At 71.6% G+C, this 56,115-nt stretch carries 54 protein-coding genes and 2 pseudogenes (2 of these 56 only partly in view); 39 read left to right on the forward strand and 17 right to left on the reverse strand.

The annotated features are described in order from the left end of the window. Positions 1-566, reverse strand: the 5' portion of a protein-coding gene (locus tag N6H00_RS37300; protein WP_268976306.1) for an amidohydrolase family protein. The gene continues 334 nt to the left of window position 1, outside the view; the window shows 566 of its 900 coding nt (coding positions 1-566); the start codon lies at positions 564-566; its stop codon lies beyond the left edge, outside the window. A gap of 304 nt (positions 567-870) precedes the next feature. Between N6H00_RS37300 and N6H00_RS37305 the strand changes: the two genes are divergently transcribed. From N6H00_RS37305 to N6H00_RS37330, 6 genes are all read left to right on the forward strand, one after another. After that, a complete protein-coding gene (locus N6H00_RS37305) occupies positions 871-1,749 on the forward strand; it encodes a MurR/RpiR family transcriptional regulator (protein WP_268976307.1) in 879 nt (292 codons plus the stop codon). A gap of 79 nt (positions 1,750-1,828) precedes the next feature. Then, positions 1,829-2,716, forward strand: a complete 888-nt coding sequence (locus tag N6H00_RS37310; RefSeq protein WP_268976308.1) for an NAD(P)-dependent oxidoreductase — start codon at positions 1,829-1,831, stop codon at positions 2,714-2,716. Further along, positions 2,713-4,254: an aldehyde dehydrogenase family protein gene (locus tag N6H00_RS37315; RefSeq protein ID WP_268976309.1), complete on the forward strand. Its 1,542-nt coding sequence runs from the start codon at positions 2,713-2,715 to the stop codon at positions 4,252-4,254. The genes N6H00_RS37310 and N6H00_RS37315 overlap by 4 nt, the downstream gene beginning before the upstream one ends. Before the next feature lie 10 nt (positions 4,255-4,264). Then, complete coding sequence (locus N6H00_RS37320; RefSeq protein ID WP_268976310.1) at positions 4,265-5,491, forward strand: amidohydrolase; 1,227 nt, start codon at positions 4,265-4,267, stop codon at positions 5,489-5,491. After that, the gene (locus N6H00_RS37325) at positions 5,488-6,867 is read left to right on the forward strand and encodes a DUF3100 domain-containing protein (protein ID WP_268976311.1); all 1,380 of its coding nucleotides are present in this window, start codon (positions 5,488-5,490) and stop codon (positions 6,865-6,867) included. Before N6H00_RS37320 ends, N6H00_RS37325 begins: the two co-directional genes overlap by 4 nt. A 144-nt stretch (positions 6,868-7,011) precedes the next feature. Continuing rightward, positions 7,012-7,974: a zinc-binding dehydrogenase gene (locus N6H00_RS37330; protein ID WP_268976313.1), complete on the forward strand. Its 963-nt coding sequence runs from the start codon at positions 7,012-7,014 to the stop codon at positions 7,972-7,974. A gap of 28 nt (positions 7,975-8,002) precedes the next feature. Here N6H00_RS37330 and N6H00_RS37335 read toward each other — a convergent pair whose 3' ends face one another. Continuing rightward, positions 8,003-8,989 carry a zinc-dependent alcohol dehydrogenase family protein gene (locus N6H00_RS37335; RefSeq protein ID WP_268976315.1) on the reverse strand — a complete coding sequence of 329 codons (987 nt, stop codon included), beginning with the start codon at positions 8,987-8,989 and terminating at the stop codon, positions 8,003-8,005. Positions 8,990-9,096: 107 nt separating this feature from the next. Between N6H00_RS37335 and N6H00_RS37340 the strand changes: the two genes are divergently transcribed. The 3 genes from N6H00_RS37340 to N6H00_RS37350 all read left to right on the forward strand — a co-directional run bounded on the left by N6H00_RS37340 (position 9,097) and on the right by N6H00_RS37350 (position 12,171). Further along, positions 9,097-10,065 carry an AraC family transcriptional regulator gene (locus N6H00_RS37340; RefSeq protein WP_268976316.1) on the forward strand — a complete coding sequence of 323 codons (969 nt, stop codon included), beginning with the start codon at positions 9,097-9,099 and terminating at the stop codon, positions 10,063-10,065. Positions 10,066-10,117: 52 nt separating this feature from the next. After that, positions 10,118-11,086: an alpha/beta hydrolase gene (locus N6H00_RS37345; protein WP_268976317.1), complete on the forward strand. Its 969-nt coding sequence runs from the start codon at positions 10,118-10,120 to the stop codon at positions 11,084-11,086. Between the two features lie 86 nt (positions 11,087-11,172). After that, positions 11,173-12,171, forward strand: coding sequence for a helix-turn-helix domain-containing protein (locus N6H00_RS37350; protein ID WP_268976318.1), 999 nt, complete (start codon positions 11,173-11,175; stop codon positions 12,169-12,171). Positions 12,172-12,367: 196 nt separating this feature from the next. On the opposite strand, the gene N6H00_RS37355 is transcribed toward N6H00_RS37350, so the two are convergent. From N6H00_RS37355 to N6H00_RS37375, 5 genes are all read right to left on the reverse strand, one after another. Next, complete coding sequence (locus N6H00_RS37355) at positions 12,368-13,300, reverse strand: LysR family transcriptional regulator (RefSeq protein WP_268976319.1); 933 nt, start codon at positions 13,298-13,300, stop codon at positions 12,368-12,370. Positions 13,301-13,426: 126 nt separating this feature from the next. Then, positions 13,427-14,110: a response regulator transcription factor gene (locus N6H00_RS37360; protein WP_268976320.1), complete on the reverse strand. Its 684-nt coding sequence runs from the start codon at positions 14,108-14,110 to the stop codon at positions 13,427-13,429. Next, positions 14,107-15,279 carry a sensor histidine kinase gene (locus N6H00_RS37365; RefSeq protein WP_268976321.1) on the reverse strand — a complete coding sequence of 391 codons (1,173 nt, stop codon included), beginning with the start codon at positions 15,277-15,279 and terminating at the stop codon, positions 14,107-14,109. Before N6H00_RS37365 ends, N6H00_RS37360 begins: the two co-directional genes overlap by 4 nt. 134 nt (positions 15,280-15,413) lie before the next feature. Beyond that, positions 15,414-15,998, reverse strand: a complete 585-nt coding sequence (locus tag N6H00_RS37370) for a hypothetical protein (RefSeq protein ID WP_268976322.1) — start codon at positions 15,996-15,998, stop codon at positions 15,414-15,416. A gap of 375 nt (positions 15,999-16,373) precedes the next feature. After that, positions 16,374-17,015, reverse strand: a complete 642-nt coding sequence (locus N6H00_RS37375; RefSeq protein WP_268976323.1) for an MBL fold metallo-hydrolase — start codon at positions 17,013-17,015, stop codon at positions 16,374-16,376. 91 nt (positions 17,016-17,106) lie between these two features. Between N6H00_RS37375 and N6H00_RS37380 the strand changes: the two genes are divergently transcribed. Further along, a complete protein-coding gene (locus tag N6H00_RS37380) occupies positions 17,107-17,532 on the forward strand; it encodes a MarR family winged helix-turn-helix transcriptional regulator (protein WP_268976324.1) in 426 nt (141 codons plus the stop codon). Positions 17,533-17,622: 90 nt separating this feature from the next. Here the strand turns inward: N6H00_RS37380 and N6H00_RS37385 are convergent, their stop codons facing one another. Next, on the reverse strand, positions 17,623-18,567 hold the full coding sequence (locus tag N6H00_RS37385; protein WP_268976325.1) for an MBL fold metallo-hydrolase: 945 nt from the start codon (positions 18,565-18,567) through the stop codon (positions 17,623-17,625). A gap of 141 nt (positions 18,568-18,708) precedes the next feature. Between N6H00_RS37385 and N6H00_RS37390 the strand changes: the two genes are divergently transcribed. Next, positions 18,709-19,620, forward strand: coding sequence for a LysR family transcriptional regulator (locus tag N6H00_RS37390; protein WP_268976326.1), 912 nt, complete (start codon positions 18,709-18,711; stop codon positions 19,618-19,620). A 188-nt stretch (positions 19,621-19,808) separates the two neighbouring features. On the opposite strand, the gene N6H00_RS37395 is transcribed toward N6H00_RS37390, so the two are convergent. After that, positions 19,809-23,030, reverse strand: coding sequence for a cytochrome P450 (locus N6H00_RS37395; RefSeq protein WP_268976327.1), 3,222 nt, complete (start codon positions 23,028-23,030; stop codon positions 19,809-19,811). Between the two features lie 201 nt (positions 23,031-23,231). Between N6H00_RS37395 and N6H00_RS37400 the strand changes: the two genes are divergently transcribed. From N6H00_RS37400 to N6H00_RS37435, 8 genes are all read left to right on the forward strand, one after another. Next, positions 23,232-23,948 (forward strand): PAS domain-containing protein, encoded by a 717-nt coding sequence (locus tag N6H00_RS37400; protein WP_329618599.1) that lies wholly within the window; start codon positions 23,232-23,234, stop codon positions 23,946-23,948. Between the two features lie 124 nt (positions 23,949-24,072). Then, on the forward strand, positions 24,073-25,188 hold the full coding sequence (locus N6H00_RS37405) for a substrate-binding domain-containing protein (protein ID WP_268976328.1): 1,116 nt from the start codon (positions 24,073-24,075) through the stop codon (positions 25,186-25,188). A gap of 170 nt (positions 25,189-25,358) precedes the next feature. Beyond that, the gene (locus tag N6H00_RS37410) at positions 25,359-26,732 is read left to right on the forward strand and encodes an ABC transporter substrate-binding protein (protein WP_268976329.1); all 1,374 of its coding nucleotides are present in this window, start codon (positions 25,359-25,361) and stop codon (positions 26,730-26,732) included. Beyond that, positions 26,729-27,670: a carbohydrate ABC transporter permease gene (locus N6H00_RS37415; protein WP_268976330.1), complete on the forward strand. Its 942-nt coding sequence runs from the start codon at positions 26,729-26,731 to the stop codon at positions 27,668-27,670. The genes N6H00_RS37410 and N6H00_RS37415 overlap by 4 nt, the downstream gene beginning before the upstream one ends. Continuing rightward, on the forward strand, positions 27,667-28,545 hold the full coding sequence (locus N6H00_RS37420) for a carbohydrate ABC transporter permease (protein ID WP_268976331.1): 879 nt from the start codon (positions 27,667-27,669) through the stop codon (positions 28,543-28,545). The genes N6H00_RS37415 and N6H00_RS37420 overlap by 4 nt, the downstream gene beginning before the upstream one ends. Before the next feature lie 89 nt (positions 28,546-28,634). Beyond that, positions 28,635-29,615 (forward strand): hydroxyacid dehydrogenase, encoded by a 981-nt coding sequence (locus N6H00_RS37425; RefSeq protein ID WP_268976332.1) that lies wholly within the window; start codon positions 28,635-28,637, stop codon positions 29,613-29,615. Then, positions 29,612-31,633: a DUF2264 domain-containing protein gene (locus N6H00_RS37430; protein ID WP_268976333.1), complete on the forward strand. Its 2,022-nt coding sequence runs from the start codon at positions 29,612-29,614 to the stop codon at positions 31,631-31,633. Before N6H00_RS37425 ends, N6H00_RS37430 begins: the two co-directional genes overlap by 4 nt. Positions 31,634-31,716: 83 nt before the next feature. Then, entirely contained in the window at positions 31,717-32,088 is a 372-nt protein-coding gene (locus N6H00_RS37435; protein WP_268976334.1) for a hypothetical protein, read from the forward strand. A gap of 38 nt (positions 32,089-32,126) precedes the next feature. Here N6H00_RS37435 and N6H00_RS37440 read toward each other — a convergent pair whose 3' ends face one another. Next, the gene (locus N6H00_RS37440) at positions 32,127-32,378 is read right to left on the reverse strand and encodes a TAXI family TRAP transporter solute-binding subunit (RefSeq protein ID WP_268976335.1); all 252 of its coding nucleotides are present in this window, start codon (positions 32,376-32,378) and stop codon (positions 32,127-32,129) included. Positions 32,379-32,618: 240 nt separating this feature from the next. On the opposite strand from N6H00_RS37440, the gene N6H00_RS37445 reads away from it, so the two are divergent. After that, positions 32,619-33,947, forward strand: coding sequence for an MFS transporter (locus N6H00_RS37445; protein WP_443073151.1), 1,329 nt, complete (start codon positions 32,619-32,621; stop codon positions 33,945-33,947). A gap of 247 nt (positions 33,948-34,194) precedes the next feature. On the opposite strand, the gene N6H00_RS37450 is transcribed toward N6H00_RS37445, so the two are convergent. Beyond that, complete coding sequence (locus N6H00_RS37450) at positions 34,195-34,755, reverse strand: TetR/AcrR family transcriptional regulator (RefSeq protein ID WP_268976337.1); 561 nt, start codon at positions 34,753-34,755, stop codon at positions 34,195-34,197. A 103-nt stretch (positions 34,756-34,858) separates the two neighbouring features. Here N6H00_RS37450 and N6H00_RS37455 point away from each other — a divergent pair, with 103 nt between their 5' ends. After that, positions 34,859-35,710 (forward strand): SDR family oxidoreductase, encoded by an 852-nt coding sequence (locus tag N6H00_RS37455; protein ID WP_268976338.1) that lies wholly within the window; start codon positions 34,859-34,861, stop codon positions 35,708-35,710. Between the two features lie 168 nt (positions 35,711-35,878). On the opposite strand, the gene N6H00_RS37460 is transcribed toward N6H00_RS37455, so the two are convergent. Continuing rightward, a complete protein-coding gene (locus N6H00_RS37460; RefSeq protein ID WP_268976339.1) occupies positions 35,879-36,640 on the reverse strand; it encodes a pirin family protein in 762 nt (253 codons plus the stop codon). 234 nt (positions 36,641-36,874) lie between these two features. On the opposite strand from N6H00_RS37460, the gene wrbA reads away from it, so the two are divergent. The 3 genes and pseudogenes from wrbA to N6H00_RS40670 form a co-directional block, all read left to right on the forward strand. Continuing rightward, positions 36,875-37,495: an NAD(P)H:quinone oxidoreductase gene (gene wrbA / locus N6H00_RS37465; protein WP_268976340.1), complete on the forward strand. Its 621-nt coding sequence runs from the start codon at positions 36,875-36,877 to the stop codon at positions 37,493-37,495. 216 nt (positions 37,496-37,711) lie between these two features. Next, positions 37,712-38,389 (forward strand): hypothetical protein, encoded by a 678-nt coding sequence (locus N6H00_RS37470; protein ID WP_268976341.1) that lies wholly within the window; start codon positions 37,712-37,714, stop codon positions 38,387-38,389. Positions 38,390-38,452: 63 nt separating this feature from the next. Further along, positions 38,453-38,653: pseudogene (locus tag N6H00_RS40670) on the forward strand (helix-turn-helix domain-containing protein); the annotation flags it as partial. Positions 38,654-38,790: 137 nt separating this feature from the next. Here N6H00_RS40670 and N6H00_RS37475 read toward each other — a convergent pair. Continuing rightward, a pseudogene (locus N6H00_RS37475) lies at positions 38,791-38,929 on the reverse strand (histidine phosphatase family protein); the annotation flags it as partial. A 158-nt stretch (positions 38,930-39,087) separates the two neighbouring features. Between N6H00_RS37475 and N6H00_RS37480 the strand changes: the two are divergent. Continuing rightward, positions 39,088-39,726 carry a class I SAM-dependent methyltransferase gene (locus N6H00_RS37480; RefSeq protein ID WP_268976342.1) on the forward strand — a complete coding sequence of 213 codons (639 nt, stop codon included), beginning with the start codon at positions 39,088-39,090 and terminating at the stop codon, positions 39,724-39,726. A gap of 26 nt (positions 39,727-39,752) precedes the next feature. Here N6H00_RS37480 and N6H00_RS37485 read toward each other — a convergent pair whose 3' ends face one another. The 3 genes from N6H00_RS37485 to ku all read right to left on the reverse strand — a co-directional run bounded on the left by N6H00_RS37485 (position 39,753) and on the right by ku (position 41,757). Beyond that, a complete protein-coding gene (locus N6H00_RS37485) occupies positions 39,753-40,370 on the reverse strand; it encodes a TOPRIM nucleotidyl transferase/hydrolase domain-containing protein (RefSeq protein WP_268976343.1) in 618 nt (205 codons plus the stop codon). Positions 40,371-40,501: 131 nt separating this feature from the next. Next, the gene (locus tag N6H00_RS37490) at positions 40,502-40,786 is read right to left on the reverse strand and encodes a hypothetical protein (RefSeq protein ID WP_268976344.1); all 285 of its coding nucleotides are present in this window, start codon (positions 40,784-40,786) and stop codon (positions 40,502-40,504) included. Between the two features lie 65 nt (positions 40,787-40,851). Then, a complete protein-coding gene (gene ku / locus N6H00_RS37495; RefSeq protein WP_268976345.1) occupies positions 40,852-41,757 on the reverse strand; it encodes a non-homologous end joining protein Ku in 906 nt (301 codons plus the stop codon). A gap of 106 nt (positions 41,758-41,863) precedes the next feature. Between ku and N6H00_RS37500 the strand changes: the two genes are divergently transcribed. The 6 genes from N6H00_RS37500 (at position 41,864) to N6H00_RS37525 (ending at position 46,538) form a co-directional block, all read left to right on the forward strand. Then, the gene (locus N6H00_RS37500; protein ID WP_268976346.1) at positions 41,864-42,334 is read left to right on the forward strand and encodes a DUF6233 domain-containing protein; all 471 of its coding nucleotides are present in this window, start codon (positions 41,864-41,866) and stop codon (positions 42,332-42,334) included. A gap of 188 nt (positions 42,335-42,522) precedes the next feature. After that, complete coding sequence (locus N6H00_RS37505; protein ID WP_268976347.1) at positions 42,523-42,663, forward strand: hypothetical protein; 141 nt, start codon at positions 42,523-42,525, stop codon at positions 42,661-42,663. Next, entirely contained in the window at positions 42,651-43,154 is a 504-nt protein-coding gene (locus N6H00_RS37510; RefSeq protein WP_268976348.1) for a CoA transferase, read from the forward strand. Before N6H00_RS37505 ends, N6H00_RS37510 begins: the two co-directional genes overlap by 13 nt. Beyond that, positions 43,144-44,115: an HpcH/HpaI aldolase/citrate lyase family protein gene (locus N6H00_RS37515; protein WP_268976349.1), complete on the forward strand. Its 972-nt coding sequence runs from the start codon at positions 43,144-43,146 to the stop codon at positions 44,113-44,115. Before N6H00_RS37510 ends, N6H00_RS37515 begins: the two co-directional genes overlap by 11 nt. Next, complete coding sequence (locus tag N6H00_RS37520) at positions 44,112-44,906, forward strand: alpha/beta fold hydrolase (protein WP_268976350.1); 795 nt, start codon at positions 44,112-44,114, stop codon at positions 44,904-44,906. Before N6H00_RS37515 ends, N6H00_RS37520 begins: the two co-directional genes overlap by 4 nt. A 168-nt stretch (positions 44,907-45,074) precedes the next feature. After that, on the forward strand, positions 45,075-46,538 hold the full coding sequence (locus N6H00_RS37525; protein ID WP_268976351.1) for an alpha/beta hydrolase family protein: 1,464 nt from the start codon (positions 45,075-45,077) through the stop codon (positions 46,536-46,538). A 132-nt stretch (positions 46,539-46,670) separates the two neighbouring features. Here the strand turns inward: N6H00_RS37525 and N6H00_RS37530 are convergent, their stop codons facing one another. Then, positions 46,671-47,288, reverse strand: coding sequence for a LysE family translocator (locus N6H00_RS37530; RefSeq protein ID WP_268976352.1), 618 nt, complete (start codon positions 47,286-47,288; stop codon positions 46,671-46,673). Between the two features lie 112 nt (positions 47,289-47,400). Between N6H00_RS37530 and N6H00_RS37535 the strand changes: the two genes are divergently transcribed. The 8 genes from N6H00_RS37535 to N6H00_RS37570 form a co-directional block, all read left to right on the forward strand. Further along, entirely contained in the window at positions 47,401-47,868 is a 468-nt protein-coding gene (locus N6H00_RS37535) for an Lrp/AsnC family transcriptional regulator (protein ID WP_268976353.1), read from the forward strand. A gap of 210 nt (positions 47,869-48,078) precedes the next feature. Then, entirely contained in the window at positions 48,079-48,750 is a 672-nt protein-coding gene (locus N6H00_RS37540; RefSeq protein WP_268976354.1) for a DUF5134 domain-containing protein, read from the forward strand. Positions 48,751-49,055: 305 nt separating this feature from the next. Then, positions 49,056-49,985 carry an ArsR/SmtB family transcription factor gene (locus tag N6H00_RS37545; protein ID WP_268976355.1) on the forward strand — a complete coding sequence of 310 codons (930 nt, stop codon included), beginning with the start codon at positions 49,056-49,058 and terminating at the stop codon, positions 49,983-49,985. A gap of 241 nt (positions 49,986-50,226) precedes the next feature. Beyond that, positions 50,227-52,479, forward strand: a complete 2,253-nt coding sequence (locus N6H00_RS37550) for an MMPL family transporter (RefSeq protein WP_268976356.1) — start codon at positions 50,227-50,229, stop codon at positions 52,477-52,479. 47 nt (positions 52,480-52,526) lie between these two features. Next, complete coding sequence (locus N6H00_RS37555) at positions 52,527-53,453, forward strand: AurF N-oxygenase family protein (RefSeq protein ID WP_268976357.1); 927 nt, start codon at positions 52,527-52,529, stop codon at positions 53,451-53,453. 11 nt (positions 53,454-53,464) lie between these two features. Further along, complete coding sequence (locus N6H00_RS37560; RefSeq protein ID WP_268976358.1) at positions 53,465-53,755, forward strand: DUF4873 domain-containing protein; 291 nt, start codon at positions 53,465-53,467, stop codon at positions 53,753-53,755. A gap of 20 nt (positions 53,756-53,775) precedes the next feature. Continuing rightward, a complete protein-coding gene (locus tag N6H00_RS37565) occupies positions 53,776-55,380 on the forward strand; it encodes an aldehyde dehydrogenase family protein (RefSeq protein WP_268976359.1) in 1,605 nt (534 codons plus the stop codon). Positions 55,381-55,410: 30 nt separating this feature from the next. Further along, positions 55,411-56,115: the 5' portion of an aspartate aminotransferase family protein gene (locus tag N6H00_RS37570; protein WP_268976360.1), read on the forward strand. It continues 552 nt past the right edge of the window; 705 of the gene's 1,257 nt are visible here — the first part of the coding sequence; the start codon lies at positions 55,411-55,413; its stop codon lies beyond the right edge, outside the window.

Raw genomic sequence — 56,115 nt, forward strand, 5'->3', positions numbered from 1 at the left:
TGGTTGAGGATGATCTGGACGTCGGGGAACTCGGTGGCGAGTTCGAAGAACTCGCCCATCTGCGGGTAGTACAGCTGGAGGTCGAAGGACAGGCTCCGGGCGGCCAGGGCACGGAACCCACGCCGCCACTGCGGGGTCCGGCTCACTTCCGGTGCGCTCAGGTAGGTCTTCGCCGGGTCCGGGTGGTAGTTCATCGACTGCCGGATGCCACGGAAGTTCGCGTATCGCGCGTGTCCGTCCAGGATGGCCTCCACGTCGGGGGCGGCGAGGTCGGCGTAGCCGACGATGCCGTGCGGGAAGCCGCGCCGGTCCGCGATCGACTGGAGCCACCGCGTCTCACCGACCGGGTCGCGCGGGTCCCAGCCGACGTCCAGGTGCACCGCCTTGACGAGGTTCTGTCCCGTGGCGTCGGCGAGGTAGTCGTCCAGAAGGTAGTTGCGCAGCAGATCCTCGTAGGTCCCCCACGCCGCCGGCGCGACCTCGTCGCTCAGCCACGGGTAGTAGTTCTCCTCCAGGTCCCACAGGTGAAAGTGCGGATCGATGAGCGGAATGCCCTGTTCGGTCATGTCGAGCTCCTCATCGAGATCGCCGTGGGTGTCACCATCGCCATCTTCAGCGGCGGCGACTGCTGAGTGGGCTTTTCCGTGAGCGCGTCGGAGACCGTTGGCGGGCGTGGTGCCGAAGCTCTGGCGATATTCGCCCCCGGAGACGGCGACTGTCAACAGTCGGCAGTTGGCGATGCATGTGCTCGTTGCGCGGCCTCACCGTCCGAAGGACTGGCGAAGCGGGTCTTCCTGCAATCGAAATTGCAATGTAGATTGCGGCAATCGCACTTGCAGATCCGCTGACTCACACCTGGGAGCACGGGGCGTGCCTGGAGCACCGGACAACGAGATCCTCGACAATGCCGACACTCAGTGGCTGGGCGACGCCCTGCCCCGCGTACGCCTGTCCAAGGCGCAGTCCCGCGTGGTGGACGTGATCGTCCGCAATCCGCAGCTGGCCTCCTACGCGGACATCGCCGAGATCGCCCAGCGGGCCGACGTCAACAACTCCACCGTGGTGCGGGCCGCCCAGACACTGGGGTACCGGGGCTGGCCGGACCTCCAGCGCGAGCTGCGCGCACGCTACCTGGTGCTGATCTCCACCGAGGAGACGCTCGCCGAGCACGGTGAGCACCGGAGCCCGCTGCACGACGCCCTCACGCACGACATCGACAATCTGCGCCAGACCATGGACAACAACACCGCCGCCGAGGCGGAGGCCGCCATCGCCACCCTGGCCGGGGCCACGTCGATCCTGGTGATCGGTGTCGGGTCCTTCGCCGGTCCGGCCAGTGTCATGGCCCACCTCGGCTCCACCATGGGCTACCCGATCTCCCTGGAGAACCGGGCCGGGGTGCATCTGGCCAGCGCCGTCAACAGCCTCGGCCCCGGCGACGTCCTCGTGGTCGTCAACATGTGGCGGTCCATGAAGCAGGTCATCGCCGCCGCGGAGGCCGCCGCTGAGGCCGGTGCCGCGGTGGTGGCCATCACGGACATGCGCCGCGGCCGGCTGGCCACCACCGTGGCCGACCACCTGCTGATCGTGCCGTCGGAAGGCATCTCCTTCTTCCAGTCCGTCACCGCGGCCACCTCGGTGGTCTACGGCCTGCTGGCCGGGATGCAGGCGGCTCAGCCGGAGCGCAGCCGGGACGCCATCCGCCGCACCCAGCAACTGTGGAAGGACCTGGACATCTACCTCGAATAGCGGCTGTCGGACTGCCCCCTGTTCTCCCCAATCCCCCCGGGGTTCCCCGGAATTCCCCTTCCCCGCGACAGGAGCTCTGATGGACAAGCACATCGCCGTCGTCGGCCTGGGCTCGATGGGCGGCGCCATGGCGTCCGCCCTGCACCAGGCAGGCTGGCAGGTCTCCGGTTTCGACCCCTCGCCCGCCGCGCGCTCGGCCGCGGAAGCGGGCGGTATCCGCACGGTGGACGACATCGGACACCTGGCGGGAACCCCCTACGCCGTCCTCTCGCTGCCCTCGGCCCGCGTGGTCGAGGAGACCGTGCCGGCCCTGCTGGCCCGTCCGGGCACGATCGCCATCGTCGACACGACGACATCGGAGCCGGCCACGAGCGCCTCCCTCGCCTCCCTGGCCGCGGACCAGGGCGCGGCCTTCGTCGACGCGCCGGTCTCGGGCGGGCGTGACGGGGCCGTGGCGGGCCGGCTGACCGCCTTCGTCGGTGCCACGGCGGCGGCTCTCGACGCGGCCCGGCCCGTCCTCCAGGCCCTGACCGGCGGCCAGTACCAGCACCTCGGGGGCCCCGGCTCCGGCAATGTGGTCAAGCTGCTCAACAACGTCCTGGCCGCCGCCAATCTGGTCTCCGTCGGGGAGGCCCTCGCCGTCGCCAAGGCGTACGGCGTGGATCCCGCGGCGGCGGCGGCCGGTATCAGCGGTGCCTCCGGCGGCAGCAAGGTGTCCGCCGCGATGTATCCGAACTGGGTGCTGACCGGCACCCACGACTCCGGCTTCGCCCTCGGGCTCATGGCCCGTGACGCCGCCCTCGCCATCGCGATCGCCGCCCAGCGGGGTGAGCGGCCCGACCTGCTGGCCGCGGCGAACCAGCGCTGGCAGGACGCGCTGGCCACGCTCGGCCCCGGCGCCGACTTCACCGAGATCGCCCGCACCGTCGCCCCCTCTCTCGTCCGCGAAGGAGCCCCCACCGCATGACCACCGCAACCGCCACGTCCTCCGCCTCCGCCGCCCGCGCGGCCGTGGACGCCGTCTTCCCCCGGGGTCTCGGATCCTTCCTCGACGGCCGTATCGTCGCCGGAAGCGGCGAGCAGGTCCCGCTCACCGCCGCCGCCACCGGCGAGGAGTTCACCGGCTTCCGGGATGCCGGCCCGGAGGGGGCCGACGCCATCCTGGCCGGCGCCGTCCGCGGGGCCGCGGTGTGGGCCGCGACGGGCGCCTTCGAGCGGGCGGCGATCCTGCGCGAGGTCTCCCGCACCGTCGCCGAGCACGCCGAGGAACTGGCCGTCCTGGAGTCGGTGACCACGGGGAAGCCCCTGCGGGACACCCGGGTCGAGGCCGCCAAGGTCGCCGAGATGTTCGGCTACTACGCCGGCTGGGCGGACAAGCTGACCGGCCGGACCATCCCCGTCCCCGGCGACTGGCACACCTACACCGAGCGCGTCCCGTGGGGCGTGGTCGTGGCCATCACCCCGTGGAACGCGCCCCTGTTCACGGCCGGCTGGAACGCGGCCGCCCCCCTGGCGGCCGGCAACGCCGTCGTCGTCAAGCCCAGCGAGTACACCCCGGTGTCCACGCTCCGGCTGGCCCAGCTGGCGCACCGGGCCGGACTCCCGGAGGGCGTGTTCAACGTCGCCGCCGGGCTCGGCGGCACCGTCGGCGCCGCGCTGACCAGCGATCCGCGCGTCGGGAAGGTCTCGTTCATCGGCTCGGTGGCCACGGGCCGCCGGGTGGCGGTCGCGGCGGCGCGGGCCGGTATCCCCACCGTCCTGGAACTGGGCGGCAAGAGCGCCAACATCGTCTTCGCCGACGCGGACCTGGACCGGGCGGCGGACGGCGCGATAGCCGCCATCTTCTCCGGTGCCGGACAGTCCTGCGTGGCCGGCTCACGTCTGCTGGTCGAGCGCGGCGTCCATGCCGAGTTCGTGGAGCGCGTGGCGGAGCGGGCGGCGCGGCTGCGTCTCGGCGACCCCCTCGACCCCGCCACCGAGGTCGGCCCGATCATCACGGCACCGCAGTTCACCACTGTGACGTCCCTGATCGAGGCCGGAATCGAGGACGGCGGCCGCAGGGTCACCGACGCGGCGCTGCCCGCCCGGCTGACCGGCTCCGCGCTGGCCGGCGGCCACTGGGTCATGCCGACCCTGCTGGACGGCGTCACCCCCGCGAACCGGCTGGAGACGACCGAGGTCTTCGGCCCGGTGGTCGGCGCCGACGCCTTCGACACCGAGGCGGAGGCGATCGAGCGGGCCAACGGCACCGCCTTCGGGCTGGCCGGCGCGGTCTGGACCGGCGATGTCTCCCGCGCCCACCACGTGGCGCGCTCCGTCAACGCCGGCACCTTCTGGATCAACGCCTACAAGACGATCCACGTCGCCGTCCCCTTCGGCGGCTTCGGCGACTCCGGCCACGGCCGGTCCTCGGGCCCCGGCGTGCTGGACGAGTACACGCAGACCAAGGCCGTCTGGGTGCCCACCAGGGCGGCCGGCGCACCGTTCCCGTCGCTGAGCTACTAGGGAGCACCGGATGGCACTGACGGACCTCGCCGCCGGCTCCGGCCGGCTGAAGACGGACCTCGCCGCCGGCGTCGAGCGTCGGCGGGAACGGGTGCTCGCGCTCTCGCGCCACCTCCACGCCCACCCCGAGGTCTCCTTCGAGGAGACCGGCTCCGCCGAGGCGATCACGGAACTGCTCGCGTGGGGAGGGTTCCACGTCGAGCGCGGCACCGGCGGTCTGCCCACCGCCTTCACCGCCACGGCGGGCACCGGCGAGCTGACGGTGGCGCTCTGCGTCGAGTACGACGCGCTGCCGGAGGTGGGCCACGCCTGCGGACACAACCTGATCGCCGGCGCCTCGCTCGCCGCCGCGCTGGCCCTGGCGCCCCACGTCGACGAGCTCGGCATCACGCTCAAGGCGATCGGCACCCCGGCCGAGGAACACGGCGGCGGCAAGGCACTGCTGCTCGAAGCGGGCGCGTTCGACGGAGTGGGACTGGCCTTGATGGTCCATCCCGTCCAGGACGGGGTGACCTACAACCCGGCCGGGACCAGCGCCCAGGCGGTGGGCAGATTCCGGGCGGTGTTCTCCGGCACGGCGGCCCATGCGGCGGCCGCCCCTCATCTGGGGGTGAACGCCGCCGACGCCGCCGTGCTCAGCCAGGTGGCCGTCGGTCTGCTGCGCCAGCAGATCCCGGGGGACCACCGGGTGGCGCTCTTCGTGGCGGAGGGCGGTACCGCCACCAACGTCATCCCCGAGCGCGCCGTGGTCGACTTCGAGTGCCGGGCCTTCACCCTGCCCGAGTACGAAGCTCTGCTGGCCCGGGTCCGCCGCTGTTTCGAGGGCGCGGCCCTGGCCACGGGCGCGGAGCTGACCATCGAGGCCACCGAACCGCTCTACGAGCCGCTGGTCCAGGACGAGGAGCTGGCCGCACACTGGACCGCGGCCATGCGCGCCTTCGGCCGGGACACCTCGCCCGCGGCGGGGCTGAGCGGCGGCTCGACCGACATGGGAAACATCAGCCAGGTGATCCCCAGCCTCCACCCCTGGCTGAGCATCCCGGGAGCCGACGTGCCCATCCACTCACACGGCTTCGCGGCCCTGGCCGACACCCCCGAGGCGTACGACGTGATGTTCGAGGCGGCCCTCGCGCTGGCCTGGACCGTCGCCGACGCGACCACCGATCCGCAACAGAAGAAACGTTTCGTCAAAGCGGCCTACCACCGGAACCCCGTGCAGGGAGCACCAGCGACATGACCACCCGGACCGCACCGCCCGAGACCGAACTGAAGCAACCACCCTCCCAGACACTGCCGATCGCCGCCCTGGCACTGGTCATCACCCTGGTCGTCCAGTTCATCGGGCAGCTCGACATCAATGTGGGCATCGGATCCGTCATCGTCTTCCCGATGGTGTGGGGCCTGCTCCTGGGCCTGCTGGTGTCCGTCCAGAAGGTCAAGCCACTGGGCCTGAACGTCCAGAAGGCGGCCGCGGCCCTGGTCGGCGTGGCCGTGATGCTGCTCGTGGCCCGGCTGGCCTTCAACATCGGCCCGAGCCTGCCCACCCTGGTCGACGCCGGACCCGCCCTGCTGCTCCAGGAGATCGGGCACCTCCTGGGGACGGTCGCCCTGGCCCTGCCGCTGGCCGTGCTGCTGCGCATGGGCAAGGCCACCGTGGGCGCCACCTTCTCCCTGGACCGTGAGCCCTCCTTCGCGATGGTCTCGGAGAAGTACGGACCGGACTCGGACCAGTACCGCGGTGTGCTGGCGATGTACGTGTTCGGCACGCTCTTCGGCGCCCTGTTCATCACGCTTCTGACGTCGTTCGTGGCGAACTGGCACATCTTCGATCCGCTGGCCATGGCCATGGGCGCGGGTGTCGGCTCCGGCTCCATGATGGCGGCGTCCTCGGCGAGCATCGTGGCCGCGCATCCGGGCGACCAGGAGGCCATCCTCGGCATGGCCGCGGTGTCCAACCTCATCACCACCGTCCTCGGCGTCTACGTCGGGATCTACATCGCGCTGCCGCTGGCCGACCGGTTCTACCGTGTCCTCACCCGCCGCCGAGCCGCACCCGCGGCCGCGTCCCCCGAGCCGGGCGCGGCGGTGTCCGCCGGCGCGGCTCCCGCCGCTGCCCCGACGGATGACCTCGCGGCCAACCGTGCGTTCCGGGAGCAGGCGGAGCGGGCCTCGGCCGAGGTGAAGCTGCCGCTGTGGCTGTCCCTCGCGGTGCTCACGGTGCTGGGCATCGGCTCCGCCTCGGTGGCCGCCACATCCTTCAGCTGGCGGATCGTCGGCGGCTACGCGGTGCTCCTGGCCCTCGTGCTGCTCGGCCTCGCCCTGGCCAAGGCGAGCCGGAAGGTCTCGGCGATCGTGTGGATCACCACCGTGGGCGCGTATCTCTCCAGTCCGTGGTTCTTCGCGGCCCAGGCGCTGAACTCGCTGGTGAACTCGGTGGACTTCCTCTCGATCGCCACGATCATGCTGACCCTGGCAGGGCTGTCGCTCGGCAAGGACATTCCGCTGCTGCGGCGTATCGGCTGGAAGATCGTCCCGGTTGGGCTGGTCGCGATCACGGCGTCGTTCCTCCTGTCCGTGGTGATCGCCGAGTTCACCCTCGGCCGCTGGGGCTGAGCGCTTCCGCCAAAGCGGTGCCGGCGCGCGGGATGTGGGGCAAACGGCCGGCCACCGCTCTCACTTCGGCCGAACGGGCGGTGGTGTCGCTTAGTGTCCGTACATCCCCGACGGAACACCGGTTCCCCTCACCAGGAGGCGACATTGAAAGCGGTTGCGATCCAGACGTTCGGACGTCCCGAGGGCCTGGCGGTCATCGACCTCCCGTCCCCGACTCCCGCCGGCGGACAGGTGCTGATCACCACCGAGGCGATCGGGGTCGGCGGTGTCGACGCCGTGATCCTCAGCGGTGCGCTCGCCGACTACGGCTTCGAGGAAGGGCACATCCTCGGCGGTGAGGTGGCGGGCACCGTGTCCGCGGTCGGCGAAGGCGTCGACACATCGTGGCTCGGCCGGCGTGTGTGGGCGTTCACCGGCATGGGCGGTGGCTATGTGGAACAGGCCGTCGTCCCGGTCGAGGCGATCCACCCGCTCCCGGCGAACCTGTCCGCCGCCGACGCGGTGACGCTCGGGAGCTCCGGGATGGTGGCCCACTTCGCCCTGGCCCACGCCCATTTCGCTCCCGGCGAGTCGGTGCTGGTGCGCGGCGCGGCCGGCGGCCTCGGCATCATGACGGTCCAGCTCGCCGCGCGTGGTGGTGCCGGTGCGGTGGCCGTCACGACGTCGTCGGCCGAGCGCGGCGCTCGCCTGCGCGAGCTCGGCGCGACCCATGTGCTGGACCGGGCCGGTGCGGGCGGCGAGGACGCTCCCGCGGGCTACGACGTCATCATCGACATCGTCGCGGGCGCGGACATGCCCTCGTTCTTCGCCAAGCTCAACCCCAACGGCCGCATGGTGGCCATTGGCGTGGTGGGCGGCCTGCCGCCCGCGGACTTCGGCGGGGAGATGCTCGCGGCGTTCCGGAAGTCGATGTCGTTCGCCACCTTCAGCGCCGACACCGTGTCCGAGGCCGATCGACGTGCCGTGCGGGCCGAGCAGTTCGCCGCCGCGGTCCGCGGCGAGCTGCGTACGGTGGTGCACCAGCTGCTGCCCTTGGAACAGGCGGTGCTGGCGCACCGGAAGATGGACACCGGCGAGGTGTTCGGCAGGATCGTGCTGACACCGTAAGTCCGCGGCCCCCTTGGCGAACCGGCGGTCAGTGGGCGATGACCACCTTGCCGAAGCGCGTTCCCTCCGCGAACCAGGAGAACGCGTCCGGCGTCTCGTCGAACGGGAAGACACGGTCGACGACGGGCCGTAGCCGGGCCTGGCTGATCACCCGGTTCATCCGCTCGAAGTCGCTCCGGCTGCCGACGGTGATCGTCCTGAGCGTCGCGCCACGCTCGAAGAACCGTGTCAGGTCCATACCGCCACCCGACGCGAGATTGCCGACGAGGGAGATCCGCCCACCGTAGGCGACGGCGGCGATCGACTGGGAGATCGTTCCGGCGCCGCCGATCTCGACGACGAGATCGACGCCCCGGCCGCCGGTGAGCGCTCGGACCCGTGCCCCCCACTCGGGCGTGCTGAGGTAGTCGAGGACGTCGGACGCGCCGAGTTCGCGCAGGCGGTGGGCCTTTTCCGGACGCGATGTCGTGGCCAGCACCCGCGCGCCGGCCAGGCGGGCGAACTGCAACGCGAAGACGGACACCCCGCCCGTTCCCTGGACGAGCAGCGCATCGCCCGGACCGACACCGGACACCGCCGACCACGCCGTGAGCGCGGCACACGGAAGGGTGGCCGCTTCCTCGAAGGACAGATGCTCCGGCACTCCGACCACGCTCTGTTCGCCGACGGCGATGTACTCGGTGAGCCACCCGTCGCGTTGCACCCCGTACAGCTCGCCCCACTGAGGGAACGAGCCGTAGAGCCAGGTCGGGTGGAATGTGCTCATGACGCGGTCCCCGACCCGGAACCGCGAGACCCCGTCCCCGACCGCCTCGACGATGCCCGCGCCGTCGGAGAGCGGAACGCGCCCCGGCGGCACCGCGGCCGTGTACCTGCCGGTGGCGATGAGCAGATCCCGAGCGTTGAGCGAGCTGGCCTTCACCCGTACGAGCACCTCGCCCGCCGCCGGAGTCGGCACCGGGCGCTCCGCCGCGACGACCGGGCCGCCCGCACCGTTCACCTGGAAAATCCGCATCGCCTGTCCTTCGTCCGTGGAATCCGGAACTCTCACGGTAGGGGCGAGCGGCTGGACGCACTGTATTCTCGCGTCCGGGATGTGGTGCTGATCGTCCAGGGAGGGGCATGGATCCGATCGACGACCTCCTCACCACGATGAAGATCGAGGACGCGCGGTATGTGCGGGTGGACGCGTACGCGCCGTGGGGCATCTCGTTCCCCGCGCGGCACCTCGCCCGGCTGGTGCTGATAGCCGACGGATCGTGCCGGCTCACCACCGACGCCCTGGAGCGGCCACAACAGCTGAGGGCGAACGACTGCTTCCTGGTCCGGGCGGGGGTGGCCTTCACGCTCCAGGACGAGCCGGGCAGCGAGGTCGTCGACTGTGACGGGGTGTTCGCCGGGGCGCCCGGCAACGCGGCACGAGCCGGGGGCGATGGCGAGCTGACCCGGATCGTCTCCAGCCGGTTCACCTTCGACGCCGTGGCGGGCGAACCGCTGTTCGCGCTCCTGCCGCCGTTGTTCCGGCTGCGTCCGGACGACGCGTCCGTCCGGCTGCTGCGCGCCACGTTCGATCTGATCGAACAGGAGAGCGCGGCGGGCGGAATCGGGTCCGGCTTCGTGATGAGCCGTCTGTCCGACGCGTTGTTCGTCCAGGCGATGCGCGCCTGTTGTACGTCGGTCGGCGGTGGCGCCGTGGGGTGGCTCGCCGCCCTGCGGGACCCGCGGCTGGCCCCCGCCCTGCGGGAGATGCACGCGGACCTGGCCCATCCGTGGACGGTCGGCGAACTCGCCCGCACGGCGGGGATGTCACGCTCGGCGTTCGCCGTGCTGTTCAAGGAGAAGGCGGGGGACACCCCGCTGAGCTACCTCACGGCGTGGCGCATGTACCGGGTGAAGACGCTGCTCCAGGAGACGCCGCTGAGCGTTCAGGAGATCGCCGTCCGAGTCGGCTATGACACCGGTTCCGCACTGAGCCGGGCGTTTCTGCGCCGGGAGGGCATCGCCCCCGGAGCGTGGCGGCAGTCGCGTCCCGCCGGTCGGCGGGTGGCGGCCGTCGCTTGGCGGGAAGATCACGGCCCGTCCCGTGCTTGAGGATGGTGGTGCGGTCCTCGACGAGGGCCTATGACCCGCGAAAGGTTGGAACATGTACAGCGCACCGCCGTTCGACGCCGAGCTCGCCGCCGCCCTCGCGGCCACCGGACAGGATTCGATCGCCACCGGTATCACCCGGGAGACCATCGCGGCCCACAGGGAGGCACTTCTGGCGGACGTTCCCTCCATCGAGGAGCTGTCCCAGGACGGCGCCTTCGAGGTCGAGGAGCGCACGGTGCCCGGACCCGAAGCCGCCCCCGACATATCGCTGCTGATCCTGCGTCCGACGGGATGGACCGGCGCGCGCCCCGTCGTCTACCACACCCACGGTGGCGGGCTGATCATGGGCAACAACCGCTACGCCATCGCGCAGGTCACCCAGTGGGCGCTGGAACTCGGTCTCGTCGTGGTCTCGGTGGAGTACCGGCTGGCGCCGGAACACCCCTACCCCGCGGGGCTGGACGATGCGTACGCCGGTCTGCTCTGGACGGTGCGGAACGCCGAGAGCATCGGCGGCGACCCCCGCCGCGTCCTCGTCGCCGGCGGCAGTGCCGGCGGCAACCTGGCGGCCGCGCTCGCGCTGCTGGCCCGGGACCGGAAAGAGGTCGAACTCCTCGCCCAGGTGCTGATCTACCCCATGCTCGACGACCGGAACGAGACGGTCTCGGCGCACCAGATGACCGGGCGGGGAGCGTGGGACCGGGTCTCGAACGACACCGCCTGGACCGCCGTGCTGGGCAGCGCCCGCGGAAGCGACGACGTGCCCGCGTACGCGTCGCCCGCCCGGGAGACGGACCTGGCCGGTCTGCCGCCGGCCTTCCTCGAGGTCGGTGCCGCCGAGACCTTCCGTGACGAGGTCGTGGCCTACGCCGGGCGGATCTGGGCCTCGGGCGGCGAAGCCGAGCTGCACGTCTGGCCCGGGGCCTTCCACGGGTTCGACGTCTTCGCGCCCCACGCCGCCATCTCGCAGGACGCGTGCGACGCCCGCCTGCGCTGGCTGAGGAGGCTGCTCGGTGAGTGAGCGGGTGCGCCGGCCATGTGGCCGGGGCCCGGCGGCGGGGTGCCCGGCGGCGGCCCGGGACCGGCGCGGGCGGAGGGCGTGACGTCATGCAGAGCCTAGCCGAGCGGGTGGCCGCGCTCGACCCGGACGCCGGGTCCGCGGTAGGCGTCATCGCCTACTTCGACCAGCTCATCGAGCGTCGGGCCGGTCTCGAGGCGGTCGTACGCGGCGCCGCGGTCCTGTCCGGGGCGGTGGCCCGCCTCGACGACCCGGACCGGAGGGTGCGCATCCGGGTGACTCCCGACGGCCGGCGGACGGACGACGACCCACCGGCGCGTCCGGAATGGCCCTCGGTCCCGGTCTTCCCGGGCGAGGCGGCGGCGGTCCGGCTCGAGAGCACCCGGAAGTCCGTCGTCCACGACCTGATCCTGGAGCGGGCGGCCCTGGTCGCGGGCGTCGTCACGGTGCGGGTGCGGGGACGAGCGCCCGTGGCGGCCGACCCTGACGACCCGGCTCTGACCGAGACGGTGGTGGATCCGGAGGCATCCGAAAGCACCCGTCTCCTCGCGGCCGAGGCGCTCGGGCTCTCCGCGCACGCGCAGGCCCGCGCCGTCGCGCGCGTCGGGGGAGGGATGCACGTCCAGTCGGCCGATGCCCCCGTCTCCTCGCTGCCGGGCCGCGTCGGCGTCGGCCCGGCCGTGCCTGTCCTGGAGCTGCCGCGGTCGGCGACCGCGGCCCGCACGGCCCTGCGGTTCACCGCGGACGGTACGGCGCACGACCCCGGACCCCGGATCGTCCACGCCGACGAGCTGGGCGGTCTCGACATCCTCGCGCGCGCCCTCGACGCGGACACCCCGCCCCCGCCCGACGTCGCGACCCTGCTCCGCGAGGCGGCCGAAACCCCCTGGCTGTTGCAGACGTTGAGCGTCGTGTCCCACGCGGCGAGCCTGCGGAGTGCCGCCGGTGAACTCCATCTCCACCACTCCACACTCCAGGAGCGGATCAGCTACGCCGAACGAAGACTCGGCTGGCCACTGCGCACCCCCGCGGGGCGGCTGCGCCTCCAATTGGCCCTCGCGGCCAGACTGCTGACACGACGCCCCTGAGCGCTTCGGGCAGCCGGCCCCGCGCCATGGCCGTTCACCCGCGTCCCACCCCTGAGGCGGATGGGCCGTGTGGGGGCCAAGTGGCAGATATATGCAAGGTTTGCTGCCTGGAACGGGTACTTCCGCACCTATTCCGTGCCACACTGGTGGTGGCCCTCACCGCATCCCCCGTCGGTGAGGGCCACTCACTGCACACCTAGCCGCTGGGCATGAGGTGTTTCCGCGCGGATTCCCGGAAGTGCGCGATGAGCGGGTTGCGGTCGTCGCCGCGGGTGACGACGGCCACCTGGCAGGGTTCGATGCCGTGGATGGGGATGGTGGCGACGTCGTCCCGCAGTGTGCTGCGTCGATCGCCGGCGGGCAGGACGGCGACGGCCCGGCCTTCCGCGACGAGTTCGAGCTTGTCCTCGAAGGTGTCGATGACCAGGGGGCCAAGCGGTGCCGGGCGGCCGTCCGGGCGGGGTTCCAGCCGCCAGAATCCGGTCCACGTGGCGGCGGGACCGGTGCAGGGCACGAGGGGTTCGTCGGCGAAGTCCGCAGGGCCGATCGACTCCTTGCCGGCGAGGCGGTGGGCGGCGGGTACGAGGAGCACACGCGGTTCGTCGTAGAGGACGGTCAGGCGCAGGCCATCGGTCGGGAACGGGAGCGGCGCTCGGGCGACGAGTGCGTCGACGCGGCGGTCGGGCAGGGCGCGGCCGTCGTTCCACTCCAGGTGGCGGGTGGTGACATGGGCGTCGGGGTGGCGGCGGCGCAGATCCCGTACGGCGGGGGTGATGACGAGGTCGTCGACGTAGCCGATGGTGATCGCGCGTGGCGGTGCGGCGGCGCGTGCGGTGAGTGCCGCCTGGTGGGAGGTGTGCAGGAGCGCCTGCGCCTGGGGGAGGAAGGCGGCGCCGGCCGCGGTGAGGCGGCTGCCCTGGGGAGTGCGCTCGAGCAGGCGCACCCCGAGCACGTCCTCCAGCCGCTGGATCTGGCGGCTCAGGGACGGCTGGGCGAGATGCAGTGCCGCGGCGGCTCGGGCGAAGTTCAGATGCTCGGCGACGACCGTGAAGTACCGCACCAGCCTCAGGTCGAGATCCGCGCCGGGATCGAGATGGACCGGTGGCGAGGGCGGGGCGGCGGCACGCATGCCGCCACTGTATCCGTGATGCCGGCCCCCGGCCGTCGTCCGGCGCCTGGCTCCCATGCCGGGGAGGCCCGGTGCGGCGCCGCCGCCGCACCCCCGTGCGCGCCGCCTGGTTCGCGACCGCACCCCTCATCCACCGGCCTTGACCAGCCCGTGCACGAACGCGTATTTCACCGCCTGTGCCCGGTCGCGCAGATGGGCCTTGGCGAAGACGTTGTTGATGTGGGTCTTCACCGTGGCCTCGCCGACCACCAGCCGCTCGGCGATCGCCCGGTTGGTCAGGCCCTCGCCGATGAGGGTGAGCACCTCGATCTCCCGGGGCGTGAGGCCGGGGGCGAGGCCGGAGACCGCCTGCTCGGCCGGGGCGCTGTTCTTGATGGCGGCGGCCAGCAGCCGGTCCCGCACGGCGGGGTCGAGGACGGACTGCCCGGCGGCGGCGACCCGTACCGCGCGGGCGATGTCCTGGCGGCCGGATTCCTTGGTCAGATAGCCGCGGGCTCCGGCGCCGAGCGCGGCGAGGATGTACTGCTCGTCGGCGAAGGTGGTGAGCACCACCACGGCGACGGCGGGGAAGCGCTCGGTGATCAGCCGGGTGGCCTCGACCCCGTCCACCCGCGGCATGTTGAGGTCCATCAGGACCACGTCGGGGCTGTGCTCCGCGGCGGCCGCCAGGGCCTGCTCGCCGTCCCGCGCCGTGGCCACCACCTCCAGGTCCGGTTGCAGGTCGAGCACCGTCGCCAGCGCCTCGCGGATCGCGGTCTGGTCATCGGCGACGACCACCCGTACCGGCCGTACCGGCTCTTCGTCGCTCATGTCGGTATCACCACGTGCACTCGCCATCCTCCTGCGTCGTCGCCGTCCACGACCGGCCCGGCCGCGACCGTACCCGCGACCAGTTCGAGGCGCTCGCGCATGCCGACCAGCCCCATGCCGCTGCCGGCGCCGGCCAGTGGCCGGGAACCGCCCGGCGGCGCGGCGTTCACGACCTCCAGGACGGTTTCGCGCCGCCGGTACTCCAGGAGCATGCGGACCGCCGCGCCCGGTGCGTACTTGTGCGCGTTGGTCAGCGCCTCCTGGGCGCAGCGCACGAGCACCTGGGCGAGGCGCACGGGCAGTTCCCGCGGCGTCCCGTCGACCCGCAGCGTACCGGAGCCGGGGCTGCCCGCAGCCGACCCGAGCATCGAGCGCAACGTCTCCACCAGCGGCAGCGCGTCCTCGCGCAAGTCGCGGACGGTGCGCCGCACTTCGGCCAGCCCCTCGCGGACCAGGCTCTGGGCCCGCTGGGCGGACTCCCGGGCCCGCGCGACGTCGCCGGCCTCCAGCAGCGCGTCGGTGACCTCCAGTTGCATGTTGACGCCGGCCAGCGAGTGGGCCAGCACGTCGTGCACATCGCGGGCGATGCGGGCGCGCTCGGCCAGCGCCTGTGCGCGGGCCTCGGAGCGCGCGGCGAGTTCGGCCTGCTCGGCCGCCGCCCGTGCCGAGCGAAGCGCCTCGGCGCGGGAGCGGTTGACCAGACCGGGCAGCACGGAGACGCCGGTGAACGCGCCCAGGTACCACGAGGTGTGCTGGTGGCCGGCGCCCAGCGGGAAGTACAGCACGCCCGCGCACAGCGCACTGGTGAACGCCGCCAAGGTCATCGCGGGCCGTAGCGCCAGGCGGAACCCGGCGTGGCCGGTGGCGGAGAACGCGAACACCGCCGCCGCGCCGGAGTGGTCCACGCTCAGCAGGGCGGCCGCGCTGACCGCCTGGACGACCAGCAGCACGGTCTGCCGGCGCGACGGCAGCCTGGTCTCGGGGAGCAGCCGGGCACACAGCAGCAGCGAGTTCCACCCGAGCAGGCACAGGACCGCCAGACCGGTGCCGGAGGTCCCGACCGGCCGCACCAGGACCGCGCACACCGCCGCACCGATGGCGGTGGCGAAGAAATGGGAGAGGTTGTGGTCCGTCGCGAGCCAGCGCATCGCGGCTTGAAGTCGGTTCACTGGACTCGCTTCCCGCGGTCGGCGTTACGGGGCGGAAAACTACCAGCGCCGCCGGCGACGCTGGTGCGCGGACGGGGCGGGTGGTCTCCTGACACCGGCCCCGTCCGTCGCACGGTTGCCCCGCCCCGGTGCCGTCACCAGTCGCGCGGTCCCCAAGGCCGCTGCCCGCCGCCCTCGGCATCGCGCACCCAGCCGCGGACCTGGTCGAACGCCGGCGATGTGCGGTGCGGCGTATCGCCTTGGCCCTTCTCCCACACCACCGTGGACCCGGTGCGCATCGCCCGGCCCAGCACCACCAGCGTCTCGGCCAGCACACCGAGTCCGATGGACAACAGCACGGCCTGGTTGGCCGCGTGCGCCGACGTGGGCGACACCGCGTGTTCGACCGGGACCATCGCCACCTTCAGCACCCCGTTCACCAACCACAGCAGCAGTGTGCTGACGCGGTATCGCATCCACAGCACACCGTCGCGCTCGCCCAGGTGGACGGTGGTGCCGCGAAGGAGGCCCACGACCACGTTCAACAGGCAGCCGGCCGCGATCAGGGCGATGGCGGCCGCGCTGAGCGGAAGGGCGTCGCGCACCCGGAACACTCCCACGACGCTCAGCGCCACCGGTGCCACCAGCATGGCCTTGGCCTGCAACAGTTCGCCCATCATCCGGCGGGCGAGGATGTAACCGACGCCGCCTACGATGAGGACGATGTCCAGGGGACTCATCTCGGCCCTTCCCACGTGCGTTTCCCGGGTGTTTCCCGCTGATACCGGAACGCTAGGGATCGCGCCGCCGAAGCTGTTCCACCCCTGGGTGGAGCTTTGGGTGGAGCTTTGGATGGGCCTGCGGGTGGAGCATCAGGACCAGGCGATCGCGTCGGTGCCTTCGGTGACGGTCCGGGGGCCGCTGTGGCCGTTGAGATCGGTTGCCGTATAAGAAGGCGGTGGTCGTCCGGATCACGCCGAAGAGGTTGACGTCGAAGACGCCCAGGGCGTCCGCGCCGGTCAGGTCGCCGGGGTCGCCAACGTTCTGACCGCTGCCGCGGATGACCCTGAGCCGTGGAGACCCGGGCGTCCGGGCCTGCCGAGGGTTGGACGCCCTCAGCCGATCTGCGCGGTCGCGCCCGAGGCCAGGCGGTGGTAGCGGGCCGCGGTGCCGGGGCCTTGGCCGCCCAGGAAACCGCCGACCATCGCGGTGCCGATGTCATTGAGGGCGCCGTCGTGGATGGCGTAGGCGTCCCGCGGGGCGACCTCGCGGACGTAGTCGATCAGGTGGCCGACGGTGGACCAGGGGGCGTGCACCGGCAGCAGCAGCGTGCCGACGGGGGCGTCGGGGACGGTCAGGGCGTCTCCGGGGTGGAAGAGGACGTCGTCGATGAGGAACCCGATGTTGGCGATGCGCGGGATGTCGGGGTGGATGACCGCGTGCCAGGTGCCGTGGACCGTCACATCGAAGCCGGCCGCGGTGAACGCCTCGCCTTCGCCGACGACGGTGACCCGGGTGCCGAGGCCGTCCAGCCGCTTGGCCACGGAGGAGTTGGTCCAGATGCGCAGGCGCGGGTTGTGCTCGGCCGCCCGGCGCAGCGTCTCCTCCGCGAAGTGGTCGAAGTGTTCATGCGTGACCAGGACCGCGTCGGTGCCGTCCAGGGCCTGCGGCTCGGTCAGACCGCCCGGGTCCACGGCCAGGCGGCGGCCGTCCTTCTCGACGCGGACGCAGGCGTGGCCGAACTTGGTGAGTCGCATGGTGGCATCCTTCCAACGGGAGAAACTATACAACCAAGGTGTACAAACAAACTGTACAGCTTTTTTCCATGGAGCTGGATAGGATGCGCGCATGGACGAAGAAGTGCTGGCCGAGGAGGTGCGGCAGTCGATCCGGGAGCTGGTCCGGGCGGTACGTGTCGTGGACACCATGCCTCCCGGTGAGGCGGCCGTCCTCGGCTTCCTCGACCGGAGCGGCCCCCTGACCACGGCCGACCTCGCCCACCGGCGCGGGGTGACGCACCAGTCGGCCGCCAAGTCCGTGAAGGAACTTATCGGCGGCGGCCTGGTGCGCACCGAACCCCACCCCAGCGACGGCCGCAAACTCCTGGTGCACATCACCGACGCCGGACGCGCCCGCCTGCGCCGCGAACGCGCCCAGCGCACCCACGCCCTCGACGCCGCCATCCGCGATACGTTCAGCCCCGAGGAGCAGGAGCGCCTGCGTGACTGCGTCGCCCTGCTGTCCCGCCTGACCGCACGCCTGACCGGCCGCTGACCGGCCGGCCGTCGAACAACCGGCCGTTGAACAACCGGCCCTTGAACGACCGCCGGCTGGACGACACCCGCGGACCGGCCATGCGGCCGGTCACGGTTCCAGCAGGAAGGTGCTGCCCACCGCGTTCGGCAGAAAGGCATCCGGCAGCCGGGTCGCCAGCGCCTGCTGTGCCGTCCAGCTCGTGCAGTGCGCCGGAACCACCACCTCGGGTGCCTCGGCGACCAGCTCGTCGACCGTGCGGTCGACGACCGGCCCGAACCGCAGGTGCAGGCCGCCCAGAACCGCGTACAACCGGTGGACTCCCGTCACCTCCCGGGCATGCCGGACGATGTTGATGATCCCCGCGTGCCCACATCCCGTCAGGATCACCAGCCCCTTGCCCCGTACGTGGAGAACGGCGGCTTGATCGTCCTCGATGAGCTCGTCCGGCGCCCATTCTCCGTCCAGGCACGCCTGGTGGCCCGCCATGCCCACCTCGAAATCAGTGGTTCGCCCGACCTCTCCGGTGATCAGGAGGAAGTCGTCGAGCAGCAGGGACGGGCGCCGTTGTTCGATGACCGTGAAGCCGGCTCCTTCGATGGCCGCGCGGCTCGGTGTCGGAAGGTCCAGCACACCGCCCGGACCGGCGATCCGGCGCCGTCGCCACGCGTCGGGGTGGAGCAGCACCGGCATCGCCGGCCGCCCGATCCGGTTCACCAGCCCGTGCAGGCCCGTCACATGGTCGAAGTGTCCATGGCTCAGGACGATGGCCTCGAAGGTGTCCGGGTGCACGCCGAGGCGATCGAGATTGCCGATCAGGCCGTCGGTGGTCGCACCGGCGTCGAACAGGATCCGCCGGCCGCGACCGCCGGTCTCGATGTCCACCATCGCCGAGAAGCCGTGCTCGGCCCGGAGCACGTCGAGCGTGGCGCCCGTGACGGTCATCCCGGCCGGGGCCACGGGCAGCGGCCCCCCGGCGCCGGCCAGGCCCCAGCGCCGTACGAGACGTCCGTCCGGCAGCAAGGCGTCGCTGGAACTGTCGATCAGTGTCGTCACGCGCGCGGCATCGACCGGGCGTAGCGGAACGTGCACGATTCCTCCCTCTGCTCTGTACCGCACCGATGCCACCGCACGGTGCGCCACCCGGTCCAGGACCGTTCCGCTTCCGCCCCGAGCGCTTCGATATCGTGACTGGTCATGGACCTACGGCAGCTTCGGTATTTCGTTGCCGTGGCCGAGGAGTTGCACTTCGGCCGCGCCGCCGCCCGCCTGCACATGTCGCAGCCGCCGTTGAGCCAGCGCGTCCGGGAGCTGGAGGAGGAACTCGGCTGCCGGTTGCTGGACCGGTCCTCGCACGGTGTGCGGCTCACCGACGGTGGCCGGATCCTGCTCGCCGAGGCGAAGGAGATCCTGGAACGCGCCGAGCGGGCGAAGGAGAAGGTGAGACGGAGCGCCGGACACCGTACGGTCGTGGTGGGCGCCGTCGCCGGTGCCGGACTGGCCCTCGACGACCGGGTGCGGGAGACGTTCCGCCGACGGCGGCCACAGGCGGCTGTCCGGCTGCGGGAGTGCGGACTGACCGATCCGAGCGCGGGCCTGCGCACCGGTCAGGTGGACATGGCTCTCACCCGTCTGCCGTTCGACACCACGGGCATCGCCGTCCGGGTTCTCTACGAGGAACCCCTGGTGGCCGTCGTGCCCGCCACGGACCCCTTGGCCGGATCGGCCCAGGTGGACGTCGCGGACCTGCGCGGGCGCATGGCGTTCCGGCTGCCGCCGGGCACCGATCCGCGGTGGCGTGACTTCTGGCTCGCCACCGACGCAGACGAGCCGGACACGCCCGTGGTGAGCACCATCGGCGAGTGTCTGCACGCGGTCGCCTGGCGATCGGCCGTCGGACTGCTCCCGGCGGCCGCGGCCCGCCGCCACGCGGCGCCGGGCGTCAGCTTCGTACCCGTGACCGGTCACCGGCCCAGCCGTGTGGTGGTCGCCTGGCGCGCCGGGGAGGTGGACAGGCTCGTCCTCGACCTGATCGACATCGTCGGTGGCGGCCCGGAAACCGGCCGTGCGCCGTCTCGCGCGGTGCGGCGCGTTCGCTATCCGGGCTGACCCGTGCGGCCCGCCGCCGGAGCGTGCGGTGCGTGGTGGATCGCGCGAGACGGCGTGTTCGGCCGCGCAGCGGGCAACCCGTGCGGAGAAAGGCCGGCCGCGCGGGCGCGGCCGGCCTTTCCGGCGGCCGGCGGCCGGACCCGGGCCGGTGACGACGGCTGGGTCCGGTACGCCAAGCGGTGCGCGGCTCAGCCGGCCGCGTAGACGTCCTCGACGTAGCGGCCCTCGGCCACCAGCGAGTCGAGCCACTCGGCGGCGGCCGCGGCGTCCGCACCGGGAGTGTGCTGGACGTAGATGGCCCGGAAGGCGTCGCGCACGCCCGGGGCCATCCGGCTGCCGTCACCGCACACATAGACCTTGGCGCCGGCCCCGAGCAGCTCCCAGACCTCGTCGGCCTCGGCGGCGATCCGGTGCTGGACGAACCTCTGGCCGTCGACCGGGGCGTGGCTGAACGCCGGGCGCATCCGGACCGCGCCGGCCAGCTCGGCGGTGCGCAGCTCATCGGCGTGCAGATAGTCGGCGTCCGGGGCGTCGCAGCCGAAGTAGCAGAGCGCCGGGGCGAGCTTGGTGTCGTTCACCGCGAGGGCGAGCCGGTCGGCGACGGTACCCCGGAAGGGAGCCAGGCCGGTGCCGGCCGAAACCATGATCAGCGGGGTCTCGGCATCATGGCTGATCCGGAAGGCCTCGCGGCACGGCTGTATCCGGGCGTACACGGTGTCGCCGGGGCGGACGGTGTGCAGATAGCCCGAACCCGTGCCGCGGAAGTCGCCCCGGCCCGAGCGCGCGGGCGCCTGGAGCAGGGAGATCATCAGATCGACATGGTGCGGGTCGTTCGCCGGTGAGGACGAGACCGAGTAGTGGCGCGGCCGGATCGGGGGCAGCAGTTCCAGCAGTACCGGCCAGGACAGGAACTCGCCCAGCGCGGGGTTGTCCTCGATCACGTCGAGCAGGGTGCGGTGGTCCGCGGCGAGCGCCTCGGCGTCCTCGGCCAGGGCCCGCAGCGCTGTCCGCTCGGGCGGGCAGGGGTTGAGCTCGGCGAGGACGGCCAGTTGCTCGGCGGTCGGGCGGTCCTGGAGCTCGACGTACCGGGTGAACAGCTCGCGCACGGTCACCGGCCGGTCGACCGCGATGCCGTCGCGGCGCGGGCGGCTCGCGGAGATGTTGAGGACGGTGTCCAGGTCGGCGCGCAGGATCCGGGCGGCGCGTGTCACCAGGGCGGGGTCGTTCGCCGGGAGCACGGTGAAGTGGTCCGCCGTGCGGTACGTCATGCCCTCGGGCAGGGCCAGGCGGACGAGGCGCTTGGCGCGCGGGTGGTCCGGACGGGTGAGGCCGCCGGTCTCGGTGACGGTCATCGGCGTCATGCCGTGGCGCTCGGCCAGTGCGTCCAGGGGACCGCCGGTGACCTCGGTGACCGTGTACGCCGGGGTGTCCGGCACCGCCTCGGGAGCGGCGCCGACCGTGCCGGGGTCGCCGTACCGCTCCAGGACACGGGTGCGCAGCGTGGCGGTGAACGCCTTGACCGCGCCGCTCAGGTCCCCGGAGGCGTCGCCCTCGGCGCGCTCCAGCAGCCGGGTTCCGCCGAGAGCGGCGAGCCGGTCGTCGATGAGGGTGGGGATGTGCTGGTAGGTGGCGGACCAGTTGCGGTCGCCGACGCCGAGGACGGCGTAGGTGACGCCGTCGGCGGCGCCGGGTTCGGCGGTCCTCAGCCACTGGACGAAGGCGGCCGCGTCGTCGGTGGCCTGGCCGTTGTACGAGGCGGCGGTGATCACCACCGGGCGGTCGGTGGGCAGGGCTCCGGCGTGGGCGTCGAGCGGGGCGACGGCGGTCTCGCAGCCGAGCGCGGCGGCGGTGTCCGCGAGCTGCGCGGCGAAGCCGCGGCAGGTGCCGTAGTTGGAGCCGTGCAGCAGGAGCATTCCGGTGCCCTGGTGCACTCGGGTGGGCAGGCCGCTGTCGTCGGCCGACGCCTCCTCATCGGGCGCCGCGGCGCCGACGGGCAGGGCGGCGCGGTTCGCCTCCCGGTCGGCCGCGGTGCGCGGGGCGAGTGTGAGGGTGAACCCCTCGGGCTTGATGGTGAGCGTCTGCTTGAGGTGCAGCCGGTAGTCGGCGTGGTCCAGCAGCCGGTAGCGGTGGACCAGCATGCCCAGCAGCATGGTGGCCTCGTGCAGGGCGAACTGCCGCCCGATGCAGGCCCGTTCACCGGTGCCGAACGGCTTGAAGGCGTGCGGGGACCGCGCCGCCTCCGCCTCGGGGGCGAACCGGGAGGGGTCGAACAGCTCGGGGTTGTCGCCCCAGACCGGGTCCCGGTGCAGCATCGGGGTCAGCACCGCCGCCCACTGTCCGGCCCGCATCGGGATGCCGCCCAGCGTGGTGTCGTGGCGGGCCTGGCGGGTGAACCCCACGGCCGGCGGGAACAGCCGCAGCGTCTCGTTGAGCACCTGGTGGGTGTAGTGCAGGCGGCCGATGTCCTCGAAGGTCGGCTCGGGGTCGGGGTCGTCGCCCCACAGTTCGTCCACCTCGCGCTGCACCAGCCGGAGCGCGGCCGGGTGCTTCACCAGGTTGTACAGGGCGAAGGACAGGGTGCCGGAGGTGGTCTCGTGCCCGGCGATCAGGAAGGTGATGACCTGGTCGCGGATGTTCGCCAGGTCCAGGGTGGTCCCGTCGGAGGGGTGGGTGGCGCCCAGCATCAGCCCCAGCAGGTCCTCGTGCTCGGGGGGCTGCGCCCCCGGCGCGGTACGCGCCGCGATGACCTCGTCGACCACCTCGGCCAGGAAGCCGGCATCGGCGCGGAACGCCGCGTCGGTCTCCGTGTAGTCCACGCCCGGGGTACGGCTCTGCCGGGTCATCGCCCAGTACAGGCAGCGCACCAGGGAGTCGACGAAGGGGTGCGGTTCGGTGCGGCTGAACGAGCCGAAGTCGAACCCGAAGCCGGCCAGACCGATGGTGTCCAGGGTCATCCGTGTCATGTCGTCGGGCACGTCGACCGGGGCGCCGGCGGCGGAGCGGCGGTCCCATGAGTCGATCAGACGGCGGGCGACACGCAGCATCACCGGGTGATAGGTGCGCATCGAGCCGAGGGCGAAGGCGGGCATCAGGATGTCGTGCGCCTTGGCCCAGTTGGGCTCGTCGCTGTACGCGGTGAACAGGCCGTCGTGGGCGAACTCGCGGACGTTCTCCAGGGACGGCCCGATGGACTTGGTGAAGCGCTTCTCGTCGGAGAGCTCGGTGACCAGATCCAGGCTGCTGATGAAGAGACTGTCCTGGCCCTGCCGACGCTGGACGAAGGCCGGGCCGTGCTGCCGGGCCAGTTCCATGGTCTGGAGGACGGGGGTGTCCGTCGGAGCGTCGGAGACGTCGATGACGGGGATCTCGCCGTGGCTCTCGGACGGCGGGGGGAGAAGCGACGCGGGCATGCAGGCTAACCGCTTTCTGTGAATCGTGTTTCCTATGTGCATCGTGAGACACCGGAACCGGCCGAGACGACGATCTCGGCGGCCTCCTCAACCCTCCCGCCACGCGAGCACAAGCGCTCCACACGGTGCTACATGATTGTGTAGTGAACCGACCTGTGTCGGCCTTGCGACAGCACCCCCGATGCGCTACGAGGAGACCGTATGGCGGAGGACCACGGCATGGACCTGGGAGCGAGCGGACCGCCGAGCGACTCCCCGGCGGCGGAAGCCTGGCGCCGGCAGGCGATCACCTGGCGCAACCGGGTCATGCTGCTGCTCGACCGGCTGCCGCTGCCGGTCGCCCTCTGCGACGCGGAGGGCGTCATCCTGCTGGCGAACCCGGCGATGGCCGCCGAGTGGGGCATGCTGTCGGGGCAGATGCGCGGACGCAACGCCCTGGACTTCTTCCACCCACGCCGGACGACCCGGCTCCATCCGATCGGGGAAGCCGTCCGGCTGCGCCGCAGGTCCCGCTATCCGGTCGAAGTGACCTGGTCCACCGCGGCCGGCACCGAGCGGTACGGCGAGATGGACGTCGACCCGGTCAGTGACACCCCGGATGCCCCACCGGCCCTGCTGTTGCTGCTCCGGGTGCTGGGCGAACGGGCGCGGACCCCCGCTGACAGCGTGGCCGAGGACCCGCGGGCGAGCGAGGTCGAGGCGCGGATCCTCGCCCTGGCGGCGGGCGGTGTCACGACCGCGCGGGTGGCCAAGACGGTCGGCCTGACCGTGGACGGGGTCAACTACCACCTGGCGCGGCTGTCCCAGCGCTGGGGTGTGCGGGGCAAGGCGGCGCTGGTGGCCCGCGCCTATGTACTGGGCGTGCTCGATGCCGAGGCATGGCCACCGGCCGTCGCACACCGATCAGGACCGAACTGAAGCGGTCAGGTAACGAGGGCCCGATCACACCGATCACATCCGATCATGTGCGATCAGAAGAGATAGGGTGAGCTGACTGCCGTGCCTCACAAAGGGGCGTCGGGTTCGGAAGGGGCGGGACGCGATGCCTTTGGCGGCCGAACGCCAGGAGAGGATTCTCGCCGCGGTCCGCAAGCACGGCATGGTGCGGCTGTCGGACCTGGTGACCCAGCTGGGCGTCACGGCGGTCACCGTGCGCAGGGACGTGACGCTGCTGGCCGACCGGGGTCTGGTGCGGCGGGTGCACGGGGGTATCGCGCTGCCGCACCGGGCCCAGACCCAGCCGGCGCGGGAGGGCGTGCCCGGGGCCTACGGTCCGATGGCGACGCGCGCCCTGGTGGGCATGGTGGTGCCCTCGGTGGAGTACTACTGGCCCCCGGTCATCCAGGGGGCCCACGCCGCCGTGGCCGCGGCCGAGGGCCGGCTCGTCATGCGCGCCTCGCGCTGGGACGACCCGGCCGAGGACCGGCGGCAGATCAACGCCCTCCTGGAGCGGGGAGCGCAGGCGCTGCTCATCGCCCCGACCACGACCGGCGACACGGCCACGGACCTGCTGCGCTGGATCGGATCGCTCACCGTGCCGGTGATCCTCGTCGAGCGCCGGCCCCCTCAGGAGCTCCTCACCCTCGCACTGGACGCCGCCATGACCGCCCACGCGCTCGGCGCCGGCCTGGCGGTGCGCCATTTCGTCACCCTGGGGCACAGCCGCATCGCGCTGATCACCACCCGTCAGAGCCCCACGAGCACGGCGCTGCGCACCGGCTGGCACGACGCGGTGGACACGCTGGGGCTTCCCTCGCACGAGGACCTCGACATCGAGGTGCCGTCCTACGGGGCGCCGGGATGGGCGAAGGCGTACACCGGTGTGCTCAAGCGCAGCCGCGACCTCGGGGTACGGGCGTTGCTGGTGCACTCGGACCGCGAGGCCATCGGCCTGATCGAGCGGGCCCGCGACCTGGGCATCAGCGTGCCGGGCGATCTGGCCATCGTGACCTACGACGACGAGATCGGGGCGGCCTCCGATCCGCCGCTGACCGCCGTGCGCCCCCAGAAGCACCGTCTCGGCAGGATCGCCGCCGAACTCGCGCTGGCCAAGCTCGCCGATGTCGGTGAGGAGTGGCCCGTCCACCGCGTCGAGCTGTGGCCGACCGTGGTGGTGCGGGAGTCCTGCGGCACCGTGCCGAGGCCGGAGGCGCCGTAGCGCCGACCGGAAGACGGCTTCTGACCAGGCATTTCAGTGTTTCCCTGCGCCTTGGTGCGCCTCGTCGGCCGTATCGATCCTGATCGATTTTGATCGATATAGTTCCGGCTCGTTGACCCGGAACTGTGCGGGGCGCTGAAGTGACCGGGTCACTCGCACAGGAGAGAGCAATGATGCTTTCAACCAACACCGCCGGCGCGGAGGCGGAATCCGCGCCCTCGCCCCCGCCGTCGTCGTGCTCGCGGCGCACCGTGCTGCGCGCGTCAGCGGGCCTGGGGGCCGCGGCCGCGACCGCGGGGACGCTGTCCGGCTGCTCCTCGTCCTCGTCGAAAGCCACCAAGGTCACGGTGTGGTCCTGGCTCACCGGCATGGACAAGTACGTCGCGGCGTTCAACAAGAAGTACACGGACATCCACGTCGAGCTGAGCGTGATCGCCGCCGGGCTCTCGGGCGGCTACGCCCAGCAGACCAACGCCATCCGCGCGCACAACGCCCCGGACATCCTGCACGTCGAGTACCAGGGCCTGCCGCAGATCCTGACCAGCGGCGGCCTGCGGGAGCTCACCGACGACCTGGCGGACCTCGCGGGCGGTTACTCGGACGCCGCCTGGCAGGGCGTACGGCCCGACGGGCGCACCTGGGCGGTGCCCATGGACATCGCGCCGATGGTCTTCTACTACCGCAAGGACCTGTTCGACCGGCACGCCATCGAACTGCCCCGCACCTGGGACGACTTCCGGCTCGCCGCGCGAGCGGTGCGCAAGGCCCGAGCCGACGCCCGGATCACCACCTTCCCGCTGAACGACGGATCGTTCTTCGCCGGCATGTGCTGGCAGGGCGGCGACCCCTGGTGGCAGGTGGAGGGTGACAGCTGGGCGGTGGACGTGGCCGGTGAGGGCACGCGCCGCACGGCCGAGTACTGGCAGGAGATGATCTCCTCCGGCCTCGTCAAGCCCGACCCCACCGGCAGCCAGGAGTGGATCTCGGCCATGCACACCGGGCGGCTGTGGGGGCTGCTGGGCGCGTCGTGGAGCGTGGGCTCGCTCAACAAGTCCATCCCCGACGACAAGGGACGCTGGGCCGTCGCCACCATGCCCACCTGGGACGGCGAGCCCGCCAACGGCATGCAGGGCGGCACCGCCTTCGGCATCTCCAAGGAGAGCGAGGTGGCGGACGCGGCACTGACCTTCCTGCGCTGGCTGAGCACCGACCCCGAAGTGGTGCGCATCGGCGCCACCTTCTCCTCGCCCTTCCCCGGCTACGAGCCCAGCCGCGAGGTCGCCCGCCGGGTCTACCAGGGCGGCTACTTCCTCGGCGAGCCCGTCTACGACGTCCTGGACCGGGCCGCCGCACAGGTACCGGAGTGGACCTGGGGCCCCAACGCCCTCGGTCTGTTCTCCACCGTCGCCAACGCCTTCGGCCCGGTGAGCTCGGGAGGCACCACCCTGCCGCGTGCCGTACGGGGCGTCCAGACCGAGGCGGTGTCCGGCATGCGGGCCCGAGGACTGTCCGTCATCAACGCGAGCGACAGGAGCCGGACATGAGCGTTCTCACCCCCTCCCGTCCCACCGCGGAGAACGCCTTCGGCACCGGCGCCGCGGCCACGCACCGCCCCGCGCGCGGCGGCAGGCGGGGCGGCCTGCTGCTCGCGGCGCCGTTCGCCCTGCTGCTGACCGCCACCGTCCTGATACCCGTCGGCTACGCCATCTACCTGAGCCTGTTCACCGACCGCCTGACCGGCCTCGGCTTCAGCGGCCCCGAGCAGGTCTTCGTCTGGCTGGACAACTACGGCAACGTCCTCACCGACGGGGCGTTCCTCGACGGCGTCGGCCACGTGGCCCTGTTCTCCCTCATCCACATCCCGCTGATGCTCGGCGGCGCGCTCGTCCTGGCCCTGCTGCTGGACTCCGCCGTGGCCCGGCTGCGTGGCCTGTGGACCCTCGCGGTGTTCCTGCCCTACGCCGTGCCCGGTGTGATCGCCGGACTCATCTGGGCCTATCTCTACAGCCCCACCATCGGCCCCCTCACCGACCTGCTGCCCTTCGACCCGCTGGGCAGCGACGGCGCCCTCGCCTCCATCGCCAACATGGCCACCTGGCAGTGGTGCGGCTACAACATGATCATCTTTCTGACGGCGCTCCGCTCCGTCCCCCGCGAGATCCTGGAGGCCGCGCGCGTGGACGGCGCGGGCCCCGTACGCACGGCGCTGCGCATCAAGGTGCCCGTCATCCGCCCCACCCTCTTCGTGGCGCTCATCTTCACCGTCATCGGCTCCCTCCAGCTGTTCACCGAACCACTGGTGCTGCACAACTTCACCGGATCGGTCACCACCAACTGGAGCCCGAGCCTGTACGTGTACGACTCGGCCTTCATCAACAACGAATACGGGCGCGCCGCGGCCGCCTCGATCATCCTCGCCCTCGTATCGGCCCTGCTCTCCGCGCTGGTGATGCGCCTGTCCACCAGGAGGTCGGCACGGTGAACCACGCCGCCCCGCCCCGCAACCGCCCCACGCCCACCGCCTCGGTGTGGACCTCACGCGCCGCCGTCCACCTCGTCCTGCTGCTCGGCGCGCTCTACAGCGTGCTGCCGCTGATCTGGCTGGTCACCTCGGCGACCAAGAACGTCGGCGACTTCTCCACCACCGGTGCCTTCGACCTCGGCGCCGTCCACCTCGGCGACAACCTGCAGGCACTCTTCGACGAGCAGGACGGCGTCTTCCTCTACTGGATCCGCAACTCCGTGCTGTACGCCCTGGTCGGCGCCCTCCTGGGCGCCCTGATCTGCGCGGCCTGCGGATACGCCATCGCCAAGCTGGACTTCCCCGGCCGCCGCACCCTGTTCGCCGTCACGCTCACCGGCGTCCTGGTGCCCACCACCGCGCTCGCCCTGCCGCTGTACCTGCTGGCCTCGCAGCTTCGCCTGGTGGACACCTTCTGGGCGGTGTTCCTGCCGGTGCTCACCAACCCCTTCGGCGTATACCTCGCCCGCGCCTTCGCGGAGGCCTCGGTACCGGACGAGGTCCTGGAGGCGGCCCGGGTGGACGGCGCCGGTGAGCTGCGCACCTTCTTCACCATCGGCCTGCCCATGATGCGCAACGGACTCATCACCATCGTGCTGTTCCAGTTCGTGGCCATCTGGAACAATTTCTTCCTGCCGCTGGTGATGCTCACCGACCCCAAGCTCTTCCCGATGAACCTCGGCATCTTCCAATGGAGCACCCGTGTCTCACAGTTCCCCCAGTACAACCCCATGGTGATCACCGGCTCGCTGCTCGCCGTCATCCCCCTCGTCGCCGCCTTCATCCTGCTGCAACGCCAGTGGCGCAGCGGACTCGCCGCAGGGAGCACCAAGTGACCGACCGCGCCACCGAACCGGACGGGTCAGCGGCACCGCGGGGGAGCACACCCGCCGCGCCGGTGAGGCGTCCCGAAACGCTCCTGGTGATGGACGACAGAGCGCTCGGCATGCAGTTCTCGCCCCAGGAGATGGCCAGACTCCGCGCGGCCGCCTCGGTGGCGGAACCCGTCGTGGTGCACGAGCTCACCTCGCCCGCGGCACGGCGTCGGCTCGCCGAGGCCGAGGTGCTCATCACCTCGTGGGGCTGCCCCCGCATCGAGCCGGAGGTCCTTCGCACGGCGCCGAGACTGCGGGCGGTCCTGCACGCGGCGGGCTCGGTGCGCTCGCACATCACCGACGCCGTCTTCGACCGGGGAATCCTGGTGACCACCGCGGCCGACGCCAACGCGGAACCGGTGGTCCACTTCACCCTCGCCGCCATCCTCTGGGCGTTCAAGAAGGCGCCCTTCCTCGCCAACGACGCCCGGCGGTTCCGCGACGACTGGGCCTACGTCGACGGGCGCGGCGAACTCAGCGGGGTCGGCCGGACGGTCGTCGTGGTGGGCTTCTCCCGCATCGGCAGCCGCCTGGTGAAGCTGCTGCGCGACCTGGACCTGGCGCGGGTCCTCGTCGTCGACCCGGTGGCCGACCCCGCCGACATCCTCGCCGCGGGCGGTGAGCCCGCCACCCTCGCCGACGCCCTGCCCCAGGCCGACGTCCTCAGCCTGCACGCGCCCGCGCTGCCCGAGACCCGGCACATGATCGGCGCCGCGGAGCTCGCGGCACTGCCCCGGGACGCCGTACTCGTCAACACGGCCCGGGGCAGCCTGGTCGACACGGCCGCCCTCGAAGCCGCCTGCGGCGCCGGTCTGCACGCCATCCTCGACGTCACCGACCCGGAACCGCTGCCCGCCGACTCGCCGCTGTACACCCTGCCGAACGTGATGCTCACCCCGCACATCGCGGGCTCGCTCGGCTCCGAGGCCCGCCGGATGAGCGCCCTGGCCCTGACCGAGCTGGAACGCTACGCGGCCGGCCTGCCGCCGCTCTCCCCGATCACCCGGCACAGCCTGGCGGTGCAGGCATGACCCCCACACCCGACCGCGGCACACCTGACAACCGCACACCCGACAGCGGCCGGCCGGAGGGCATCTCGCCGTACACCGGCTGGGAGCGGCGGCACTGGACCGCGTACGCCGACCGACTGCTCACCGCCCTCGACGCCCACTGGTCCCCGGGCCGCGCCCGCATCCTGCCGCCGGGGCCGAACAGCTCCTACGGACCCGACTCCGACGGGCTGGAGGGCTATGCCCGGTCGCTGCTCATGGCAGGTTTCCGCATCGCCGGCGAGCGCGGAGCGGATCCCCACGGCCTTCTGGAGCGCTATGCGGCGGGCCTCGCCGCCGGCACCGATCCGCACCATCCGGAGGCCTGGCCCCGCCCCGACACACTCGACCAGGCCAAGGTCGAGGCGGCCTCGATCGCGCTGATCCTCCAACTGACCAAGCCGTGGCTGTGGGACCGCCTCGACGACCGGGTGCGGGAGGCGACCGTCGCATGGCTGTCCGCCGTCATCGGGCAGCCGTATCCGCCGATCAACTGGGTGTGGTTCCGCATCGTGGTGGAGTCCTTCCTGCGCGAGGCGGGCGGGCCGTGGTCGGCCACCGACATCGAGGCGGACCTGGCCGTGCACGCCTCGCTGCGCCGCGCCGACGGCTGGCTGTCCGACGGACAGGAGCGGGCCTACGACCACTACGCGGGCTGGGCCCTGCACACCTACCCGCTGTTGTGGACCGGCCTGTTCGACGTCACCGGCTCGCTCTGCGCCGAGCGTCTGCGGGCCACCTGGGAGGGGGACCTCGCCCGGTATCTCGACGACGCGGTGCGGCTGGTGGGCGCCGACGGCTCCCCGCTCCTGCAAGGCCGCAGCCTGATCTACCGGTTCGCCGCCGCGGCGCCCTTCTGGGTCGGTGCGATCAGCGGCGCCTCCCCCCTTCCGCCCGGTCTGACCCGGCGCGTGGCGAGCGGCATCGTGGACCACTTCGCCCGGCACGGGGTACCGGGCGGCGACGGACTGCTGACCATGGGCTGGCACCATCCCTGGCCCGGTATGCGCCAGTCCTACTCCGGACCGGGGTCACCGTACTGGGCGTCCAAGGGCATGCTCGGGCTCGCCCTGCCCGCCGACCACCCGGTCTGGACCGCCACCGAGGAGCCGCTGCCCCTGGAGGAGGACGACCAGGCGCGGATCGTCTCCGCACCCGGCTGGCTGGTGTCCGGGCGCCGCGCGGACGGCATCGTGACGGTGCTCAACCACGGCACCGACCACGCACGGCCGGGCACCGCGCGCACCGACGCGCCGCTGTACGCACGGCTGGGCTACTCCACCGCGACGCTCCCCCCGCTGACCGGACCCACCCTCCGCGGCCCGGTCGACAACACCGTCGCCCTGCTGGACGAGGACGGCAGGGCGTCCCACCGCACCGGGTTCGACACCTCCCGCACCCTGGAGCTGCCCCACGGCGTGCCGGCGGCGGTGTCCTCCGGCCCGGTGCACTGGGTGGACAGCGCCGGCGACACCTCCCCCGATCACGGTTCGGGCCGCGCCGGCACCGTGACAGCGGGCCCCCGGGTGACCGTGGCGTCCGCCGTCCGTGACGGCACCGAGGTACGGCTGGTCCGCGTGGAGGGAGCACCCGGGCCCGGGGCCCGACTGCGCCTCGGCGGCTGGCCGGTGGCCGCCGACACCCGGCCCGGGACCGGCGCCTCCCGGGACACCGGGCCCGACGACCCGTACGCGGTGGCCACCACGGACCGCCTCACCTCCCGCCTGCGCGGTCTGACCGGCTACCAGGACGCGGGCGTGCTCCTGGAACAGGACACCAGCCCCCTCGGCCGCTGGACCGCCATTCCGTGGCTGGCGGCCGACCTCCCGGCCCCCGGGACCGTACTGGCCGCCGCCGTGACCCTCAGCCGCGGCAGCACCACCGAGCCACGCGCCGTGGAGATCCGCCCGGACGGTGACAACGGCCATGTCGCGCACATCGTCTGGCACGACGGCGTCGAGACGGAATTCCCGATCCCTCACGACGTGATGCCCGGCTGACCGGAAGTCGTGCGATCGAGATCAAACCACTGCTTTAATTGGGTAGCTGATCTTGAGTCACCGCCCTCGGAAAGGCCACCCTGATGTCACCCGTCCTCCGCCAGGTCCCGGCCGTCGCCCGTTCCCAGGTCCCGTTCGAGGCCGCCGACGCCGGCGTACTCCGCGTCATATCCGATCGCCGCACCCCGGTGTTCGCCACCGTGCACGCGAGTGGACGCCGCCGGTACGGCTACTGGCAGCCGTACGACTCCGTCACCAACAGGGGAGGCTGCTATGTGGCGCTGCCGACCACGGTGTGCGACCGGCTGCACGCGCTGGGTCTGATCACGCTCGGGGAGCCCCTGGTGGATCCGGCGAAGACCACCTACCGCGTGTGGCCCACCCGTACCCCGGCCACGCCGGTACGCATCCCCGTGGCTCCGGTGCGCCCGGCGGCGCAGACGCTGGCCGCATGAGCCGGGTTCCGGCCGGGCCGTGCGGAGCCCGCGGCGGGTCAGCCGTGCAGTGAGCGGTAGGCCCGCGCGGCTCCGGGGTGCAGGGGGACGCGGCCGGTGCCGATGAGGCCGCGGACGTCGAGGTACTGGGTGCCGACCACAGGCTCGGGGACGAGGGCGCCGGCTCGTTGGATCAGCAGGCGGGTGAGTGCGTCGGCCACCGCCGGCGACAGGTCGGGGCGGCAGACGAGGAGGTTCGACACTTTGATGGTGGCGATGCCGCCCGCGCCCCTGTAGGCGCCCTGGGGCATGGTGACGTGTTCCAGCCCTGCCGCGGCCAGTCCTTGGGGTGCGCCGAGGCGGGGGAGCAGCTGGGCCGGGGGAGAAACCGCAGTCCCGGGCGTTCGGTGAGCCCCGACAGGACCGGGTCGCGTGCAGACCGGCCTTCTCGCCGGTGGCCAGGCGCAGTACGCCTGGCGCGTAGCGCTACGCCCTCTGAAGAGGTTGGCGCAGCGTAACTGCCGTGCCCGAAAACGGGGAGAATCGTGATCATGACAGCTTTCAGAAATGGGCCTGGGTCGGCCTCCGCTGCTGGCGCGGGGACTCATGCGGGTGCTGTGACCCCTCCGGCGCGTCCTGTACGGCAGCTGATCGCCGCCTCGATCGGCAATGCGGTCGAATGGTATGACTGGTACGCATATACCTTCCTTGCCACGTACATCGCCGCGCAGATCTTCCCCAAGGGCGCGGCGAATTCGCTGGTGCCGCTGCTGTCGACGTTCGCCGTCTTCGCGGTGGGATTCTTCATGCGACCCGTTGGCGGGCTGCTCATGGGCGCGGTCGCTGACCGGCGCGGGCGCCGTGCGGCGCTGACGGTGACCATTCTGCTGATGGGCGGCAGCAGCCTGCTGGTGGGGCTGACGCCGACGTACGCCGCCGCCGGCGTCCTCGCGCCGATCGTCCTCGTCCTGGCCCGGCTGCTGCAGGGGCTGTCGGTGGGCGGGGAGTTCGCCGCGTCGACCACATTCCTTGTGGAGTCGGCCGGGCCCGGCCGACGGGGGCTCTTCTCCAGCTTCCAGTATGTGTCGACCACCATCGGGCAGCTCGTCGCGTCCGGAGTCGCGGCGCTGCTCGTGGCGAATCTCGCGCCCGCCACCATGGAAGGCTGGGGTTGGCGAGTCCCGTTCGTGTTGGGCGCGCTGCTGAGCCTGGTGGGCTTCTGGGTCCGGCGCGACGCGGACGAGACGCGAAGTGAAGAGCAGGCGAAGGCGCCCCGCCCCGGCCTCTTCGAGGCGCTGCGCCGCCATCCGCGCGAGTCGCTGCTGATCTGCGGAATCACCGCGGGCGGCACGCTCGCGTACTACACGTGGACGTCGTATCTGCCGACGTACGCCGAGCTGAACGCCGGGGTGGACAAGGCGGACGCGCTGCTGGCGGGCACCCTGTCGCTGACGTTCTTCGCGGTGCTCCAGCCCGTCGCGGGCATGGTGTCCGACCGCTTCGGGCGCAAGCCGCTGCTGCTGATGTTCGGGATCGGCTTCGCGCTGCTGAGCGTGCCGTTGCTGCGCGCGCTCAACGACTCCTTCGTCACGCTGCTGCTCGTGCAGTGCGCGGGCATGGTCCTGCTGAGCGGCTTCACGGCCATCTCGGCGGCCGTGAACGCGGAGACGTTCCCGGCGCGGGTGCGCGCCGCGGGAATCGGGTTCCCCTACTCGCTCACCGTCGCCCTCTTCGGCGGCACGGCGCCCTACATCGGCACGCTGTTCAAGGACATGGGGCAGGCCGGCCTCTTCCCCGTGTACGTGGCCGTGCTGTGCCTGGTCTCCTCCGCCGTCTACCTTCGGCTCCCCGAGACCGCCCACCGGCCGCTGGAGCGATGAGGGCGCGGGGTACCGGCTGCCCAGGGCGGCTCCTTCTTCGGGGGCGTCGAAGGCGGCGACCTGCGCCCGAGCCGGCCGAGCGCGCTGTCCGACCGGATCGGCCGCCGCCCCCTGCTGATCACCTTCGGCGTCGGCGCGGTCCTCGGCACCGCGATGTGTCCTTCTCTTCCGAGGACACGCCGGCCCCGCGCGAACAGGTCGCCGCCTGACGTCCGCCGGGCGGCCCGCCCTCGCCCTGGCCGGGGCGTCAGCGCGTCAGGGCGTCCATGAGCAGGCCGACGAGCCGCTGGGCCTGCTCCCGGGTGCCGTACTGCGCGGAATGGGCGAGGCCACCCATGAGGAGCAGGAGGTCGTCGGGGGTGACGTCGGTCCGCAGGCCGCCGTCCCGGGCGCCGGCCTCCAGGAGGGCGGCGACGGCGTCGGTCAGCAGTGCCCGGCTGTCGGCGTAGGGGTCGACGCCGGAGGCGATGACCGCGTCGAGCGCCGCGGCCATACCGCTCTTGGCCGTGACGTAGTCGAGGAAGTGTGCCATCCACCTGCGGGTGGCCTCGGCGGCCGGGTACTGGGCGAGGAGGTCGGTCGCCTGCTCGCAGACGCGGGTGAGCTGGTGCCGGTAGGCGGCGTCGACGAGCGCTTCCCGGGTCGGGAAGTGCCGGTAGAGGGTGCCGACCCCGACGCCCGCCTGCTTGGCGATGGCGGCCGGCGCGGTGTCCAGCCCCTGCTCGGCGAAGACGCGCGCGGCCACCTCCAGCAGACGTGCCCGGTTCTGCAGCGCATCGCTCCTGGTCCGGCGGGGGGCGGCGGCCATACGGGTTCCTCCGGTGGTCTGGCTCCGATTGCATTCCGGAATGCGTTCCGCTTAACTGGTTACCGGAACGCATTCCGGTAACACTCTACCCGTGGAGACCGCCATGACCGCACCCTCCGACCAGGCCGTACGCCACTGGTTCATCACCGGAGCCTCCGGTGGCCTGGGCCGTCACCTCACCGAGCACGCCCTCCGCAGCGGCGACCGCGTCACGGCCACGGTCCGCCGCCCGGAGGCTCTGGAAGACCTGCGCGAGACCTACGGCGACCGGCTGACCGTCGAAATCCTCGATCTCACCCGCCCGGCCGACGTCGGCGAGGTGATCGACAGGACGCTGCGGTCCGAGCCGGTGGACATCGTCGTCAACAACGCCGGATACGCGGTCGTGGGCGCCGCCGAGGAGATGACCGTCGACCAGATCCGCGACCAGATCGAGGTCCTCCTGCTCGCTCCGATGCTGATCACCCGGGCCTTCCTGAAGCCGATGCGCGAGCGGGGCGGAGGCCGCATCATCCAGATCTCCAGCATGGGCGGCCAGATCGGCACCCCCACGCACAGCTCCTACCACGCGGGCAAGTGGGGGCTGGAAGGCTTCACCGAGAGCGTCAGCCGCGAAGTCTCCGACTTCGGCATCCGCCTCACCGTGGTCGAACCCGGCGCCACCCGCACCGGCTTCGCCTCGGCCCTGCGCTACACCACCGCGTCGGCCGCCTACCGCGACACCGCCGTCGGCCGGACCCGGCGTCTGCTGGAGGGCGCCGACGAAAGCCTGTTCACCGGCGACCCGGCCAGGCTCGCCGCCGCCATCTACGACACCACCCGCCATCCGGACCCGCCGCTGCGCCTCACTCTCGGTTCCGACACCTACGACGCCGTCCACGCCGCGCTGACCGAACGCCTCGCCGCACTCGAAACCCAGAAGGAGCTCGCGGCATCCGTCGCCTTCCCGCGCTGATCCGACGCCACCAGGCCGAGTGCGGTCAGCCCCCCGCCAGGGCCGTTCTCGCGGTGCGGAACGACACCGCCCTGACGAGGGGCTGGGTTTCTGGATTCCGGGTTGGGTCCAGGCCGGTCCAGGCCGGTCCAGGCCGGTCCAGGCCGGTCCAGGCCGGTTCAGGCCGGTTCAGGCCAGGGAGATGGCGGCGTTCATCTCCCACATGAGCACCTCGGCGCCGTCGGGGCCGCCGGTGAGGCGCTGCCCCTCGGCACCGGTGACACGGACCGCGTCACCGGTGGCCAGCGCTCCCGCGCTCTCCAGTTCCGCGCTGCCGCGCGCGACGAAGAGGTGGACGAACGGAGCGGTGGCGATCTCCAGGGTCTCGCCGGGGCGGACGCGGGCGACATGCAGGGCGGCGTGCTTCTGCCGGATGCCGATCGCGCGCTGGTTGCCGTGACCGGGCATGCCGGAGGCGAGCGTGGTCCAGCCGCCGACGGCGAGTTCGTCGTTGATGTCGAGCTGCTCGTAGCCGGGGCGGATACCGGACTCGTCGGGGATGGTCCACATCTGGATGAAGTGGACCGGGTCGTGGTGCTCGGCCTGGCCGGTCAGGGTCCAGGAGTCGTTCTTCTCGCTGTGCAGGATGCCGGTGCCGGCGCTCATCCGCTGCGCGAGACCGGGGTAGATCACCCCGTTGTGTCCTTCGGAGTCCTGGTGGACGAGGGCGCCGTCGAGGACCCAGGTGATGATCTCCATGTCCTGGTGGGGGTGGGTCTCGAAGCCGGTGCCGGGGGCGACGACGTCGTCGTTGGAGACCAGCAGGAGCCCGAAGTGGGTGTTCTTGGGGTCCCAGTGGTGCGAGAAGGAGAAGGAGTGGTGGGAGTCGAGCCAGCCGGCGCGGGTGTGGAAACGCTCGTTGGCGCGCCGGATGTCGAGGCGAGAGGCCATGGTGGTGTCCTTGCTGTCCGTGCGGCCGGGGATGCCGACCCGGTTTAGTTGAACGTTATACAACAGCGCAGGCGGAAACATTCCCGCCACCCCGGAGGGGACGACTGCCCTCCATATGGTTTACGGTTCAACCAGTGCCCGATCGGCGGGCATGCACCAACGAGGATGAGATCCGCCATGGGCATCTTCAGTCGCAATCGAACGAACGAGACCAACGGAACGGAGGCCGCAACCGTGAGCACCCCGATCAAGGTAGCCGTCGTCTATTACTCCTCCACCGGCACGATCGCCGAGGTCGGCAAGCAGATCGCCCGGTACGCGGAGAAGGCCGGCGCCGAGGTCCGCCTGCTCAAGGCAGCCGAACTGGCCCCGCAGTCCGCGATCGACTCCAACGACGCCTGGGCCGCCAACGCCGCCGCCACCGCCGACATCCCCGTCGCCACCCCGGACGACGTCGAATGGGCCGACGCCGTGATCTTCGGTTCCCCCACCCGCTTCGGCAACGTCGCCTCTCAGCTGAAGCAGTTCATCGACACGCTCGGCGGCCTGTGGGCCCAGGGCAAGCTCGCCGACAAGGTCTACAGCGGCTTCACCTCCTCCGCCACCGCACATGGCGGCCAGGAGTCCACGCTGCTCGCCCTGTACAACTCCTTCCACCACTTCGGCGGCCTCGTCGTGGCACCCGGCTACACCGACCCCGCCAAGTTCGCGGACGGCAACCCCTACGGCACCTCCCACGTCGACGCCCAGGGCAACAACCCCGTCGACCAGACCACCCGCGAGGCCGCCCGCGTCCAGGCCGAGCGCATCGTGCGCATCACCACCGCCCTCAAGGCCGGCCTCGCCGCCGCCTGATCCCGCCACCCGGCGGCGCACCACCCCCGGTGCCCCGGCCGGCCGCACGGCATCGTGCGGCCGGTCGGCCGGCCGGACCGGGACCGAACCTGGGGGGTGTTGTCAGGTCCACCCCCCATTCGGGTTCCAGACCCAGGGACCGCGGGCGCCGGGCGCGCGAGGCTTTCTTCCATCGACAACAGCACGCATCACACGACGTGTCCGAGGGAGAAAGCAATGAACGAGAACGTCGCCCGACGCTTCACCGGAGCGGCGGGGATCGCCGCGGCAGGGGGTCTCATCCTCGAAGTGCCGCTCTACTTCGTCTACTCGGGGCCACCGCCGGACTCCAATGTGCTGGCCCGGCTCCTCATCGGAATTCTCGCGCTCGGCGGCGTCCTGGTCTTCGTGACGGGCTTCCGGGAACTCGTCAAGACGGTGGCGCCCGAAGCGGAATGGGCGGGCACGCTCGCCTTCGCCTCGGGCCTCGCCTACACCATCGTCACACTCGTCTCCAGCGGCCTGGAGGCCGGAGCCGTCATCGCCACCGACCACTCCATCGACCCCACCATCGCGGTTTCGGGCACCTACATCCTCTACGGGACGATCTCCCGCATGCTGCTCGGCATGTTCCTGGCCGCCTTCGGATACACCGTCAGCCGCACCCGCCTGCTGCCGTGCTGGGCCCACCGCACCGCCTACGCCCTCGCCGCCGTCAACCTCGCCTTCATGCCGTCCCTCTTCTTCGGCAACACCCCGGCCCACTTCTACGCCGCCAACGGCTGGGGCACCACCGCCCTCATGGGAGCCGTCCTCAGCTACTGGCTCCTCGCCATCGGAATCACCACCTGCCGCAGCGCCAACCGCGTACCCGAGCAGCACACCGCCACCCCACGGACGCTGACCAGCGGCTGACCGGGCTCCGCCGGGTGGCGCCGCCTGCGGTGGCCGGTCGACGCGAGGCGCCAGGGAGGAGCCGTGGCCGGGGCGAGTGGGCCGAGTCCGGGGAGAGGTGGTGGAGGGGCCGGGGAGGGGCCGGGGTGGCGGCGGCGTCCGGCTCACCCCGGCCCCCGGACGTTCACCCGCCGGCGATGCCCACCCATCTGGGGTGTCACCGAGCTCGCCCAGGCGCTGGGTCTGCCGAAGGCCCGGGTGCACCGCCACGCCGCGAACCTGCGGCAGGCGGGCTTCCAGTCCCAGACAGCTCACCGACGCGGGCGTCACGGTCACCGAAGTCCTGCCCGGCGGTTCACCGATCGACGTGGCGCTGAACCCCGGCACCCAGCTCGCCTACAACAGCACGGCCCAGGGCAACCCCGGACGCGGACCTCGAGCCCTGTCGCGGCGGCCAGCGGCGCGGTGGTGAGCCGGGCACGCAGGAGGGGCGACGCGTACAGGGCGTCGATGCTTGAGGTTGGACGGGGTCTGGCCATGACGTAGGAGCAGCAGGCGCATGCGGGGGAAACCTCCACGGAGCGATACAGGTAACTCCACTCTCTCCCGGACCCTCGCTTCTTGCCGAACCGGCAAGAAGCGTTGGTCTTCCTCTGCCCGCCCGGCAACACTGAACCCGGGTGCCGGTGGCACCCCACACCCGTCCGGAAGGAACCTCGATGTCGACAGCGCAGCCCACCGACCCGACGCTCTTCTGGGAAGAGCGATACCGCGCCGGCGAACGCCTCTTCAGCGGTAACCCGAATCCACTGCTCGTGCGGGAGGCCAGCGACCTGGCGCCCGGCGATGCGCTGGACCTGGGCTGCGGCGAGGGTGGTGACGCCCGGTGGCTCGCCTCGCGCGGGTGGCGGGTGACCGGCGTGGACATCTCCGCCACGGCGCTGGCGCGGGCCGCGGCCCATGTCGCCGAGGCCGGCTTCGCCGAGCAGGTCACGTTCGAACGGCATGAACTCGGAGTGACCTTCCCCGAAGGGAGCTTCGATCTGGTCAGCGCGCAGTTCCTCCAGTCACCGGTCACGTTGGACCAGGACGGCGTACTCAAGCGGGCCGCCGAAGCGGTGGCGCCGGGGGGCACCCTCCTCGTTGTCATGCACGCCGGCTGGCCGTCCTGGATGGCGGAACACGAGTACCCGTTCGACGCCGTCTTCCCCACGCTTCAGGGCGTGCTCGCGGCGCTCGCGCTGCCGCCCACCTGGCGGGTGGAGACGCTGGAGGCCGTGGAGCGGCCCTTTCCGTCACCCGACGGCAGGCCCGGCACCCGGGTGGACAACGTGTGGCGACTGACCCGTACCGGCTGAGACGAGGGCCGCTCCCGGCCCAGCGGTCAGAGGCCGGCCAGCAGGTTCACCAGCGGGGCGGGTACGCGGTCGGGGGCGAGGGCCTCGACGAGGACGCGGCCGTAGCGGATCTTGCGCCCTTTCTTCGTGCCGAGGAAGCGCCGCAACTGCTGCTGTGAGGTGCGGCCCCGCTGTGCGGGCTGGCGCAGGAAGGTGTGCAGGGCGCGCAGGTCGCCCTCCGCCCGGACGAGCTCCGCCACCCGTGTCACGCCCAGCGCGCGGATGAGCTCGTCCTCCAGATCCGCCGAGCAGACGAAGAACTCTTGCCGTGCCGTACTCGCCCGCGCCAAGCCGCGCGCGTAGTAGGGGCGCTCCGCCTCGTCGCACAGCCCGGTGAGGCGGAGACCCAGGCCGGGCGGCCCGAGGAGGCGGGCGAAGCGCCCGACGCTCATCGCGCCGCCCATCGACAGGACGCAGACTCCTTCGGCCGCCAGGTTCCGGCCGCGGCTCGCGGCCAGCGCGCTGACCGCCGCGGCGTCGCTCGGCCCCTCGAGCAGCACGGCCGTGCGGACGGACAGTCGCGCGGCCAGCTCCCGCGCGGCGTCGCCGGGACCACCGGCCGCCCACGCGGTGACCGCCTCCCGGAACGACCCCATGTCAGCCATGGGACGAGTCTGCGCCCTTTCCGGCCACCACGGTAGGGAATTTCGACTCCGGCCGGACGCGCATGCTGGTCAGCCTGCGATCCGAAGGCGGACGGAGATCGGCGTCCGGTGTGCCGGCGGGGCGGGTGGTGTTACGGGGCGCCCGCCATCTGCCGCTGCCGCTCCCCGTCGGCGTGCGCCTTGCCCATCAGCGAGCCTTCCTCTTGTTCGTAGTGGGAGAGGGCGAGGCCGAGGCCGAAGAACGTGGGTGCCCACTCGCCCACGAAGAGGCCCCACCGGTCCGCCCGGTCCAGACCGGTGCCGGGTTCGGCGCGGAGGGAGGCGGCCCAGGTGAAGATGGACAGGCCGATGGAGGCGACGGCGGCGGTGTAGGCGTGCTCGCTGCGCAGGCCCAGGTCATGAAGTTTCTTGATCACGACGGTGCTCCTCGGGAGAACCCCCCTCTGGTCCGCCCTCGTGTGCCCAGTCCGCGCCGGGTCACTCAGGACGCGGTCCGCTTCCTGGCCGTCTTCTTCGCCGGGGGCTTCTTGGCCGTCTTCTTCGCGGCGGCCTTCTTCGGCTTCTTCTGCGCGGGCATCTGGTGCACCTCGGCCTCGCCGGCTTCCTCCCCACGGGCCTCCTTGGCGGCCCGGACGCTGTCCTGGAGGGCGGCCATGAGGTCCACGACCCGGCCCTTGGGTTCGGCCGGTGCCTCCATCTCGGGCGGCGCGTGGCCCTCGGCCTTGGCCTCGATGACGGCTTCCATGGCCTCGCGGTACTGGTCCTTGTACTGGCTGATGTCGGTGCCGCCAATGGCCTCCATGAGCGCCATGGCCTCATCGACCTCCGAGTCGGAGATGTCGACGGCCTTGGGGGCGAGCCCTTCGGCCGAGCGGATCTCGTCCGGCCAGTGGAGCACCTGGAGGACGATGGCATCGCCGACGACCCGGAGCGCGCCGAGCCGCTCGCGGTTGTGCCAGGCGAACTTCGCGACCGCGACCTTGTCGCTGCGCTGGAGCGCCTCCCGCAGCAGCACATACGGCTTGGCGGCGACGGCGCCGTCGGCCTGGAGGTAGTAGGGCTTTCCGAAGCGGATGGGGTCGAGCCGCTCCGCTTCCACGAACGCCTCGACGTCGATGGCCTTCGCGGTGGGGACGGGGAGGTCGTCGAGTTCCTGGTCGGCGATGGGGACGAGCTGGTCCTTGGACGCCTCGTAGGCGCGGCCGATCTCCTCCGGGGCCAGCTCCCGGTCTTCGAGTTCGCAGACTTTGCGGTAGCGGATGCGGCCGCCGTCGGCGGTGTGGATCTGCCGGAAGGAGATCGAATGGTCCTCGGTGGCGGGCATGACCTTGATCGGGATGGTCACGAGACCAAAGGAAACCGCTCCGCTCCAGACCGGGCGTGGCATGGCATACCTCCCACGATCCCCCCTGGGCTCGGCTCCAGCCTAGGTCAGCCGCCGGGGGAGCGCCCCCGGTCGGTCCGGCACCGCTATTCGAACTAGAATGCGAATGGTGAGTGTGGAGGAGTGGCGCGCGAAAGCCGGTCCGTGGGTCCGGGCGGCGATGCCGGATGACCAGGAGCTCGACGTCATCCTGAGCCGATGGACCCGCACTACGGACGGCCGCTGGTGGGCCGAGTGCGAGGCCATCCTCCCGGCCCGCTACGAGCGTGCCGATGGCCGCTCCCGGGCCACCGGTGCCCCCACTCCGATCAGTGTCCCCAGCGAGCGGATCGCCCCGATCCCCGGCGAGGACTACAGCGCGGTCCCCGTCGACGGGGCGATCGCCGGACGGCAGTGGGTGGTGGAGAAACTCCACCAGTACGCCGAGGACGCCGCCTCCCGCCGCCTGCACCGCCGCGACTGCTGGCAGGTCCGCGACGAGCACACGCTCGTTCCCACTCGCGAAGCGGCCGACCTCCTGACCCACCCGGACGTGGCGATATGCGACGTCTGCTCACCGGACAAGGCGCTGCGGCGCTGAGACACCGCTGCCAGCGGAGCTGGACCACCAGAGTGCTCATCCGGCCGGCGGCGGTGTCGTACACCCGTAGCAGCAACTGGTTGTGGTCGTTGATGTCGCCGATCGACCGCACGGTGCCCTCGGGGAGGTCCAGCATCGAGTCGAGCCGGTGCGGGGCGCCGTGCGGATCCCACACCGCGGGGAGGCTGGTGGCGACGGTGTCCGCCGTGCACCAGATCAATCCGAAGGCCGTACTGCTCCAGATCTCCGGCTTCGGCGCGACGTCCTCCCGGGCCGACGAGCCGGGCTTCGGCAAGGTCGGCGGGCCCGCAGCGGCGTGGTGCACCTGACCGGTTTCCCCGACACCCCGCCCGTGCACACCGGTTTCTCCCACGGCGACGCCGTGACATCGGCGACGCCGCGGTCCGTGCGCAACGTCGCGAAACTGCTCGGGTTCGACGAGGCCGAGTTCGCCACCGTACCGCAGCAGTTCGCCGGGCGCGCCCGCCTCGACGACGGCCTGCGGGCATGGGTGGCCGAGCGCACCGCCGCCTGCCTCGAGGCGTTCACCCGTGCCGAGGTGGTGGCATCACCGGTCCTCAGCGCCGCCGACATCGCCGAGGACCCCGTCTACGCCGAACGCGAGGACATCGTCACGATCGACGACGCCGACCTCGGCCCCGTACGCATGCAGTCCGTCATCCCCCACTTCCACCAGCGGCCGGGCGCGGTCTGGCGGACCGGCCCCGCCCTGGGGCAGGACAACCACCTCGTCTACCGGGATTGGCTCGGCCTGGACGAGGAGGAACTCACCGACCTGGAGAAGCACGGTGTCGTCTGACCCCCGTCGCACCCCACCCCTCGCGCCCGCGCCGCGCCCGCTCCTGCGGTCCCTGCTGTTCGTACCCGGCAACAGAACGGCCTCCTGGCTTCCCAAGGCCAGGGCGGCAGGAGCCGACGCGGTCATCCTCGATCTGGAGGACGCCGTGCCCGAGGCCGACCGGGCCGCCGCCCTGGACCAGGTGACGAACGCTCTCGCCCGGCAGGCCGACACCCCGGGGGGACCGGCTCTGTTCGTCCGCGTCACCCCTCTCGACACCTGGGCGGCCGCCGAGGCGCTGCGCGGCATCTGCGGTCCAGGACGCAGCGGCATCGTCCTGCCCAAAGTGACCGGGCCCGACGACATACGCCTCGCCGACCGGCTCCTGGGCTGGTGCGAACGCGAACACGGCCTGCCCCGGGGCCACGTCGCCCTGGTGCCCCTGCTGGAGAGCGCCCGTGCGCTGCACGATGCCCACGGCTGCGCGGCGGCCGCCGGTCGGGTCGCCTACCCCGGCGCGATCACGGGGGCGGGCGGTGATGTCGAACGGGCCGTCGGCTACCGCTGGAGCCCTCAGGGCTGCGAAACACATGCCCTGCGTGCCCGGGTACTGCTCGACGTACGGGCCGCGGGCGCACCGCATCCGGTGGCCGGGCTGTGGACCCGCGTCGGCGATCTCGACGGACTGCGCGCCTTCGCCGAACAGAACCGGGCGCTCGGCTATGCGGGCATGATGGCCATCCACCCCTCGCATGTGCCCGTCCTCAACGAGGTGTTCGCGCCCAGCACGGCCGAGCTCGAGCGCGCGGCACGATTGGTCGCCGCTGTGGAGGAGGCACAGGCCCACGGCACGGGTGCGGTCACTTTCGAGGGGGAGATGGTCGACGAGGCCATGGCGGCAACGGCCCGGTCGCTACTGGAGTGGTATACCGTCGGTGCCGACAGCATGCCCGGATCCGTTGATGAGGTGGCAGGTCAGTGAGCCGACGGCGACCTGAGCCCGATCCGTCGGCCTGCGAGGCCGTGCGACGTGGCCACGGCGGTCGGCGACAGCGCGCGACGCCGGGCACCGCCCCGCTCGCCGTGGCGCTGCCGGGGTCGTTCTGTGACCCGGCGATATTCGACAGACTCGGACACGCGCTGGCGGGACACTGCCGCCTGCTGGCCCTGTCGTGGATGACGGATGCCGACTCGTGCGGCATCGCCTCGCTCGCCGAGTGGACCGCCGGCCGCATCAGGGCACACAGCGGCGAACCGGTCGTCCTGATCGGGCACTCCACCGGCGGCGCGATCGCCCTCCAGGCCGCCGCACACCACCCCGAGCTGCTGCGGGCGCTGGTATTGATCAATACCGGCCCCCATATGCGGGAACACGGAGACGTGGACACCCTGATCGACGCCATCGGGACGGACGGCGTCGAGAGCATGACGCGACGTGTGATGCGACGCTCGTTCCAGACCCCTCCGCCCGCGGCCGAACTCGAGCGCTTCCTCGCCTACGGTCGCGCCGTCCCCGCCCGGTCCGCCGTGGAGGCGCTGACCAGCCAGCGCGACACCGATCTGACCGAGGCCCTGCCCGCGATCCGGGTGCCGGTCGCGGTCGTCCACGGGCGGCACGACCCGGTCCGCGGTATCGCCGGCGCCGCGGCGATGGCCGAGGCGCTCCCGGACGCCACCTTCCACCCCGTGGACGCGGGACACAGCCCGATGTACGAGTGCCCCGACGCGGTGCGCACCGTCCTCGTGGAACTCCTGGCCCGCACGGACCGCTGACCGACGCCCGCACATCGGCCGGCCCGTTGTGCCTGCTCCGGGACGCTTCGGACGGGACGGGCGAACAATATGAACGCAACGGCCGATGGGATGGCACTCACCCGTGGCGGTCCCTAACATCCCGGCTCGCAGCGCAACTTCGCGCAGAGCACGAACAGGAGCCGCTCCTTGAACACACCTGACGCGCCCACGCATGTCCCGTGGCGGGCCCCACGGCGCCGACGCCGTCCGGCGGCACTGGCGGCCGCGCTCGCCGCCGTGGTCCTCGGCACGCTCGGCAACGCCCCCACCGCCCACGCGCGGACCGCCCAGCCCGAGGCCGCCACCTGCCCGGCCAATCTGGCCGGGAAGGCGAGGTGTTACACCGGTCAGGACACCAACGGGGCGTACTACACGATGGCCGTGCCGACCCACTGGAACGGATCCCTCGTCGTGCACGCCCACGGCGGCCCCGATCTCGGCGACTCCTCCGACCCGTCGCGCAGCACCGACGACCTGGAGCGCTGGGCGGTGATGGTCGACCAGGGATACGCGTGGGCCGGCTCCTCCTACCGCCGCGGTGGCTACGGCACCCGGATGGCGGCCGCGGACACCGACAACGTACGCCGTCTGTTCATCGACCGGTTCGGCCGGCCGAAGCGGACCTACCTGCATGGCCAGTCCTGGGGTGGCAACGTCGCCGCCAAGGTGGCGGAAACCTACGGCAGACAGCCCGGCGCGTACGACGGAGCGCTGCTGACCAGCGGTGTCCTGGGGGGCGGTTCCCGCGGCTACGACTACCGCGTGGACCTGCGCGTGGTCTACCAGTACTACTGCCGCAACCACCCCCGCCCGAGCGAGCCGCAATACCCGCTGTGGCAGGGGCTGCGGCCGGACTCCACCATGACGACGGCCGGGCTCCGCGCCCGCCTCCAGGAGTGCACCGGCTACGCGTCCGACCCCGCGGACCGGACCGCGTCGCAGCAGCGCAACCTCGACGACATCCTCGCCGTCACCCACATCCCGGAGCGTTCACTGGAGTCGCATCTGCGGTTCGCCACCTTCACGTTCCGGGACATCGTGTGGAACCGGCTCGGGGGCCGTAACCCGTTCGGCAACCGGGGGGTGCGGTACACGGGCTCACACGACGACAAGGCGCTCAACGCGGGTGTCGAACGGTTCTCGGCGGACCCCACCGCACGCCGTGACCTCTCCTACGACAGCGACCTCACCGGCTCGGTGTCCATGCCGGTCCTCACCCTGCACGCGATCGACGACCCGACGGCTTTCGTCGAGCACGAGGCGGCCTACCGTGCCACGCTCCAGGGCGCCGGACGGGACGGGAACCTCGTCCAGACGTTCACCAGGGAAACCGAGCACAGCGCGCTGAGCGACGCCGAGTACGCCGACTCCATCGCGGCCCTGGACACCTGGGTGCGCTCCGGCCACAAGCCGACCCCGCGCTCGATCGCGGCCTCCTGCGCCGCCTTCGACGCGACCTACGGCAGCGGTTGCTTCTACGACGCCGGTTTCCGCCCCTCGCCGTACGCCTCGCGGGTTCGGCCCCGCCCCGGCGGGCTCGGCTGGCCTGCCATGACCGCGGCGCAGGAGCGGGCCTGGAGCCGGATCGACGGTGTGGGGATCGCTCCCTGAGCGACCGCGCGCTGAGGGGCCCTCACGCATCCCCGTGGGTCCCGGCGGGTCCGGTCCCGGCGGGACCCGCGTCGCAACGCGCCCGGACACCCGGCTCGCCGGGTGTCCGGGTCGGTGAACGGAGCGGGGCCGTCAGCCGGCCAGACGTTCCACGAGCAGGAACCCACCGATGCCGATCATCATGGCTCCGGAGACCCGGGTGACCGCACGGGCCGCCGCCGGCCGGGTCTTCAGCACGGTGCGGGCGAGCACCCCGACAGCCAGGTAGACGACGGCGCAGGCCGCCATGTGGAGCGTGCCGAGCAGCCCCGTCTGCGCGGCGACCGGCCAGCCGGTGGCGGGGTGGATGAACTGCGGGAAGAGCGAGAAGTACAGCAGCAGCGCCTTGGGGTTCAGGCCACTGATCCCGGCCCCTTTGAGCATGACCTGCCGGCGCGAGGAGGACACGGTCTTCGTGGGCGCGTCCAGCACCGCCGGCCGTGAGAGCACACCCCAGCCCAGCCACATCAGGTAGCCGGCGCCGGCCACGGTCAGCGCGGTGAGCACGCTCGGAGAGCTCGCCACGAGCACCACCAGACCGGCCACGGCGAGCAGCGTGTATCCCGCGTATCCGGCTATCAGCCCGGCGACGGCGGGGACGACCGACCGATCCCGCAGCCCCGCCGCGATCGCGTAGGCCCAGTCCGCGCCCGGGGTGAACACCAGCAGCAGATCCACTGCCAGGAAAGCCGCCACCGTCGTCGTGTCCATCGATCGATCCCTCTCACATGCTCAGCCTTAGGAGGGAAGATTAGGTGCGATATGCCCGAAAGTGTTTCCGTGATCAGGCCCCTAGCGGCCGTTGTGGGGGAAAATCTTCCCCATGGATGCCCTCGACCGGAAAATTCTTACCGAGCTACAGCTGGACGGCCGCCTGACCGTCACCGAGCTGGCCGCGCGCGTGCGGCTGAGCGTCTCGCCCTGTCACCGCCGGCTACGCGACCTCGAACGCGAGGGCGCCATCCGCGGCTACCGCGCCGTGGTCGACCCGGCGGCCATCGGCCTGCACTTCGAAGCCGTGGTCTTCGCCACGCTGCGCTGGGAGGGCCGCGACACCGTCACCGCTTTCGAGGAGGCCGTGACCGCCATCCCGCACGTCATCCAGGCCCAGCGCCTCTTCGGCGAACCCGACTACCTGCTGCGGGTCGCCACCACCGACCTGGCCGCCTACCAGCAGCTCTACGACCAGCAGTTGGCCCAGCTGCCGGGTGTCCAGCGGCTGACGTCCACCCTCGTCATGAAGAGCGTCGTGCAGGACCGGCCACTGCCCGAGCAGCCGTCACGCGGGTGACGCACCCCCTCCTTGGCGGCGATGCCGCCCCGGTCGTCATGTCGCGCCGCTCACACCGGGAACCGTGGCAACAGGCTGTCCGACTCCTGGAAAGGACCGGTGATCACGGTCCTCGAGCCACCCGAGAGAAGGGTCAGCGATGCCCGACAGGCAGACCACGCCACCACCCGCGCCGGCCGAGAGCGAGGACCGTAGTGGGGCGGTGGGCCGATGATCGCCGCGACGGGTCTGCGCTGGGTCCTGACCGTACTGTTCGTCGTGCCCGCCCTCTTCGCGGTGTGGCGGGCCGTCACACCCGGAGGTGCCGGCGGCGGGCCGGGCGCCACGGGGCGAGCCGCACATCTGCTGCACGCGGTGATGGCCCTCGCCATGGTGGCGATGGTCTGGCCCTGGGGCATGGACCTTCCGGCCCGGCCACAGATCCTCCTGTTCACGCTGGGCGGGGTGTGGTTCGCGGGGGTGGCCCTGGCCCGGCCCGCTCCGCTCTCCCGTGCGCGTGCGCTGTCGGATGTCCTCCCGCATGTGGTGATGATGGGCGCGATGGCCTGGATGGCCGCCGCGATGGCCTCCTCCTCCCCGGAGCCGGGACACGGTGGCTCCCACGGTATGGCGGACATGCCCGGGATGGACATGTCCGGTGGCTCCGGCACCGTGACCATGACCCTCACCGGCACCGGTCCGAGGCTGACCGCCGGGCTGCTGGCCGGAGTGCTGCTCGTGCTCGCCCTGCGGTGGCTGGCGCGGGGGTTCGACGCCGCCCGGCTGGACGACACCACCGGGTCGCGGCGCCGCCCGGCGCCGGCCGAACCGGACGCGTTCGAACTCGGCTGCCACGGCGCCATGGCGCTGGGTATGGCGGTGACATTCGTACTGCTCGTATGAAGGCCTCCCTGTCAGCCGCCGGTTGACGCCCCATGGCTCTGGCGCGGTGGACGCCGTCGCGAAGGGGAAAAGACGGCGAAAGGTGGAGAAGTGCGGCGCTTCTGTGAAGGCGTGGTGTTCCGGACGGTCCCTGGCGGCCCGCCGATCAACCATGGGAATGAGGCACCGGATCTCGGACCGCATCGGTGCCGCAGCGCCACACGGGGGACGGTTTCATGGCTGTACGCATGCACTTTACCGACGAAGATCTCGCACAGATCAGGCTGGCGCAGGCTCCGGATCCCATGTGGGAAGCCCTGCTCAGCATGCACACACTACAGACGGCCGCCGCGGCGGCCGTCTTCGGCGGCTGGCGGCGCACCGTACGCCGTCGGCTCCAGACCCACGACGCCCAGTTGCTCCAGCTCGCCCCGCCCGTCGGGTACTCCGCCGACTTCCTCACCCCGGCGGCCGGCGCCGGCGGTCTGGACGCGGGATTGAGCGCCTTGCTCTCCACTCCGCGCCGCCGGTTCCAGCACGATCTCCTGGAACTGTCCCGGACGGGCCGCCGGTTACCGGTCTGGGCCCGGTCGCTCGCCGACGGCGACAAAGAGGCCGTCGGGCTCCTCGCCCGCATGTTCCGGTCCTACTTCGACACGGCCCTGGCGCCCTGGTGGGAGGGCATCCGCGCCCGGTTCGACGCCGAACGCACCGTGCACGAACGGTACTTGGCGCAGGGTGACCTGCCAGGACTGCTGGGTACGCTCCATCCGGGGCTCGTCTGGCGCGGGTCCGTGCTGGTGATCCCGGGCCTGGGGGACGACCGGGACGTCTGGCTGGAGGGGCGCGGGATCCTCATTCTCCCGTCGTACTTCTGCTGGGGCGCACCGACGCTGCTGAAGGATCCCGGGCTCCCGCCCGTCGTGGTCTATCCCATGGCGCACGACACCGCGCCCTGCGCCGTGCCCGGGGCCGACGGGGCCGTCCCGGTGCGGCCCCGGTCCTTGGACGCCCTCGTCGGCCGTACCCGCGCCCGCATCCTGACCACGGTCGCGGGCCACGGCTTGACGACGAGTGAACTGGCGCACGGCGTGGGCGTCGCGCCCGCCACGGTCAGTCACCACGCCACCGTTCTGCGCGAGGCGGGCCTGCTGAGCACCCGCCGGATAGGCGGCTCCGTGCTCCATACGCTCACCCCCCTGGGGCTGGCCCTGCTGGGCGAGCGGCCGGCTCTGGGCTCCGGCCTGGTCGCGTGACGTCCGCTCCCTGCCCGACCCGCTGGCTTGACCAAGTCTTTACTCGCTCCACGTGGGCTTTTCGAAGCAGGTCTAAAGCGATTGTCGCCCGTCTCCGGGCCTGGGCATCCTGATCGGGCCTTGACCGGTGGGCGATTCGCCTTGCCCGGCGACAGGCGACGACGGGTGGCCGACGCGGCGCGGCCGGAACTGCTGTGCCGCAGGAACTGCTCGCACGTGAACCGCACGAGGGGGACTTGGGGTGGCTGGGCGCATAACCGTGTGCATCATCGGTGCACCCCGTAGGACCCTGGCCGCCACCTTCCTCCTGCTCGCGGTGGCGGCGGTCGTCGCGGTTCCGGTCATGGGCAAGCTGTCGGCGGGCGGGTTCAGGGACCCCGGCGCCGAGTCGTCCCGGGCCACCACCGCGCTCGCCGAGGCGTTCGACCAGGGAAAGATGCAGTTGCTGCTGACGGTCACCGCGCCGGGCGGGGTGGCCGGGAGCGCGGCGCGTACGGCGGGCAGCCGCATCGTCGAAGAGCTTGAGCAGTCACCGCACGTCGCCTCGGTGTCCTCGCCGTGGACCGCTCCCGGACCGGCCGCCGCCACGCTGACCAGCAAGGACGGTGACACCGGCCTCATTGCGGCCGGCCTGTACGGCGAGGAGAACGACGCCCAGCGGTACGCCCGGGACCTGGCCGAGAAGGTGACGGGCACGGCCGACGGTGTGGTGGTCAAGGCCGGTGGCGGGGCGATGCTGTACTCGCAGATCCGGGAGCGCAGCGAAGCGGACCTGTCCTTCATGGAAGCCGTCGCCACCCCGTTGAGCCTGCTCGCCTTGATCTGGGTGTTCGGCGGACTGGTGGCCGCCGGACTGCCGCTCGCGGTCGCGGTGGTGGCCATCGCGTGCGCGGCCGCGGCGCTGCGCCTGCTCACCATGGTCACGGAGATATCGGTCTTCGCGCTCAGCCTGGCGACCGCGCTGGGGCTCGCCCTCGCCATCGACTACACTTTGCTGATCATCAGCCGGTTCCGCGACGAGCTGGCCCGGCAGGAGTCCATCGAACACGCGGTCGTCCGGACCATGTCGACGGCGGGCCGGACCGTGCTGTTCTCGGCGAGCACCGTGATCCTGTGCACGCTGCCGATGCTGCTGTTCCCGATGAGTTTCCTGAGGTCCATGGCCTACGCCGCGATGCTCGTCGTGGCGTTCGCGGCAGCGGGGGCGCTGGTGATCACACCCGCCGCGATGACGCTGCTCGGCCACCGGATCGAGTCCTGGAACCTCAAGACGCCCGTGCGCCGCCTCTTCGGCCGGAGCGGCCATCCGGTCCGCCGCACGGAGGACACCTTCTGGTACCGGAGCACCAAGGCGGTGATGAGGCGGCCGCTGGTGACGGCCGTGGCGGTCACCGCGGCCCTGCTGCTCCTCGGCTCGCCCTTCCTCGGCGTGCGGTACGGATTCCCCGACGACCGGGTGCTCTCCTCGTCCGCGTCGGTACGCGAAGTCGGCGACCAGTTGCGCGAGGACTTCACCGTCAACCCGCAAGCCGCCGTCTCGGTGGTCGTCAAGGACACCCGCGACATGACGCCGACGCAGCTGGGCGCGTACGCGGCCGCGCTGTCCCGGGTGTCTGGTGTCACGTTCGTGGCGGCTCCCGGCGCCACCTTCGTCGACGGTGAGCGGTCGGCGGGACAGTCGGCCGGCGCCGGAGCCGAGGGAAACGCCGCGTTCCTCACCGTCGCCAGCGCCGCGCCCGTGTTCTCCGCACAGTCGGAGAAGCAGCTGGACGGCCTGCACGCGGTGCCGGTCCCCGGCGACGCGCAGGTGATGTTCACCGGCACCGCACAGGTCAACCGGGACAGCGTCGACGCCATCACCTCCCGCCTCCCCCTGGTGATCCTGCTGATCACGATCGTCGCGCTCGTGCTGCTGTTCGCGGTCACCGGGAGCGTGCTGCTGCCGCTGAAAGCCGTGGTGCTGGACATGATCTCGCTGTCGGCGGCGTTCGGAGCGCTGGTCTGGATCTTCCAGGACGGCCATCTGGGGGCGCTCGGCACGACGTCGGCCGGCACGCTGGTGATACAGACCCCGATCGTGCTGTTCTTCATCGCCTTCGGCGTGTCCATGGACTACGAAGTGTTCATCATGTCCCGCATCAGGGAGTACTGGAAGAACTCCGACCGCACCGACGAGGCCAACGCCGAAGCCGTGGCGCGCGGACTGGCACGCACCGGGCCGGTGGTCACCGCCGCCGCGGCGATCATGACCATCTCGTTCGCGGCACTGATCGCGGCTCAGGTGTCGAACATGCGGATGCTCGGTTTCGGGCTCATGGTGGTGGTGCTCGTCGACGCCACCCTGGTGCGGATGCTGCTCGTGCCGGCGTTCATGAAGATGCTGGGCAGAGCGAACTGGTGGGCCCCTCGTCGGCTGCGCGCGTGGCACGACCGGTGGGCGATCTCCGAGGACGGCGCGGTCGCGCCGGTGCGGACGGAAGTGCCGGTCGGCTGACATCGGTACGGCCTGTGTCGATCAACAACGCTGGAGAGGTGAAACGGATGACCGCGGGCAACACGTCCCCGGCGGAGTCGGGCTCTGCCGAGCTGTCACGTGAGGTGGTATCCAACCGGTTGTTGAAGGGGTCGGTGAAACGGTCCTACATCCCGGTGGTCGACATCGACTGGGAGGCGCCGCTGGACGACGACAAGTTCTTCGTGGCGCCGAAGACCCTCTCGCTGTACGGCACCGAGCTCTGGCACCGGATGGACCGGGCGCAGCGGATCGAGCTGTCCCGGCAGGAGTTCGTCAACATGCTGTCGACGGCGATCTGGTTCGAGAACATCGTCAACCAGGGACTGCTGCGCCACGTCATGCACGCGGACCCGCGCAGCAGCGAAACCCACTACAGCCTGACGGAGCTGGGCGACGAGACCCGGCACATGGTGATGTTCGGCAAGGCCATCCAGAAGGTCGGCGCCGAACACGTCCGGGTCCCGCTGGCGCAGCGGGTCGTGCTGAACACGATCCCGTTCTTCCTCCGCGGCTCCGGGCTGTGGCTGTTCGCACTGCTGGGCGAGGACATCACCGACGAGTTGCAGCGCCAGATGGTCGACGACCCGGATGTGCAGCCGCTCGCGCAGCGGGTGCTGCGGGTGCACATCCTGGAGGAGGCCCGCCACATCAGCTTCGCCCGGGACGGCATCCGCAAGCGGGTGGCCGAGATGCCGCGGTGGCGGCGCGCGGTGCTGGCCAACGTGCTCGGGTTCCACGGCATCGTGAACCAGCAGGCGTTCATCAACCCGGTCGTCTACCGCCGGGTCGGTCTGCCCGACCCGAAGGCGGCGCGCCGGGCGGCCAAGGCGAACGAGAACTTCCGGCTGGTGCAGAAACGCTGCTTCGCCGGGCTGGCCGAGTTCTTCGAGGAGACGGGGCTGATGGGCCGGGTGTCCCGGAAGATCTGGAAGAAGATCGGATACCTCGACTAGTGGCGGCACGAATGAACGATGACGAGGTGTACGACGGTCCGGCGTCCCTGACCGTGGCGGGTGTCGCCCAGGAGGCCAGGGTGCGGCTGGCCGGCCGGATCGATCCCATCGACGGCAAGTACCACTGGCAGGGCACCGTCGTGGCGGCGAGCTCGCCGGAGAAGCTGTCCGGGGGCCTGGCGGTGAGCGTGACGATCGGGTCGAGGACGGCCGAGGGCCGGCTGGCCGAGCAGACGCCGTGGGGCAGCTACTCGATCACGGGCGTGGGTGCGCCGCCGTTCGACCAAGCCGAGCTCGACTAGTGGCCTTGCGAGGGGGCGCGATGGAAACGTATCCGTCATTGATCGATGGCGCGGACGGTGAGCACGACAAGTGGATCCACGTGGTGCGGACCAGCGCCATGCTGGCCGACGAGATCGGGTGCCTGCGGCTCAAACGCGGTCTCGACCGGGGCACGATCGACGGCGTGCGGGACGACCGCGCCGTCGGCCGGGTCGGCATCTCCAGCCGGGAGCAGATCGACCGGGCGGCCGCCGCCGCCCGGCGGGCCCAGCGGGAGTGGGCCGATGCGAGCGTCACCGACCGCATCGAGCTCGGCCGCAGGATCAACGAGGTCATGCGGAAGAACATCGACAGGTTCATCGAGTACCTGGTGGCCGAGGGACACCCGCGCAGGTTCGCCGAGCTGGAGATCGCCGTCGCGATGGAGGGCACGAGCGAGCTCGGCCTGGAGCTGACCCGAGCACAGCTGGAGCAGATCGGCCACGTCGGCGGCCGCCAGACCCGCCTGATACGCAAACCGGACGGTGTCGTCTGCGTCCACCCGCCGCACAACGCCCCCGCGGCCAACTCGCTGCTCGCGATCGGCGCCCTCATCGCGGGCAACGCCGTCGTGGTCAAGGCGCCGCGGAGCGCCCCGCTGACCACCGCCTGGGCGTGGCGCGAGCTGGTGTACCCGGCGCTGTGCGACTTCGGCGCCCCGCGCGGACTGGTGAACGTGGTCTGCGGCGAGCCGAACGCGGTGCTGCGGCAGTGGCTCGACAGCGACGACACCGACAACCTGATGTTCTTCGGGGACTCGGCACGCGGCATCCCGGTCGGACGGGACTGGTTCAACCGGGGCAAGAAGACCGTGCTCGAACTGTCCGGCAACGACGGGGTGCTGATCTGGCGGGACGCCGAGGTCGAGCTGGCCGTCGAGGCCCTGCGCGAGGCGTACTACGGATCCGGCCAGGTGTGCATGGCGCCGAACTTCGCCGTGGTGCACCCCGACATCGCGGACACGGTGATCTCCCGGCTCGCCGACACCGTACGCACGATGCGCCCCGGTATGCCCGAGGACCGCACCACGGTGCTGTCCCCGGTGTTCAAGTCGGCGGAGTTCTTCCAGACGCTGGAGCAGGCCGTCGCCGGCGGGGCGGAAACGCTCTTCGGCGGACACCGGATCGACGTCGAGGGCAACGTCAGCGACGTCGGATTCTTCCTCGAACCCACCGCGATCCGGGTCGACGGACTGGCCCTGGCCGACCGGCTGGACGTGGTCCGCAAGGAGACCTTCTTCCCGCTGCTGTCGATCGTGGTGCCCGAGCGCCGGGACGATGACCACGCACTGCTGCGCGCCTGCGTCGGCTTCATGAACGGCAATCGCTACGGACTGCGGAACTCGCTGTGGTCGCGGGACGCGCACGTGATCGAGACGTTCTGCGGCGGCATGAACAACAGCGGCACGCTGAAGGTCAACGACAGCCACATCGGGGTCTCGCCCGGAGTGGCCACACACGGCGGCACGGGACTGTCCGGCGGACCCTACGGCGGCGCCAACTATCCCGCGCTGGGCACCTCCCACCTTCAGGCGATCAGCATCGCCACCGAGGTGCGCCCGCGCCGCGCGATCTTCGAGGTGGCCGACGGTGCGACTCCGTCCTGAGTCCGAGCGCGAAAACGAGGGGAACGTCAAGTGACCGTGACGGATGAGAAGTCCGCGGAGACAGCCAGGCTGCACGCGAAATACCTGAGCCGGGGCCGGGCGAAGATCGCCGGTATGCTCGGCGGCCAGATCGAGGAGAGCTCCGCCGGTTCGTACATCCACACCTCGGCGGGAGAGAAGTACCTCAACTGCGCCGGCTACGGGGTCATGCTGCTCGGGGCGACCCACCCGGATGTGGTCGAGGCCGTCGTCGAGCAGGTCAGGCGGCATCCGATCTCCTCCCGGGTGTTCTTCGACGACGTGACCTCCCGCGCCGCCCAGGCCCTCGCCGAGGTCTGTCCGGGCGAGCTGGAGAAGGTCTTCTTCTGCGGCTCCGGCGCCGAGGCCGTGGAAACGGCACTCAAGCTGGCCCGGGTGAACGGGCACAAACGCACGGTCACCACGCGGAACGGCTACCACGGCAGGACGATGGGAGCCTTGAGCGTCAGCGCCAAGCGCCGCTACCAGGAGCCCTTCGAACCGCTGATCCCCGATGTCGTCGAGATCCCGTTCGGGGACGCGAACGCCCTGCGCGCGGCGCTGCGCGACGCCGAGCCGTCGTGCTTCATCGTCGAACCGATCCAGGGCGAGGCGGGCGTCGTGATCCCGGACGACGACTACCTCCCCGAGGTGTCGCGGATCTGCCAGGAACACGACTGCTTCCTCATCGTCGACGAGGTCCTGACCGGCATGGGC

The sequence above is a fragment of the Streptomyces sp. S465 genome (assembly GCF_026898115.1).
GTDB classification, from domain to species: domain Bacteria; phylum Actinomycetota; class Actinomycetes; order Streptomycetales; family Streptomycetaceae; genus Streptomyces; species Streptomyces luomodiensis.

What these genes read in the sequence shown, in the direction of transcription:
- N6H00_RS37310 (WP_268976308.1), top strand. Translation starts at nt 1,829, where the DNA reads ATGGACAAGCACATCGCCGTCGTCGGCCTGGGCTCGATGGGCGGCGCC.
- N6H00_RS37315 (WP_268976309.1), top strand. Translation starts at nt 2,713, where the DNA reads ATGACCACCGCAACCGCCACGTCCTCCGCCTCCGCCGCCCGCGCGGCC.
- N6H00_RS37320 (WP_268976310.1), top strand. Translation starts at nt 4,265, where the DNA reads ATGGCACTGACGGACCTCGCCGCCGGCTCCGGCCGGCTGAAGACGGAC.
- N6H00_RS37325 (WP_268976311.1), top strand. Translation starts at nt 5,488, where the DNA reads ATGACCACCCGGACCGCACCGCCCGAGACCGAACTGAAGCAACCACCC.
- N6H00_RS37335 (WP_268976315.1), bottom strand. Translation starts at nt 8,989, where the DNA reads ATGCGGATTTTCCAGGTGAACGGTGCGGGCGGCCCGGTCGTCGCGGCG.
- N6H00_RS37340 (WP_268976316.1), top strand. Translation starts at nt 9,097, where the DNA reads ATGGATCCGATCGACGACCTCCTCACCACGATGAAGATCGAGGACGCG.
- N6H00_RS37345 (WP_268976317.1), top strand. Translation starts at nt 10,118, where the DNA reads ATGTACAGCGCACCGCCGTTCGACGCCGAGCTCGCCGCCGCCCTCGCG.
- N6H00_RS37350 (WP_268976318.1), top strand. Translation starts at nt 11,173, where the DNA reads ATGCAGAGCCTAGCCGAGCGGGTGGCCGCGCTCGACCCGGACGCCGGG.
- N6H00_RS37355 (WP_268976319.1), bottom strand. Translation starts at nt 13,300, where the DNA reads ATGCGTGCCGCCGCCCCGCCCTCGCCACCGGTCCATCTCGATCCCGGC.
- N6H00_RS37360 (WP_268976320.1), bottom strand. Translation starts at nt 14,110, where the DNA reads ATGAGCGACGAAGAGCCGGTACGGCCGGTACGGGTGGTCGTCGCCGAT.
- N6H00_RS37370 (WP_268976322.1), bottom strand. Translation starts at nt 15,998, where the DNA reads ATGAGTCCCCTGGACATCGTCCTCATCGTAGGCGGCGTCGGTTACATC.
- N6H00_RS37375 (WP_268976323.1), bottom strand. Translation starts at nt 17,015, where the DNA reads ATGCGACTCACCAAGTTCGGCCACGCCTGCGTCCGCGTCGAGAAGGAC.
- N6H00_RS37380 (WP_268976324.1), top strand. Translation starts at nt 17,107, where the DNA reads ATGGACGAAGAAGTGCTGGCCGAGGAGGTGCGGCAGTCGATCCGGGAG.
- N6H00_RS37390 (WP_268976326.1), top strand. Translation starts at nt 18,709, where the DNA reads ATGGACCTACGGCAGCTTCGGTATTTCGTTGCCGTGGCCGAGGAGTTG.
- N6H00_RS37395 (WP_268976327.1), bottom strand. Translation starts at nt 23,030, where the DNA reads ATGCCCGCGTCGCTTCTCCCCCCGCCGTCCGAGAGCCACGGCGAGATC.
- N6H00_RS37400 (WP_329618599.1), top strand. Translation starts at nt 23,232, where the DNA reads ATGGCGGAGGACCACGGCATGGACCTGGGAGCGAGCGGACCGCCGAGC.
- N6H00_RS37405 (WP_268976328.1), top strand. Translation starts at nt 24,073, where the DNA reads ATGCCTTTGGCGGCCGAACGCCAGGAGAGGATTCTCGCCGCGGTCCGC.
- N6H00_RS37410 (WP_268976329.1), top strand. Translation starts at nt 25,359, where the DNA reads ATGATGCTTTCAACCAACACCGCCGGCGCGGAGGCGGAATCCGCGCCC.
- N6H00_RS37415 (WP_268976330.1), top strand. Translation starts at nt 26,729, where the DNA reads ATGAGCGTTCTCACCCCCTCCCGTCCCACCGCGGAGAACGCCTTCGGC.
- N6H00_RS37425 (WP_268976332.1), top strand. Translation starts at nt 28,635, where the DNA reads ATGGACGACAGAGCGCTCGGCATGCAGTTCTCGCCCCAGGAGATGGCC.
- N6H00_RS37430 (WP_268976333.1), top strand. Translation starts at nt 29,612, where the DNA reads ATGACCCCCACACCCGACCGCGGCACACCTGACAACCGCACACCCGAC.
- N6H00_RS37435 (WP_268976334.1), top strand. Translation starts at nt 31,717, where the DNA reads ATGTCACCCGTCCTCCGCCAGGTCCCGGCCGTCGCCCGTTCCCAGGTC.
- N6H00_RS37440 (WP_268976335.1), bottom strand. Translation starts at nt 32,378, where the DNA reads ATGCCCCAGGGCGCCTACAGGGGCGCGGGCGGCATCGCCACCATCAAA.
- N6H00_RS37445 (WP_443073151.1), top strand. Translation starts at nt 32,619, where the DNA reads ATGACAGCTTTCAGAAATGGGCCTGGGTCGGCCTCCGCTGCTGGCGCG.
- N6H00_RS37450 (WP_268976337.1), bottom strand. Translation starts at nt 34,755, where the DNA reads ATGGCCGCCGCCCCCCGCCGGACCAGGAGCGATGCGCTGCAGAACCGG.
- N6H00_RS37455 (WP_268976338.1), top strand. Translation starts at nt 34,859, where the DNA reads ATGACCGCACCCTCCGACCAGGCCGTACGCCACTGGTTCATCACCGGA.
- N6H00_RS37460 (WP_268976339.1), bottom strand. Translation starts at nt 36,640, where the DNA reads ATGGCCTCTCGCCTCGACATCCGGCGCGCCAACGAGCGTTTCCACACC.
- N6H00_RS37470 (WP_268976341.1), top strand. Translation starts at nt 37,712, where the DNA reads ATGAACGAGAACGTCGCCCGACGCTTCACCGGAGCGGCGGGGATCGCC.
- N6H00_RS37480 (WP_268976342.1), top strand. Translation starts at nt 39,088, where the DNA reads ATGTCGACAGCGCAGCCCACCGACCCGACGCTCTTCTGGGAAGAGCGA.
- N6H00_RS37485 (WP_268976343.1), bottom strand. Translation starts at nt 40,370, where the DNA reads ATGGCTGACATGGGGTCGTTCCGGGAGGCGGTCACCGCGTGGGCGGCC.
- ku (WP_268976345.1), bottom strand. Translation starts at nt 41,757, where the DNA reads ATGCCACGCCCGGTCTGGAGCGGAGCGGTTTCCTTTGGTCTCGTGACC.
- N6H00_RS37530 (WP_268976352.1), bottom strand. Translation starts at nt 47,288, where the DNA reads ATGGACACGACGACGGTGGCGGCTTTCCTGGCAGTGGATCTGCTGCTG.
- N6H00_RS37535 (WP_268976353.1), top strand. Translation starts at nt 47,401, where the DNA reads ATGGATGCCCTCGACCGGAAAATTCTTACCGAGCTACAGCTGGACGGC.
- N6H00_RS37540 (WP_268976354.1), top strand. Translation starts at nt 48,079, where the DNA reads ATGATCGCCGCGACGGGTCTGCGCTGGGTCCTGACCGTACTGTTCGTC.
- N6H00_RS37545 (WP_268976355.1), top strand. Translation starts at nt 49,056, where the DNA reads ATGCACACACTACAGACGGCCGCCGCGGCGGCCGTCTTCGGCGGCTGG.
- N6H00_RS37555 (WP_268976357.1), top strand. Translation starts at nt 52,527, where the DNA reads ATGACCGCGGGCAACACGTCCCCGGCGGAGTCGGGCTCTGCCGAGCTG.
- N6H00_RS37560 (WP_268976358.1), top strand. Translation starts at nt 53,465, where the DNA reads ATGAACGATGACGAGGTGTACGACGGTCCGGCGTCCCTGACCGTGGCG.
- N6H00_RS37565 (WP_268976359.1), top strand. Translation starts at nt 53,776, where the DNA reads ATGGAAACGTATCCGTCATTGATCGATGGCGCGGACGGTGAGCACGAC.